Origin of the sequence: Mycobacterium alsense (assembly GCF_002086635.1) — a bacterium.
In the GTDB taxonomy this organism is placed as follows: domain Bacteria; phylum Actinomycetota; class Actinomycetes; order Mycobacteriales; family Mycobacteriaceae; genus Mycobacterium; species Mycobacterium alsense.
In genome coordinates this window covers 1-57,671 of record NZ_MVHD01000026.1, presented here as the reverse complement: position 1 = coordinate 57,671, position 57,671 = coordinate 1, and the positions used below count along the sequence as shown (strand labels likewise).

49 protein-coding genes, 1 tRNA gene and 1 pseudogene (1 of these 51 running past the window's edge) are annotated in these 57,671 nt (G+C 67.8%); 10 read left to right on the top strand and 41 right to left on the bottom strand.

Annotation, left to right across the window (positions count from 1 at the left end; genetic code table 11):
- The 6 genes from BST11_RS15605 to BST11_RS15580 form a co-directional block, all read right to left on the bottom strand.
- Positions 1-367, bottom strand: partial view of a WS/DGAT/MGAT family O-acyltransferase gene (locus BST11_RS15605; RefSeq protein WP_083138828.1) — the 5' portion only. The gene continues 1,055 nt to the left of window position 1, outside the view; the window shows 367 of its 1,422 coding nt (coding positions 1-367); it begins with the start codon at positions 365-367; its stop codon lies beyond the left edge, outside the window.
- Complete coding sequence (locus BST11_RS15600) at positions 355-1,275, bottom strand: 3-oxoacyl-ACP synthase (protein WP_083138827.1); 921 nt, start codon at positions 1,273-1,275, stop codon at positions 355-357. The genes BST11_RS15605 and BST11_RS15600 overlap by 13 nt, the downstream gene beginning before the upstream one ends.
- The gene (locus BST11_RS15595; protein WP_083138844.1) at positions 1,259-2,362 is read right to left on the bottom strand and encodes a 3-oxoacyl-ACP synthase III family protein; all 1,104 of its coding nucleotides are present in this window, start codon (positions 2,360-2,362) and stop codon (positions 1,259-1,261) included. Before BST11_RS15595 ends, BST11_RS15600 begins: the two co-directional genes overlap by 17 nt.
- Positions 2,363-2,530: 168 nt before the next feature.
- Positions 2,531-4,843 (bottom strand): phosphoenolpyruvate synthase, encoded by a 2,313-nt coding sequence (gene ppsA / locus BST11_RS15590; protein WP_083138826.1) that lies wholly within the window; start codon positions 4,841-4,843, stop codon positions 2,531-2,533.
- Positions 4,844-4,855: 12 nt separating this feature from the next.
- Positions 4,856-6,340: a bifunctional aminoglycoside phosphotransferase/ATP-binding protein gene (locus BST11_RS15585; protein WP_142276377.1), complete on the bottom strand. Its 1,485-nt coding sequence runs from the start codon at positions 6,338-6,340 to the stop codon at positions 4,856-4,858.
- Positions 6,341-6,385: 45 nt separating this feature from the next.
- Positions 6,386-7,273: a universal stress protein gene (locus BST11_RS15580; protein ID WP_083138824.1), complete on the bottom strand. Its 888-nt coding sequence runs from the start codon at positions 7,271-7,273 to the stop codon at positions 6,386-6,388.
- A 141-nt stretch (positions 7,274-7,414) separates the two neighbouring features.
- Between BST11_RS15580 and otsB the strand changes: the two genes are divergently transcribed.
- Both otsB and BST11_RS15570 read left to right on the top strand, forming a co-directional pair.
- Positions 7,415-11,077, top strand: a complete 3,663-nt coding sequence (gene otsB, locus BST11_RS15575; protein ID WP_083138823.1) for a trehalose-phosphatase — start codon at positions 7,415-7,417, stop codon at positions 11,075-11,077.
- Positions 11,078-11,216: 139 nt separating this feature from the next.
- On the top strand, positions 11,217-12,017 hold the full coding sequence (locus tag BST11_RS15570) for a universal stress protein (RefSeq protein WP_169834917.1): 801 nt from the start codon (positions 11,217-11,219) through the stop codon (positions 12,015-12,017).
- Positions 12,018-12,022: 5 nt separating this feature from the next.
- Here the strand turns inward: BST11_RS15570 and BST11_RS15565 are convergent, their stop codons facing one another.
- The 12 genes from BST11_RS15565 to BST11_RS15510 form a co-directional block, all read right to left on the bottom strand.
- Entirely contained in the window at positions 12,023-12,391 is a 369-nt protein-coding gene (locus BST11_RS15565; RefSeq protein ID WP_083138822.1) for a SpoIIAA family protein, read from the bottom strand.
- Entirely contained in the window at positions 12,388-13,305 is a 918-nt protein-coding gene (locus tag BST11_RS15560) for a universal stress protein (RefSeq protein ID WP_083138821.1), read from the bottom strand. The genes BST11_RS15565 and BST11_RS15560 overlap by 4 nt, the downstream gene beginning before the upstream one ends.
- Positions 13,293-13,841 (bottom strand): GNAT family N-acetyltransferase, encoded by a 549-nt coding sequence (locus BST11_RS15555; RefSeq protein WP_158086795.1) that lies wholly within the window; start codon positions 13,839-13,841, stop codon positions 13,293-13,295. The genes BST11_RS15560 and BST11_RS15555 overlap by 13 nt, the downstream gene beginning before the upstream one ends.
- 85 nt (positions 13,842-13,926) lie before the next feature.
- On the bottom strand, positions 13,927-15,579 hold the full coding sequence (locus BST11_RS15550) for a sensor histidine kinase (protein WP_083138842.1): 1,653 nt from the start codon (positions 15,577-15,579) through the stop codon (positions 13,927-13,929).
- A gap of 220 nt (positions 15,580-15,799) precedes the next feature.
- Positions 15,800-16,462 (bottom strand): response regulator, encoded by a 663-nt coding sequence (locus tag BST11_RS15545; protein ID WP_083138819.1) that lies wholly within the window; start codon positions 16,460-16,462, stop codon positions 15,800-15,802.
- A gap of 82 nt (positions 16,463-16,544) precedes the next feature.
- On the bottom strand, positions 16,545-17,384 hold the full coding sequence (locus tag BST11_RS15540) for a universal stress protein (RefSeq protein ID WP_083138818.1): 840 nt from the start codon (positions 17,382-17,384) through the stop codon (positions 16,545-16,547).
- A 24-nt stretch (positions 17,385-17,408) separates the two neighbouring features.
- Positions 17,409-18,188, bottom strand: a complete 780-nt coding sequence (locus tag BST11_RS15535; protein WP_083138817.1) for a universal stress protein — start codon at positions 18,186-18,188, stop codon at positions 17,409-17,411.
- 83 nt (positions 18,189-18,271) lie between these two features.
- Complete coding sequence (locus tag BST11_RS15530) at positions 18,272-19,264, bottom strand: 1-phosphofructokinase family hexose kinase (protein WP_083138816.1); 993 nt, start codon at positions 19,262-19,264, stop codon at positions 18,272-18,274.
- A 25-nt stretch (positions 19,265-19,289) separates the two neighbouring features.
- A complete protein-coding gene (locus BST11_RS15525; protein ID WP_083138815.1) occupies positions 19,290-21,365 on the bottom strand; it encodes an erythromycin esterase family protein in 2,076 nt (691 codons plus the stop codon).
- A 9-nt stretch (positions 21,366-21,374) separates the two neighbouring features.
- Entirely contained in the window at positions 21,375-21,809 is a 435-nt protein-coding gene (locus tag BST11_RS15520; protein ID WP_211284724.1) for an Hsp20/alpha crystallin family protein, read from the bottom strand.
- A 103-nt stretch (positions 21,810-21,912) separates the two neighbouring features.
- Entirely contained in the window at positions 21,913-22,155 is a 243-nt protein-coding gene (locus tag BST11_RS15515; protein ID WP_083138813.1) for a hypothetical protein, read from the bottom strand.
- A 53-nt stretch (positions 22,156-22,208) separates the two neighbouring features.
- Entirely contained in the window at positions 22,209-23,195 is a 987-nt protein-coding gene (locus BST11_RS15510) for an Acg family FMN-binding oxidoreductase (RefSeq protein ID WP_083138812.1), read from the bottom strand.
- 232 nt (positions 23,196-23,427) lie between these two features.
- On the opposite strand from BST11_RS15510, the gene BST11_RS15505 reads away from it, so the two are divergent.
- Positions 23,428-24,405 (top strand): Acg family FMN-binding oxidoreductase, encoded by a 978-nt coding sequence (locus tag BST11_RS15505; protein ID WP_083138841.1) that lies wholly within the window; start codon positions 23,428-23,430, stop codon positions 24,403-24,405.
- 17 nt (positions 24,406-24,422) lie between these two features.
- Entirely contained in the window at positions 24,423-24,839 is a 417-nt protein-coding gene (locus BST11_RS15500) for a pyridoxamine 5'-phosphate oxidase family protein (RefSeq protein WP_067318831.1), read from the top strand.
- On the opposite strand, the gene BST11_RS15495 is transcribed toward BST11_RS15500, so the two are convergent.
- The 3 genes from BST11_RS15495 to BST11_RS15485 are packed head-to-tail and all read right to left on the bottom strand — an operon-like array spanning position 24,799 to position 29,350.
- Positions 24,799-27,540: a cation-translocating P-type ATPase gene (locus BST11_RS15495; protein WP_083138840.1), complete on the bottom strand. Its 2,742-nt coding sequence runs from the start codon at positions 27,538-27,540 to the stop codon at positions 24,799-24,801. The genes BST11_RS15500 and BST11_RS15495 overlap by 41 nt on opposite strands.
- A gap of 11 nt (positions 27,541-27,551) precedes the next feature.
- Positions 27,552-28,706, bottom strand: coding sequence for a site-2 protease family protein (locus BST11_RS15490; protein ID WP_083138811.1), 1,155 nt, complete (start codon positions 28,704-28,706; stop codon positions 27,552-27,554).
- Positions 28,685-29,350 (bottom strand): SRPBCC family protein, encoded by a 666-nt coding sequence (locus BST11_RS15485; RefSeq protein ID WP_308211606.1) that lies wholly within the window; start codon positions 29,348-29,350, stop codon positions 28,685-28,687. The genes BST11_RS15490 and BST11_RS15485 overlap by 22 nt, the downstream gene beginning before the upstream one ends.
- Before the next feature lie 276 nt (positions 29,351-29,626).
- Here BST11_RS15485 and BST11_RS15480 point away from each other — a divergent pair, with 276 nt between their 5' ends.
- Entirely contained in the window at positions 29,627-31,465 is a 1,839-nt protein-coding gene (locus BST11_RS15480; protein WP_083138810.1) for an AMP-dependent synthetase/ligase, read from the top strand.
- 419 nt (positions 31,466-31,884) lie between these two features.
- Positions 31,885-33,315, top strand: a complete 1,431-nt coding sequence (locus tag BST11_RS15470; RefSeq protein ID WP_083138808.1) for a trypsin-like peptidase domain-containing protein — start codon at positions 31,885-31,887, stop codon at positions 33,313-33,315.
- Here the strand turns inward: BST11_RS15470 and BST11_RS15465 are convergent.
- The 10 genes and pseudogenes from BST11_RS15465 to BST11_RS15420 all read right to left on the bottom strand — a co-directional run bounded on the left by BST11_RS15465 (position 33,263) and on the right by BST11_RS15420 (position 40,972).
- On the bottom strand, positions 33,263-33,769 hold the full coding sequence (locus tag BST11_RS15465) for a hydrogenase maturation protease (protein WP_083138807.1): 507 nt from the start codon (positions 33,767-33,769) through the stop codon (positions 33,263-33,265). The two genes, BST11_RS15470 and BST11_RS15465, sit on opposite strands and share 53 nt — an antisense overlap.
- Positions 33,766-35,058 (bottom strand): Ni/Fe hydrogenase subunit alpha, encoded by a 1,293-nt coding sequence (locus BST11_RS15460; RefSeq protein WP_083138806.1) that lies wholly within the window; start codon positions 35,056-35,058, stop codon positions 33,766-33,768. The genes BST11_RS15465 and BST11_RS15460 overlap by 4 nt, the downstream gene beginning before the upstream one ends.
- Positions 35,055-35,813, bottom strand: coding sequence for an NADH-quinone oxidoreductase subunit B family protein (locus BST11_RS15455; protein ID WP_083138805.1), 759 nt, complete (start codon positions 35,811-35,813; stop codon positions 35,055-35,057). Before BST11_RS15455 ends, BST11_RS15460 begins: the two co-directional genes overlap by 4 nt.
- Complete coding sequence (locus tag BST11_RS15450) at positions 35,814-36,665, bottom strand: FAD/NAD(P)-binding protein (RefSeq protein WP_083138804.1); 852 nt, start codon at positions 36,663-36,665, stop codon at positions 35,814-35,816.
- Positions 36,658-37,782: a 4Fe-4S dicluster domain-containing protein gene (locus tag BST11_RS15445; RefSeq protein ID WP_083138803.1), complete on the bottom strand. Its 1,125-nt coding sequence runs from the start codon at positions 37,780-37,782 to the stop codon at positions 36,658-36,660. Before BST11_RS15445 ends, BST11_RS15450 begins: the two co-directional genes overlap by 8 nt.
- A 56-nt stretch (positions 37,783-37,838) precedes the next feature.
- On the bottom strand, positions 37,839-38,417 hold the full coding sequence (locus BST11_RS15440; RefSeq protein WP_083138802.1) for an Rv1733c family protein: 579 nt from the start codon (positions 38,415-38,417) through the stop codon (positions 37,839-37,841).
- A gap of 28 nt (positions 38,418-38,445) precedes the next feature.
- Positions 38,446-39,423, bottom strand: a complete 978-nt coding sequence (locus BST11_RS15435; protein ID WP_083138801.1) for an Acg family FMN-binding oxidoreductase — start codon at positions 39,421-39,423, stop codon at positions 38,446-38,448.
- Positions 39,424-39,654: 231 nt separating this feature from the next.
- Positions 39,655-39,728, bottom strand: a tRNA-Met gene (locus tag BST11_RS15430).
- 79 nt (positions 39,729-39,807) lie between these two features.
- Positions 39,808-40,289: pseudogene (locus BST11_RS15425) on the bottom strand (cupin domain-containing protein).
- Between the two features lie 32 nt (positions 40,290-40,321).
- Positions 40,322-40,972 (bottom strand): HD domain-containing protein, encoded by a 651-nt coding sequence (locus tag BST11_RS15420; RefSeq protein WP_083138800.1) that lies wholly within the window; start codon positions 40,970-40,972, stop codon positions 40,322-40,324.
- 105 nt (positions 40,973-41,077) lie between these two features.
- Between BST11_RS15420 and BST11_RS15415 the strand changes: the two genes are divergently transcribed.
- Together BST11_RS15415 and BST11_RS15410 are read left to right on the top strand one after the other, a co-directional pair.
- The gene (locus tag BST11_RS15415; protein ID WP_211284723.1) at positions 41,078-42,052 is read left to right on the top strand and encodes a GlxA family transcriptional regulator; all 975 of its coding nucleotides are present in this window, start codon (positions 41,078-41,080) and stop codon (positions 42,050-42,052) included.
- Between the two features lie 17 nt (positions 42,053-42,069).
- Positions 42,070-43,083, top strand: a complete 1,014-nt coding sequence (locus BST11_RS15410) for a TIGR03617 family F420-dependent LLM class oxidoreductase (RefSeq protein ID WP_083138799.1) — start codon at positions 42,070-42,072, stop codon at positions 43,081-43,083.
- Here BST11_RS15410 and BST11_RS15405 read toward each other — a convergent pair.
- From BST11_RS15405 to BST11_RS15380, 6 genes are all read right to left on the bottom strand, one after another.
- Complete coding sequence (locus BST11_RS15405) at positions 43,050-44,117, bottom strand: LLM class flavin-dependent oxidoreductase (protein WP_083138798.1); 1,068 nt, start codon at positions 44,115-44,117, stop codon at positions 43,050-43,052. The genes BST11_RS15410 and BST11_RS15405 overlap by 34 nt on opposite strands.
- A gap of 5 nt (positions 44,118-44,122) precedes the next feature.
- Positions 44,123-45,721: a UbiD family decarboxylase gene (locus BST11_RS15400; protein ID WP_083138797.1), complete on the bottom strand. Its 1,599-nt coding sequence runs from the start codon at positions 45,719-45,721 to the stop codon at positions 44,123-44,125.
- Positions 45,722-45,731: 10 nt separating this feature from the next.
- Positions 45,732-46,388 (bottom strand): UbiX family flavin prenyltransferase, encoded by a 657-nt coding sequence (locus BST11_RS15395; RefSeq protein WP_083138796.1) that lies wholly within the window; start codon positions 46,386-46,388, stop codon positions 45,732-45,734.
- Between the two features lie 349 nt (positions 46,389-46,737).
- Entirely contained in the window at positions 46,738-47,637 is a 900-nt protein-coding gene (locus BST11_RS15390; protein ID WP_083138795.1) for an SDR family NAD(P)-dependent oxidoreductase, read from the bottom strand.
- Positions 47,638-47,712: 75 nt separating this feature from the next.
- Positions 47,713-50,427, bottom strand: a complete 2,715-nt coding sequence (locus BST11_RS15385) for a helix-turn-helix transcriptional regulator (protein WP_264010330.1) — start codon at positions 50,425-50,427, stop codon at positions 47,713-47,715.
- A 423-nt stretch (positions 50,428-50,850) separates the two neighbouring features.
- Positions 50,851-51,576, bottom strand: a complete 726-nt coding sequence (locus BST11_RS15380; RefSeq protein WP_264010329.1) for a TetR/AcrR family transcriptional regulator — start codon at positions 51,574-51,576, stop codon at positions 50,851-50,853.
- Between the two features lie 351 nt (positions 51,577-51,927).
- On the opposite strand from BST11_RS15380, the gene BST11_RS15375 reads away from it, so the two are divergent.
- The gene (locus BST11_RS15375; protein WP_142276374.1) at positions 51,928-52,605 is read left to right on the top strand and encodes a hypothetical protein; all 678 of its coding nucleotides are present in this window, start codon (positions 51,928-51,930) and stop codon (positions 52,603-52,605) included.
- Between the two features lie 131 nt (positions 52,606-52,736).
- The gene (locus BST11_RS15370; protein WP_083138836.1) at positions 52,737-53,582 is read left to right on the top strand and encodes a TIGR03620 family F420-dependent LLM class oxidoreductase; all 846 of its coding nucleotides are present in this window, start codon (positions 52,737-52,739) and stop codon (positions 53,580-53,582) included.
- Positions 53,583-53,852: 270 nt separating this feature from the next.
- On the opposite strand, the gene BST11_RS15365 is transcribed toward BST11_RS15370, so the two are convergent.
- The 4 genes from BST11_RS15365 to BST11_RS15350 form a co-directional block, all read right to left on the bottom strand.
- Positions 53,853-54,281, bottom strand: coding sequence for a tautomerase family protein (locus tag BST11_RS15365; protein WP_083138793.1), 429 nt, complete (start codon positions 54,279-54,281; stop codon positions 53,853-53,855).
- A gap of 144 nt (positions 54,282-54,425) precedes the next feature.
- Positions 54,426-55,325 (bottom strand): SAM-dependent methyltransferase, encoded by a 900-nt coding sequence (locus BST11_RS15360; RefSeq protein ID WP_083138792.1) that lies wholly within the window; start codon positions 55,323-55,325, stop codon positions 54,426-54,428.
- Between the two features lie 49 nt (positions 55,326-55,374).
- Positions 55,375-56,805 carry an FAD-dependent oxidoreductase gene (locus tag BST11_RS15355; protein ID WP_083138791.1) on the bottom strand — a complete coding sequence of 477 codons (1,431 nt, stop codon included), beginning with the start codon at positions 56,803-56,805 and terminating at the stop codon, positions 55,375-55,377.
- 136 nt (positions 56,806-56,941) lie between these two features.
- A complete protein-coding gene (locus BST11_RS15350) occupies positions 56,942-57,466 on the bottom strand; it encodes a cupin domain-containing protein (protein WP_083138790.1) in 525 nt (174 codons plus the stop codon).
- Positions 57,467-57,671: the final 205 nt, after the last annotated feature.

The window sequence follows — 57,671 nt, the reverse complement described above, 5'->3', positions numbered from 1 at the left end:
CCTCGATGACGTAGCACTCCCACAACGGGCGTTCGCGGTCGAGCCGACGCTCCATGATGGTCGCGACCACCGCGAACAGTTCGGCGTCGCCGCCAGGTTGCGGCAGCGCGAGGCGATGCAGGTGGCGCGTGATGTCGAAGTTCGGGTCGTCCACCCATTCGGGTGCACCGAGATCCAGCGGGTGGGTCCGCAAGAGCTGCGTGCATCGCGGGATGGTCGACACGCGTTCGGCGAAGGCGGCAACCAGCTCGTCGTAGGCGGGAGCGGGCCCCTCCATCACGGACACACCACCGACCGCCAGGCTGACGTGCGGATCGGAGTCTTCGACCTCGAGGAAGGCGGCGTCGAGGGCGCTCAATCGTTCCATTGGAGTCCTTCCCCTTCCGAGGGGGCCGGTTGGCGGCTGTACAGGGCGGCACCGGCGGTGATCCCCGCTCCGGCGGCGACGAACAGGATCCGCGCTCGGTCCGGCAGGCTCTCGGCCTCCCGCTGGAACGCCGCGGCCAGCGCGGCGGTGTGGATGCGCTGATCGTCTGCGACGCAGATCTTTTCGGTCGGCACCCCCAGCAGGGCGCTCAGCGCGGCGCGGTACTCGGGGTGGGGCGGGGCCGCGACGATCAGGTCGATGTCGGCGAGCCGCATGCGCTGAGCATCCAGGCACGCGCGCGCCGCCTCGGCGGCCGCCGCGGCGAATCGGTCGTCCATCATCGCTGACTGACTGAATCGCAACACGGTGCGGGCGTCTTCGAATCCGACGGTGGCGGCGAAGGCCTCGGTGCCGCCGGCCGCGCCGTCGGCATTCACCCAGGACACGCGGCTCAATCCACAGTCGTCGTCGGTCCATCGGCACAGTAGGGCCGCCCCAACCGCCGAAAACGGGAAGTGCTCGCTCATCTTGTGCCCCGGATCGGCGTCGCTGGCCACGATGAGTGCCCGGCGGATGCTGTGCGCCCGCAAGAACCCGTCCACGATCTGCAGCGCGGTCAACACGCCGCAGGCGCCGTTGGCGATATCGAACGAAAACGTGCCATGTGCGCCGGCGTGCGGATCCTCGGGATTGGCGCCGATGTCGTGTTGAATCAACGCGGCCAGCGCCGGCTCGCCCAGGTTGCGGTCGCGGTAGATTCCGGCATTGACGACCAGATCCAGCTCGTCGGGGTCGCATCCGGCCCGATGCAGGCAGTCCTTTGCGGCGGTTACCGCGAGATGCAGCGCGCTGTGGCGGTCGCGCCAGCGCGGGTGCGCGAGTTCGATTCGATCAATGACCGTGCCCATAGCGGTTCACCAAATCCTCATCCAGGGTCAGCACGACCACGCCGATTTCCAATCCAGAGGCCAACGCGAGCAATGCAACCCGTTCTCCCGGCTGGATGTTTCGGGCCTCGAGTTCCTCGACGAGTGCCACCGTGTGGGTCGTCGACGCCGTGTTGCCATAGCGGTCGACGGTGATCACGGCGTCGTGCCGCGGGCTGTCGCCGAACGTCTCCGCCATGCGAGCCATGCCCTTTCGGATGGCACGCGCCGAGGTCTGGTGGGTGATCACGTGGTCGATGTCGTGAATCGAGATGCCGACGGCGTCGAGCACCTCGTTGAGCAGGAGCGGGGTGTCGGCGATCGCGGCCTTCTGGATGGCACGGGAGTTGGTGAACATGCGCGCGCCGGGGTCGTGGCCCTGGGGATAGGCCAGGCACAGCCGGCTGTAATCCGCGACCGTGGTGAACCCGGCGAGCGCGATGCCCGCGGAGCCGGCGGGCGCCCTCTCCAGCAGCAGGGCCGCGCCGGCGTCACCAAGTGTCAGGCAGGCGAGCTCTTTGCTCATGATGTTGCGGATGTGGCGTGCCGCGTTGTGACTGAGCTGCGAGATGTATTCCCCGCTGACGACCAGCCCCCGCTTGATGGCGCCCTGCCGGATCCAGTTGTTCAAAATGGTGACCCCGGTGAGCATTCCGGCGCAGGCGTTGGACACGTCGAAGGTCATCGCCTGCGGCGCCCCGATCGCGCGGGCCACCGCACCGCTCATCGTCGGCTCGAGCCATTGGGTCAGGCCGCCGCGGAATTTCGTTATGCTGCAGCTGATCACCACGTCAAGCTCTCCCGGGTCCTGTTGCGCGGTGGCCAGACAGTTCAGCGCCGCCGAGGTGGCAAGGCTATAGGAATCCTCGTCGCCCACCGAGACGCGGCGCTCGCGGATTCCCGTCAGCCGCTCCAAATCGATGTGGGTGCGGTGGCGGGTGGTCGCCATCAATTCGTCTGTCGTAAGGCGGGTTTCGGGCAGGTGCCGGCCCGCGCCGGCCAGCCGGGCGACAAACGGTGCCGAAGCACCGTCTCCAGCGGTCTCCATCACCAGCCAACGCCGCGGCATCGTCCCACCTCCGGAATCCGGCGCCTTCGCCACCGGGTCAACGCCTTGTCTCGAGTCGACCTTATGAATTCGGGTCGTCGCGCTGACAGGGTCGTTGGTCCTCGGGCGCCGGGCGTTCGACCCTAAACTCGCCGCGCCGCCGCCGCGATGGCGCGTCTCAGGCGCGTCTCAGCGGCGGTTGACCGCCAGCGCCGATTCCAGCAGCAACCGACGCTCGGCGGCCGCGACCGCCCGCCGGGTGGCTGCGGCCGCGTCGGGGTTGACCGACACCGAGGTGATCCCCATGCGGACGAGGTGCTCGGTGAAGCTCGGGTTCGTCGAGGGCGCCTGACCGCACAGCGACGAGGTGATGCGGTGTTTGCGCGCCGTCGCCACGATCTGGCCGATGGCATCCAGGACCGCACCGTCGGACTCGTCGAACAGCTCGGCACAGATATCGGAGTCGCGGTCAACCCCGAGGACCAGTTGCGTGAGGTCGTTGCTGCCGATGGACACCCCGTCCACGCCCAGCCCGATGTACTCCGGAAGCCAATACATCACCGAGGGCACTTCGGCCATGACCCAGCGATGCAGCCCGCGCTGGGCGCCCAGCGGGCTCCCGTCGACCAGGGACAGGCAGGCTTCCAATTCCCAGCGCGTCCGCACGAACGGAATCATCAGGTGCACGTTGGGATTTTGTTCCCGCACCCGGGCCAGCGCCTCGAGCTCCAGGGCGAACAAATGCGGCTCGCTGATGTACCGGTAGCAGCCGCGGTAGCCGATCATCGGATTGTGCTCGACCGGTTCGTAGGCTTCGCCGCCGCGCAGGCCGCGGAACTCGTTGCTGCGGAAGTCGGTGGCGCGGTAGATGACCGGGCGGGTGCCGAAGGCCGAGGCGATGCGGCCGATCGAGACCACCATGGCGTCGACCAGCTTGGCCTGCTCGCCGTTGGCGATCAGGTCACGCGGGTGCCTCCCCGAAAGTGCCTCGGTGAGCATGAATTCGGCCCGCAGCAGGCCCACGCCGTCGACATCCTGTGCGGCGACCGCTTCGGCCGTGTCGGGTATGGCCAGGTTGACGTAGATCTTGGTGCCGGTCGTCTCGGCGACTGCGACGGCCGCCGCGGGCGCGCCCGGCGCCGAGACCCCGGTGACGCGCGGCTGCCGGTCGATGCCCCCGGCGCTGACATTGCTGACGGTGCCGCGCCCGCCGTCGACGGTGACCGTTTGGCCGTCGTGCAGCACGCCGGTCGCGTCCCTGGCACCCACCACGCACGGAACCCCGAGCTCGCGCGCCACGATCGCCGCGTGGCAGGTCATGCCGCCGGTCTCGGTCACCAGCGCGGCCGAGCGGCGGATCGCCGGCAGCCAATCGGGGTTGGTCATGGGGGCGACGAGAATCTCGTCGTCGACCAGCCGGGCGCCCTCTTCCGGCGTGCGCAGCACGCGCACTTTTCCGGACGCCGCACCGGGAGCGGCGGGCAGTCCGCGTAGCAGGACCCCGTCGGCACCCGGATCCCGGGCTGCGGTGCCGAGCGTGGTGATGGGCCTGGCCTGCACCAACCAGGTCTTGCCGGAGGCGATCGCCCATTCGACGTCCTGCGGGCAGCCGTGGTGAGCTTCGACGGCGATCGCCAGTTCGGCGACACGACGCAACGACGAGTCGTCCAGGACGCGCGCCTGGCCCTGCGCGGCGTCCAGTTCGACGACGACGTCGCGTCCCTCGGGGCCGCGCTCGATCTTGAACGCCTGCTGGCCGACCTTGACCTCGATCACCTGTAGTGAATTCTTGTCGACGACGTAGGTGTCGGGCTGGACCTTTCCGGACACCACGACCTCGCCCAGGCCGAGGGCGGCTTCGATGACGACATGGTCGGGATCGCCGGTGCTGGGGTCGGAGGTGAAGGCGACCCCGGATCGCTCGGAGGCGATCATCTCCTGCACGACGACGGCCATCGCGGGATCGGCGGTGAAGCCCCGGGTGGCCCGGTAGGTGAGCACCCGCGGGCTGAACAGCGAGGCCCAGCATTGCTTGACGGCCTGGAGCAGCGCGTCCTCACCCGTCACGTTGGTCAGTGTCCGATTCATGCCCGCGAACGAGGCGTCGCGCCCGTCCTCGCCGGTCGCCGACGAACGCACGGCCACGACGCAATCGGTTCCGAGCCTGCGGTAGGAATTCAGCAGCTGATCGCGGACGTCGTCGCTCACCCCGGCCGCGAAGACGAGGCTCTGCATTCGCCGGCAGAGCTCCGACAAACGTGCGCCGTTGTCGACCTGCGCGAGCGCCTCGCGATGTAGGGCGGCGAGTTCCGTGTCCACACCGCCGGCCCGCATCGAGGCCAGATAGCTGCCGCGCAGCAGGACGAACCCGGGCGGAACCGGGAGGCCGGCGGCGACCAGTTCCCCCATGTTCGCGCCCTTGCCACCGGCCTCTTCGGCGTCGCCGAGGCGCAAAGCCGAGATGTCCGAGGCATATTCGCTGAGCACTGTTTCGGTTGACATGTCCTGCTCCTTTTACGACGTGCGGCGCCAGGCGGCGAGGGCCTGCCGGGTCGAGTCTTCGACGGCCCCCGAGGTGTCGATCCGGTGCGCGGTGTCCCAACCGGCCTGCTCGGCGGCCAGCGCGGCCGCGATCTCCGGCGTGACCTCCGAGTTACCTGCCGGCCTGGTGACGATCCGGCCGGCCGCCGTGTCCGTCGTCGCCGAGCACATCAGCTCGACCGTGGCCGAGTGTGTTTCGGCCGCGAGGCGATGGGCCTGCGCACGCATCTGGGGATCCCGCCAGGTGCCGTCGAGGATGACCGACTGCCCGTCGCGCAGCAGCGATTCCGCCCGGCGCAGGGCGACGTCGTAGACCGCCGCGACGTTGTCCGGGCTGTACAGCCCGCGATCGAGGACACCGGCGTCGCCGGTTATCGCGCCGGAGTCCCGCAGCTCCCGCCGCACATCGTCGGTTGAGATCACCTGCGCACCGGTCCCTTCGGCGAGTCCGCGAGCGACCGTGGACTTGCCGGTGCCCGGGTTGCCGCCCACGAGTGCCAGGCGCACGCGGCCGATCTCGAGGTGCTCGGCCGCGACCGCGAGATGCCGCGCGGCGTCGTGAGCGGCCTCCGACTTGCCCTGCGAAACGCGCACGCAGTCCACCTTCGCCCTGACGACGGCGCGGTAGGCGATGTAGAAGTGCGCCAGCGCCGACGGCACCGCAACCCCCGAGTGGGCGGCGTACCGTTCGAGGAAGTAGGCGCCAAGGTCCTTGCGTCCCATGAACTCCAGGTCCATCGCGAGGAAGGCGGCGTCGTCCACGCAGTCGACGTAGCGCAGCTCGTCGTCGAACTCCAGGCAGTCCAGCAGGGCGGGTTCGCCTCGCCCGCAGAAGATGTCATCGGCGAGCAGATCGCCGTGGCCGTCGACGATGAGGCCGTCTTCGATGCGGCGATTGAACAGGGGTTCACGGCCCGCGATGAATTCGGTGACCAGGCGGCCGATCCGCGCCACGGACCCGGCCGGCAGCGTGTCCGCGTTGCGGTCGAGTTCGACGAGGTTGTCGCGCCAGCGCCGCTCGATCGCGGCCGCCTCGCCCTGGGCGTCGATCTCCGGGCTCCGTTCGGCGCGCCGGTGGAACCGCGCCAACACCGCGGCGACGGCGTCCAGCGCGGTCCGAACGGCTTCGTCGGGACCGCGGCCCACCCGGGATGCCAGCCGGTCCTCGTCGCGATAGCGCCGCATCACGACGATCGGTTCGGCCGGCCCCCCGCCGGGATCGGTGAGATGCGCGACCCCGAAATAACTTTCGGGCGACAGGCGGCTGTTCAACTCGACTTCCCGAAGGCACACACGCTCGCGCTGTTCGAGGGTGCGAAAGTCGAGAAAGTCGGTCAGCACCGGCTTCTTCGCCTTGAACGCCCGGTCACCGACCAGCACGACCAGGCCGGTGTGGGTTTCGTGTGCGGCGACGTAGGGGACATAGGGGGGATGCGGGCCGAAGCGCCCCGGAGTCATACTCACCGGACCAGCGTCCGCCGCCGTGGACATCTCTGCCAACCCCTAGGACGGCCGCGCCACGATCACCGGCATCCGCACGGAGTGAACGACCGCGTTGCTGACCGAACCCAGCAGGGCCCTGGCGATGCCGCCCCGCCCGTGACTGCCCACGACAACCAGTTGCGCGGACTCCGATTTCTCGATCAGCTGGGGTGCCGGCCGGTCGCAAACGAGCACACGGTGCACCGTGACGTCCGGGTAGCGTTCCTGCCAGCCCGCCAGGCGTTCGGCGAGGCTGCGCTCGGCTTCATCCCTGACCATGGCCCAGTCGAAGCCGGGGATCTCGAGCACCTGCACGTCACTCCACGCGTGCACCGCCTGCAGCTCCACCCCGCGGCGGGATGCCTCGTCGAAGGCGATGGCCGTCGCGAGCTCGGAGGCCGGCGAGCCGTCTATTCCCACGAGCACGGGGGCTTCCTGCGGATGGGGCATCAGCGGGTCCTCGTCCCGAATGACCGCGACCGGGCACTTGGCGTGCCGCACCACGGCGGAACTGACCGAGCCCAGCAGCACCCGCCCCACCGCACCGCGGCCGTTGCTGCCGACGACGACCATCTCGGCCTCTTCGGACATGTCGACCAGCGTCGGCACCGGGGGTGAGCATTTCAGTTCGCTGGTGATCGCGATCTTCTGGTCCCGCCGGACGGCATCTTCGGCGATCTTGACGGAGCGCTCGAGGGCCTGCGCGCCGTCCTGCTCCTGCCACACCGTCACTCCGGCCGGAATCGGTATCTGCGGGAACGTCGGCACGTACGAGCTGTACATGTGGACCAGCGTCAGCGGAACGTTCCGCATCGCCGCGTCCCGGGCTGCCCAGCAGACCGCGGCGTTGGAGGCCGGCGATCCGTCGACTCCGACGACGATGCCGTGGCGTTTCGTGGGTTTGGTCATCTTTTCCTCCCTCGGTCACTGAAAACGCTATTGGCCGAGGCATCGTCGTTCATGAGGCTTTGGTCACCAAACGCATGGCCATGAGGCCTCGCCGCGCCGCGCGGGGTTGACCGCGGCCCGCGACGTGGCATCGTCACAGAGGTGAGCGAATGGGCCGCCACCGTCGACGGGCGATATCACGACGCGGTGGTTCTCGGCCTGGACAGCGTCGTCGAGAGCGCCCACGCCGGTGTCGGCGCGCGCGGTTCGGCCGGGCCGCTGCTGCGTCGGCTGCGAGACGCGGGCGTCGCGACGGCCGTGTACTCCCCCAGCCGCGACTGCGCGCAAGCGTTGCGCGACGCGGGGATCGACGACCTGGTGGGCGCCGTGAACGGCGACCCGGTCGAGGCGGCGGCGCGCCTGGGCGCGCGCCGCGTACGGTGCGTCGTCGTCGACAGCGACCCGGCCGGCGTCAAGGCCGCCACGGACTACGGTTTCGGCCTCACCATCGGACTCGACCACGACGGACTCGCCGAAGAACTCCTGTCGGACTGGGCCGACACCGTAGTCGCCGACCTGGCCGCGATCACGGTCCGACGCGGGGGCGCGGCCATGTCGCGCATCGCCGACGCCCTGCAGGCCTACGGCCAGGTCAAGGAACTGGTGACGAACCGGCGACCCGTGGTCTTCCTCGATTTCGACGGCACGCTGTCCGACATCGTCGGAAACCCGGACTCGGCGACACTCGTCGACGGCGCCGGCGAGGCGTTGCACGCGTTGGCGGCTCAGTGCCCCGTGGCGGTGGTCAGCGGCCGGGACCTGACCGACGTCCGCGAGCGGGTTGGCGTCGACGGGGTGTGGTATGCGGGCGGCTACGGGCTCGAGTTGATGGAACCGGACGGCACCCGCCACGAGAATGCCGGCGAGGGCACCATCGACACACTGACCTGCGCCGCCGGCCACCTGACGGAGGCGTTCCGCGGTGTCCCGGGAATAGCGGTGGAGCGCAAGCGCTTCGCGGTCGCGGTTCACTACCGCAACGCCCGCCCCGAAGACGCCGAGCGGGTGATCGCCGCGACCCGTGTGCTCGGCCGCTCCCGGGGCCTCCGGGTCACCGCCGGCCGCAAAGTCATCGAGCTTCGCCCCGACATCGACTGGGACAAGGGCACCACGCTCGCCTGGCTACTGGAACGCATCGTCGGTGGCGACGGAGGCGATCCCCAGGCCGTGTTGCCCATCTACATCGGCGACGACCTCACCGACGAGGACGCGTTCGACGCGGTCCAATTCAACGGGGTGGGGGTGGTCGTGCGCCACGACGAGGACGGCGGCCGCCCGTCCGCGGCGCTGTTCAGTCTCGAAAGTCCTGCCGCGGTGGCCGAGTTCGTGCGCCGGCTGGCCGGGGACCTCGAAGCCGCGGCGTCGAGAACCGACACCGCATGGGAACTCGAATACCAAGGCTACGACCCCGAGTATGAGCGCCTCCGCGAGTCGCTTTGCACCGTCGGCAACGGCTACATCGCCACCCGCGGCTGCGCCCCGGAGGCGGCCGCCTCCAAAGCCCATTACCCGGGCACCTACGCCACCGGCGTCTACAACGCGCTGACCGACAGGGTTGCGGCCAAGACCATCGAGAACGAGAGCCTGGTCAACCTGCCCAACTGGCTTCCGCTGACGTTCCGGATCAACGGCGGCACCTGGTTTTCCGTCGATGACACCGAATTGCTTTCCTATCGGCAGACATTCGATCTACGCCATGCGACGTTGACGCGTACGCTCCGGTTCCGGGACGGCTCGGGTCAGATCACGACGTTGACCCAGGAGCGTTTCGCGGCGATGCACCAACCCCACCTGCTCGCCATGCGGACCACGCTCGTCGCCGAGAACTGGTCGGGGACTGTCGAGTTCAGATCCCTGCTGGACGGGGGCGTGCAAAACACCATGGTCGAGCGCTATCGGTCGTTGGCCAGTGCCCATCTGGTCGTGCCGGTGATCGACGAAATCCCGCCCGACTCGGTGATATTGCGGTCGCAAACATCGCAGTCGCGCATCTCGATCGCGGTCGCGGCCCGCACCAACGTGTGGCACGGTGACGCCGCGGATATCCCGGCCGACGCCCGCTACGTCGTCGTGCGGGATGGGGACCGTGGGGGGCACGACATAACGGTCACCGTCTCCGCGCGCCAGGCGGTCACGTGCGAGAAGGTCGCGACCGTCTTCACCGGCCGGGACACCGCCATATCCGAACCGGCTAGTGCCGCCCGTCAACATCTCGACACGGCCGGTCGCTATGCCGACATCCACCGGCAACACGCCCGGGCGTGGGCCCGGCTGTGGGAGCAGTGCGACGTGGGCCTCGCCGACAGCGCACCGGCGCTGCGGGTGCTGCGGCTGCATCTGGTGCACCTGCTGCAGACCATCTCGCCGCACACCGCCGAACTCGACGCGGGGGTGCCGGCGCGGGGGCTGCACGGCGAGGCCTACCGCGGCCACGTCTTTTGGGACTCGCTGTTCGTCTCCCCGGTGCTGAGTCTGCGCATGTCCAACGTGTCCCGGTCGTTGCTGCTCTATCGGTACCGGCGTCTTCCCGAGGCCCGTCGCGCCGCGCGCAGGGCGGGCTACCTCGGCGCGATGTACCCCTGGCAATCGGGCAGCGACGGGCGCGAGGTGAGCCAGGAAGTGCACCTCAATCCGCAGTCCGGCCGGTGGATTCCGGACGCCAGCGCGCGTGCGCATCACGTCGGCCTCGCGGTCGCGTACAACACGTGGCAGCACTACCAAGTGACCGGTGACCGCCAGTTCCTCATCGACTACGGCACCGAGATGTTGGTCGAAATCGCCCGTTTCTGGGTCGGACTGGCCGCCTTTGACGAGGCTCGCGGCCGCTACACCATCCGGGGGGTCATCGGCCCCGACGAATTCCACTCGGGCTATCCGGGCAGGGAGTACGACGGGATCGACAACAACGCGTACACCAACGTCATGGCGGTGTGGGCCATCCTGCGGGCGATGGACGCACTCGACCTGATGCCGTTGCGCGACCGGCTCGACCTGATCGGGAAAATCGGCCTGCCGGCCGACGAGCTCGATCGCTGGGACCACGTGACGCGGCGCATGTTCGTGCCCTTCCACGAGGACGTCATCAGCCAATTCGAGGGCTATTCCGAACTGGCGGAATTCGATTGGGAACGTTACCGCCGCCAATACGGCAACATCCGCCGGCTCGATCGCATCCTGGAAGCCGAACACGACAGCGTGAACAACTACAAGGCGTCCAAGCAGGCCGACGCGCTCATGCTGTTCTACCTGCTGTCGTCGGATGAGCTGATGGGCTTGTTCGGCCGGCTCGGCTACCGCTTTACGCCCGAGCAGATTCCGAAGACGATCGAGTACTACCTGGCGCGCACCTCGAACGGATCGACGTTGAGCGCACTCGTCCATTCGTGGGTCCTGGCCCGCGCCGACCGCCGCCACGCAATGCGGAACTTCGTGCAGGTCCTCGCTTCCGACGTCGCCGATATCCAGGGCGGCACCACGTCCGAAGGAATCCACCTGGCGGCGATGGCCGGCAGCGTTGATGTGCTGCAACGCTGTTTCACCGGTTTGGAAACGCGCGACGACCGGCTGGTGCTCGCCCCGCACTGGCCCGAGGCGCTCGGCCCCATCGAGTTCCCCTTCGTCTACCGCGGTCACCGTGTTCATCTTCGGATCAGCGGGCGGACCGGCGTCCTGACATCCGAGGCCGGCAACGCCGGTCCGATCACGGTCGAATGCCGCGGCGGCGTGCAGCGTCTGTTGCCCGGACACACCCTCACGATCACCTGAGGGCGTCGCAGCCCGGCAGTGACCAACGCCCCCGAACCGGGGCCGAACGGCCCTGCTGAAATCCGGCCCCTCCCCATAGCGTCGGGATTGGTCGAGCCTGCCGTGTGGCGGCAGACAGGCCGGAGACCGGGAGGACACGATGAATCAGTCATCGGAGCGCATCGTGGTGGGGATCGACGGCTCGGATGCCGCGATCAACGCGGCCAAGTGGGCGGTCGTCGAGGCGGTCAGCCGCAACGTTCCGCTGCGGCTGATCCATGCCACTCCCGCCCGATCCGGCGATGCGGGAGGCGACGCAAGCCTGGAGGTCGAATACGCCCAAACGTCCCTGCGCGCCGCCGATGCCGCGCTGCAGGCCACGGGCGAGCCGGTCAAAGTCGAATGCGATGTGGTGCCGGGGCCTCCGGAGCGCGCCCTGATCGACGAATCACACGTCGCGGCAATGGTTTGCGTGGGTTCCGTGGGGATCGGGCGGATCGCCCGCAAGGTCCTCGGCTCGACCGCCGACGCCGTCGCCCGTGCGGCGCGCTGCCCGGTGGCGATCGTCCGCGGCAATGACCGAGCGCAACCGGATTCCGGATGGGTCGGTGTCGTCGTCAATGACTCGCCGGGCAACGACGCGGTGCTCGAGGAGGGCTTCCGCGAGGCGCGCTTGCGCGGGGCATCGATCCTGGCGCTGGGGGTGTGGCGGTGGGGGTTGGGCGAAATCCCGTACCGCCAGCTGGATCGGCGGCTCCGGCGGTGGGTGTCGCGATACCCCGAGGTGCATGTCATGCCGGCCGCGGCGAGGCACGGGGTCGCTCAATTCCTCGCCCGCACACAGGAATCCATCCAACTCGCGGTGGTGGGCTCCGAGGACGCCGACGAGGTGGCCCGGATCGTCGGGCCGGTCGGCCACCCCCCGCCCGCCGGGCGTTCGGTGCTGGTGGTGCGGGGCTGAGCGACTCAGCCGGCCGCCCATTGCTTGGCGCGGTCGAACTCGTCGAGCCGGAACACGGCGAGTTCGCCGGGCATCATCCATGCCAGGGCGTGCAGGACGTGGCCGACCCAGTCCTTGTCTGACACCACGGCGATTCGCTTGAAGGACGAATGGTGCGGCAACACCGCACCCAGTCCCAGCTTGATGTCCTCCGCGAGTCCACCGGGGCCGAAGCCCTCGTAGTCGGACGCGATGACCTCGACGATCCTGATGTCCCCGGCCTTCAACAGCGCCTCGAGCTGCGGGCGCAGGCGGCGCAACTCGTCACCTCCCAAGCGACCCGAGACGCGCACGCCGGTCACCCCTTCCGGCATGTCCGGCAGTAGTTCGATCATCGATGACTCCTGACGACGATCACGGGGACTTTGGCCGACTGCGCGACGGCCGAACTCACCGACCCGAGCAGCATGCCGGGGAATCCCCCGCGACCCCGGCTACCGACCACGACGAGTTGAGCGTGCTCGGACTGCTCGAGCAGCCACCGGGACGGCTTGTCGCAGAACAGCAACCGTTCCACGTGCACCTCCGGATAACGCTCCTGCCAGCCGGCCAGGCGCTCGGCGAGGATCTCCTCCCCCTCGCGTTCGCGGTCGCGCCAGTCCATCCCGAGGACGGGGAAGACGCCGACATCGCTCCACACGTGCAGCGCCCGCAGGCCGACTCCGCGGCGCGAGGCTTCGTCGAAGGCCAGGGCGATCGCGCCCTCGGACGCGGGTGATCCGTCGATCCCCAGCAGGACCGGTGCGTCGGTGTCAACGCTCGCCGACTCGTGGATGACCGCGACCGGACAGTGCGCGTAGTGGAGCAATCCGGTCGTGACCGAGCCCAACAAGAGTCGGCCCATCGCGCCCAGGCCCTCGCTACCGGCGACGATCATCCAGGCTTCTTTCGAGGCCTCGATCAGCGCCGCCACGACGCCGGAATAGACCACCTCGGTGCGTATTTCAGGCGGTCTTGCCCCGGTCGAAGCGGCGTCAACGGCCTTGCGGGCCCGCTCGATGACGTCCCGCGCGCCGTCGTGCTGCCACTCGGGCATCTGGGCGTACAGCTGACCCACCGGCCAGCCCACGACCACCGGCGCCACCGCGTGCATCAATGTGATGGGCAATTTGCGCATGATGGCCTCGCGCGTCGCCCAGGCGACGGCGGCGTCGGAGGCCGCGGATCCGTCGACGCAAACGACCACTGCGGATTCCGGTGCGGATTCCGGTGCGGATTTCTTTGCGGATTTCTTTGTCACGTTGGGCATTTCGTATCCTCATCGCTGAAATCGGGAAGCTCGATCACGAAGTGGCGAACCGATGCGTCACCGGCCGGCTGACAGCGCCAGCCCAGGTCGAACACCACCATGAGCATGAGATGATTTTCGCCCAAGACATCGGCGACGAAGCGCTCGATTCCGTGAGCCCGGGCCATGCGGGCCAGGTGCTTGAGCAAGGCCGTTCCGACGCCCAGCGAATGGTCGTCATGGGCGACCACGATCGCGAACTCGGCGGCCGCCGGTTCCTCGTGCACGACGACATAGTGGGCCACGCCGATCAACCGGTCGCCGTCGAACGCGCCGACGGCGCACAGCCCGTCGTGCTGCTCGGTCAGCTCGCCGACGAGTTCCGCCATCCCGACCGGCCGCAGCGTGAAAAACCGGAAGTAGCGATCGTGGTCGGAGAGGTGTTGATGCAGGGCCAGCACGGCCTCGGCGTCGCCGGCATCGAGGCGTCGCAGCGACACGATCCGCCCGTCGAGCAGCCGAGCCGTGGCCGCGCATTCGACCGCGTCCTCGCCCATGACACCCGACGTTATTCCGGGCGGGCACGGTTCGCAGGGGCCGTTAGGCCCCGCCTCGACGCCATTGGTCCCAGGCCACGAACCGTTACCCATCCGTGAGCGGGGCGACCCAGTGCACCCTGGTGCCCCCCTCCGGCGGGTTGGTGATCTGGCAGCTGCCGCCGAGCTGTTCGGCGCGGTGCTTCATGTTGGCCAGGCCGCTGTTGCGCGTGTTGTCGGCGGGGATGCCGCAGCCGTTGTCGCTGACGTCGAGGATGAACATGTCGGCGACGTCGACCTCGACGGTCAGCCGGCACGCACCGGAGTGGCGAACGGCGTTGCTGACCGCCTCGGTGACGACCGCCTCGGCATGCTCGGCAAGTTCGCCATCGACGGCGGCCATCGGCCCGTGCAGGCGCAGCGTGGTGACGAGCTCGCGATTCCCGGTCAGGTCGGCGACCACCTGCTGGATCCTCCGCCGGAAGTCGGCACGCGTTCCCAACGGGGACTTGAGCTGGAAGATCGTCGTGCGGATCTCCTCGATGATCGCCTGGAGATCGTCCAGGGTGCGGTTGAGCCGCTGGGCCACCTCCGGCGAGCGGGCGCGGGCAAGCGTGCCCTGCAGGTCCATGCCGACGGCGAACAGCCGCTGGATGACGTGATCGTGCAGATCGTGCGCGATGCGCTCGCGCTCGGCCAGGATGGTCAGCCGGCGCGAGTCGTCCCGCGCCGACGCCACGACAAGCGCAACCGCGGCGTGACTGGCGAAATCGCTCAGCAGGTCGAGGTAGCTCTCGTCGAAGGGCGGCTGGTCCGCGGCGCGCGCGATCGCGATCACTCCCACGACCCGATCGTCCGAGCGTAGGGGCAACAGGATGGCGGGGCGCTGCCCGACGTCGGTGAAAGCCCGAATCCGATGCTGCAGCAATTCGGTGATCAACGGTTGCCCGGAACGGAAAACCTCGCCGGTGGTGGAGCCCTCCACCGGAACCTGCCGGCCCATGACGTCGTCGGCGTGCACCCCGACCGCGGCCGACACGATCAGCGCTTCGGTTTCGTCGTCCGGCAGGTCCGGGTCGGCCGGGACGAGCACGATCGCCTGCTCGGCGCCGGTCAGCGTCATGGCGCGCTCGGCGATCAGCTCCAGCGGCCGCCGCTGCGGCTCGGCAGCCGACAGCAGGGCGGTCGTGATCTCGCGGCTGGCCTCCTTCCACTTCGCCGACAAGCGCTCGCGCTCGAACAGTTGCGCGTTGTCGATGGTCGCCGCGGCGGCGAACGCCAACGCGCGAGCGGCGACCTCATCGGATTCGGAGAACACCCGCGCCGGGTCGACATGGGTCAGGTAGATGTTGCCGTACACGATCCCGCGGATCGTGATAGGGACCGCGAGGAAGGCCCGCATCGGAGGGTGGTGCTCCGGGAATCCCACCGCGGCCGGGTGCTCGGTCAGGTCATCCAGTCGCAGCGCCGGCGTGTCGAGGAGCGACAGGCTCAACAGGCCCTTGCCCGCGGGCAGGGGGCCGATGCGCGCGACGGTCTCGGCGTCCATTCCCTCGTGGACGAACCGCAGCAGGTTGCCGTCGGGATCCCGAATTGCCAGCGCGCCGTAGGGGGCCGACGTCAACTCCTTGGCGGCGGCGATGACCCGGTGCAGCGTTGCGTCGAGGTCGCGGACGTCCGCGCCGATCGCGACGAAGACGCGCAGCAACTCTTCCATCTGATCGCGGGCCGCCAGCAACTCGTCGAGTTGCTCATGCATCCTCTCGACCAGCTCGCGCTGGCCGAGCCCGGCTAGAGCCGAACCGCGTTCGTCGCTGGCCACCCGACCCTGTACCTCCGACGCCATCGGCTATCCGGCGACCCGTGTGTTCGCCGACGACCAGGACGAAAGTCGGTGGCACACGAGCGCCACCGGCCAGCGTAGTAAAAATTTGCCACGCGCCCAACTGGCGCCGGCCGCGCATCGTCCGCGTTGCCAGCTACCCCGGCGGCGCCTCCTCTGGCCGGCCCGACCGCTGCTCGAGCCTCGACGCGAACACCGCCGCCTGCGTCCGCCGCTCCATGCCAAGTTTGGCCAGCAACCGCGAGACGTAATTCTTCACCGTCTTCTCGGCGAGGAACATCCGGGCAGCGATCTGCCGGTTGGTCAAACCCTCACTGAGCAGCCCCAGCAGGGTTCGCTCCTGCTCTGTCAGCCCGGACAGCGGGTCCTCCCGCTCCGCCGCGCCGCGAAGCTTCGCCATCAACGCTGCGGCCGCCCGATTGTCCAGCAGCGACTTGCCGGCGCCGACCTCTTTGATCGCGTGGGCCAGTTCCATGCCCTTGATGTCCTTGACCACGTAGCCGCTGGCGCCGGCCAGGATCGCCTCGAGCATCGCCTCATCGGAGGTGAACGACGTCAGCATCAGACAGCGCAGGTCCGGATGATCGGACACCAGGTCGCGGCACAACTCGATGCCGTTCCCATCGGGAAGCCGCACGTCCAGCACGGCGACGTCGGGCCGCAACGCCGGAATTCTCGCCTTCGCCTCCGACACGGACCCCGCCTCGCCGACGATTTCCAGCTCGGGGTCCGACGCCAACAGATCGACCAGACCGCGCCGAACGACTTCATGGTCGTCGACCAGGAACACCTTGAACATTACGGGCCCTTTCCGATCGCAATCCGAGGCAACACTTCACCAGCCGCCCACTCAATATCCCACCTATTTATGTTCGTTCGCCTCACAAATGTTGCTGATTGACGATCAACAACGAGCAACACGCGGCGTGCAGGACCGGGCCGCCCGCCGGTCCGACGAGTTCGCTGACGTGCTGGCGGTTGCGGGCGCTGACAACTGCCAGGCCAACCCGCTCGCGATGGCAAGCCAGATACTCGAGCAGGCCGCCGTGCACGGCCACCGACTCGACCCGCACCTCCGGATAGCGTCGCTTCCACCGGGCCAGGCGGCGGTCCACCGCGGCGAGTGAACGGCGGTCGCACTCGACAGCGGCAGGCCCCCGTTGGTCGTTCGCGGCCGCGCGGCACACAATCGCCCGGACGGCGGCGTCGCGCAGCCGGGCCTCCATGATGGCGGCGCCCAGCAAGACACCGTTGTCGGGCGACGCGTCGAGCTCGACGACGATCTCGTTGGCTCCCCGGTGCCCGCGGCCCTCGCGGGAGCGGATGATGCCCACGGGGCAGCGTGCCGATACCGCCAGCGCCGCGGTGACCGAACCCACCCGGTCGGGCCGGAAGTGCCGCAATCCGACCGCGCCGACGCACACCATCGACGCCGACGCCGACGCGCCGATCAACGATGCGATCACCGGTCCCGCGGTGATTTCGCTTTCTACCTTGACCGGCTTGCCGGTCGCTTCGATTGCCTTGACCGCGTGGCAAATCGCCGCGGCCGCCGGCGCCGGCTCATTTTCGTGGGTGCCCGCCCGCTCGCTGGCGTACAACAGGCGCAAGGGCGCGTCACGGCTGACCGCCTCGTCGACCGCCCAGAGCGCCGCCCGTACCGCCGCGTTCGAGCCGTCGATTCCGACCACGATCGCCTGCGGTGTAGCCAGTTCGTTCATGACGCTACCCGGGCTACCGCGGCTCTAGGGGCGGACCACAAGCACTGAACAATCGGGGTAGCCCACGATCGGATGGCAGTTCGGGGTGCTCAGCGCGGCCATCTCGGCGGCGTCTGCACTGCCCACAACGGCCAATTCGATGGCTGCCCCGTCCTTCTCGTGCTTCTCGCCGGTTTTCACCCCGGTGCCCGCGGCAACGATCTGGACCGGTACGTCCGGGTAACGCCTGACCCAGCTCTTCAGCCGCCGATCGATCTGGCGCACGACCGCGTGGCGGCGCCGCCCCTGCTCCATGGCCTGATGCACGACTTCGTCGTTGTCCGGCTCGTCGTTGAGCACGACGGCGATCACCCCGGGCTCGGTCGGCGACCCGTCGGGGTTGGTGCGGATGATCGCTACCGGGCACTGCGCACCCGCAACCAACGCGGCGGCGGTCGGGCCCAGAAGCCCGTCGGACGCCCACCCGCGCCTGGACGTACCCACGCAAACCAGCGCCGCGTCCTGCGATTCATTGATCAACGCTTGTCCGGGATCGCCTGAGATGATGGCCGTTTCGACCTCGACCGGCTTTTTGGCCCCTTGGACGGCACACTCCGCCCGTGACAGAGCCGTCTCGCCGCGCTCGATCTCCCACTCGGAGACGGTCGCCGAGACGGGTTGTGCCTCCCGGCGCGGGATGACATAGACGAGGCGCAGGGGCAACTGCCGGCTCCGCGCCTCCTCGATCGCCCACTTGGCGGCGCTCACCGCGGCTGACGAGCCGTTGATGCCCACGACCACCGACTTCGCATCCTGCTCGTTCATGTCGGCTCCTGACTACCTCTTCACCCTCGTCGCCCAATGCCAGGCTATTGCGCCGTCACCCGTTGCACAGGGGTCGTTAGGCCTTATCTCGGAAGCCGTTCGTCATCGGTGATATCGCGGGGTTCGGGCGTTCGGGCGAACAGCTTCTCCACATCCGCCCGGCCGCAGGCGGCGGTTCCCGGCGTCGTCAGCATCGCCGCGCCCGCGGCGATGCCCAGCCGAACCGATTTGACGAGCGGCCAGCCCCGAGTCAGGCCGGCCGTGACCGCGGCCACCATCGCGTCACCCGCCCCGACACCGCTGCCGGCGGGCATCGGAACCGCCGAAAAACGCTGGCTGGCATGCTTTGTGGCGAGCAGCGCGCCGTCTGATCCCAGCGAAACGAGCACCGACTCCGCGCGACCACCGTCGATGAGCTCGTGCGCGGCGGCGAGTTGATCGGCTTCGGTGACCAGGGGGCGACCGACACATTCCCGCAGCTCTCGCACGCTCGCCTTCAGGAGGAACACCCCGGAGCGGATTTGGCGCAAGCCACCGCCGGATGTGTCCAGGATCAGGTTGACGCCCAGGTGCCGGCACGTGTCGGCCACGCGCTGGTAGAAATCGTCGCCTACGCCCGGCGGCAAACTGCCGCTCGCCACCACGAATTCGGCCGATCGCGCGGCGATCCGCAGTTCCTGCAGGCATCGCAGCTGGTCCGACTCGTTCAGCGGCGGCCCCGGCAGCACGAAGCGGTACTGCTGCCCGCTGCTGGTCTCGTTGACGGTGAAGCTCTGTCGCGTGGTTGCCGCGATCGGGATCTCCGCGAACGCCAATCCCTCTTCGGCGAGCAGCTTCATCAGCAGCTCGCCGTGCGAGCCCCCCGCGGGGAAAACCGCAAACACCGCCGCGCCGAGAACGTGTGCGATCCGGGCGACGTTGATGCCGCCGCCGCCGGGGTCGTAGCGCGGGGTTGCGCAGCGCAGTTTGCTCGTCGGCCGCACGAGCTCGACGCTGGTCGTGACGTCGAGCGCGGGGTTCATGGTCAACGTGACGATCTGCGGTCCGCTGCCGGGCGATGACGCTGGCGTCCGCATGATCGTCGACTCCGGTCCTCGGCGGCTACAGGCCGGTGGGGTATGTCTCGGGCGTTTCGCCGGCCACCCACAGGCTGGTCACCTCGAGGGGCTCGAGGGCCCGGGTCTTGTCGATGTGGATGATCGCGTCGAATTGGTCGGCCGGTCTCGCATGCAGGTAGTGGCTTTGCCTTTCCGTTTCGGGCCGGTAGATCACGCCGATGGCGCGATTCAGCCGGACGGCACCGAGCGGTGCGGCGGCTTCCGGGGTGAGCAGCGCGGATACCAGGAAGTTGCTCCTGCCGGTCTCGTGCAGCAGCTCTTCGATGCTCCCGGCCAGGGCGGGGCGAACCACCTTCCGTTCGGCGGCGCCACCCCACTCGCTGGCCGCGGTCACCGTGCCCGCGTAGGTGCTGAATCCGATGAGACGCGCCTGCTCACCATATCGTTGACGGACGAGTTGACCCAGGGTGAGCTGGCCGTCGGCCCACACTTCGGTCGCCCGTGCGTCTCCGACGTGAGAGTTGTGGGCCCACACCACTATTCGGGCCGGCTCGCCGTGTGTGTCTTGGTGTGTGTCTTGGTTTATGTCCCGGTGCCGGTCCAGGTGTGTCAGCAACGCCTCGAGCGTCTGCGCCATGTGCTCGTCACGCAGGTTCCACGAGCTGACCCGCCCGCCGAACATCGCCCGGTAGTACACCTCCGCATTGCGCACCGTTTGGGCATTCTGCTGGGCGTAGAACAGTTCGTCCTCGGCGATCAGCCCGTCCCTGCGCGCGTAGGCCAACGCGTTGCGCTGAATGTCCACCAGTTGTTCGATCGCTTGACGCTCGCACGATGGGCCGGCGCCGAACGCGGCCGCAAACCCGTACGCCTGACCGTCGTCGGCCGAAGCGTGGTCGAAGCACGCATAGCGTTCCCGCGCCCGCGCCGCCGCCTGGGGGTCGATCTTGTCCAGATAGGCGATCACCTCGCGCATCGACCGGTGCAGGCTGTAGAGGTCGAGGCCATAGAAGCCGGTCTGCCGCCCGCCGTTCGATGCGCGCAGCCGGTTGTGAGCGCGCAGCCAGTCGACGAAGTCACGGACGACGGTGTTGCGCCACATCCAGGCGGGGAAGCGTTCGAATCCGCTCAACGCTTCGTCGGCGTTCCCGTCGTCCCCGAGGCCGCGCACGTAGCGATTGACGCGATAGGCATCGGGCCAGTCCGCCTCCGCGGCGACCGCGCAGAAACCCTTCTCCTCGATCAGCCATTTGGTGACGGCCGCCCGGGCCTCGTAGAACTCATGAGTCCCGTGCGAGCTTTCCCCGATGAGAACGATCCGCGCGTCGCCGATCAGCTGCTCCAACGCCTCGCGCGGTGGAATGCCCTGCGGCGCATCGATGGCCACGCCGCCGAGCACCTCGGCCGGTGCCGGCGCCGCGGGCCTGTTCGCCGGAGCGCCGGTCGTCGGTGTGGCGAGCAGCTGACGAACCTCGGCGTCGGTCACCTGGCGGAAATCCCAGAACGACTCCCCCACCGCGAGGAAGGGGGTTGGCATCGACGCGCAGACGACGTCATCGACGAGGCCGGCGAATTCCCGGCAGGTGGATTCCGGCGCCGCGGGCACGGCGATCACGATATGCGCGGGCTCGGCTTCGCGCAGCGCCTGCACGGCGGCGAACATGCTTGCGCCGGTGGCCAATCCGTCGTCGACGAGGATGACGGTCTTGCCGGTCACGTCGACCGGTGGGCGCCCGTCACGGTAGACGGCCTCGCGCCGCGCGAGCTCGCGGCCCTCCCGCTCGGCGATGGCGCGCAGCTCCTGGGGTGTGACGCGCAGGCCGCGCACGACGTCGTCGTTGACCACGACGCGGCCCCCACTCGCCAGCGCTCCGACCGCAAATTCTTCGTGGCCGGGGGCGCCGAGTTTGCGCACGACGAACGCATCCAGTGGGGCGTGCAGCGCGGCCGCGACCTCCCACGCGACGGGAATCCCGCCCCGCGCCAGGCCGAGGACGATCACGTCTTGTTTGTCTCGGTATGCGCCGAGAAGATTCGCCAGCATCCGTCCCGCCTCACCGCGATCGCGGAACACGCGCCGCGGTGCGGCCGGACGGGTGGCATCAGCTGCCCTGGTCATGCCACGCCCCTAGCCGGCTGACCGTACCGGGACGCGCCGCTCGGCAGGCTTGGGCTCCGAAATGCCCACCGACACCGTGAGGATGCCCTTGTCGTAGCTGGCCTCGATGCTGTCTTCGTCGGCTCCGGCCGGCAACGACACGGTGCGAGCGAACGAGCCGTACGAGAATTCCGAGCGCCCGTCGAAGTCCTGCTTCTCGCTGCGCTCCGCTTTGATGGTCAGCTGGCCGTCGCGGACCGTGATCTCCACGTCCTTGGCCGGGTCGACGCCCGGTATCTCGGCGCGCACGACGTAGCGACCGTCGGCCATCTCGTCCTCGAGCCGCATCACCCGGGTCTCGTAGGCCGGGCGCAGTCCGGCGAGCGGGGGAAAGCCGGCGAACAGCTCGGAGAACTCGGGGAAGAGCGACCGTGGCTGGCGCCGAACCGAAAGGGTGCCCATGATCTCTCCTAGAACTCGGCATTTGTGCTGACGCATTCATCTGACCAGTCGCCCGTTGCCGGCGGTAGGGACCGAAGTCCCGGCGTCGCGGGCCGTTCGTAGATCGTCAGCCGGAATCGCGATCCCGAGCGGCGATGTAGGCCATGACCCGGTCGAGGACGAGCCCATAGGTGTCGCCGTCCTCGGCGAGGCGGTCCAATCCCCGGCGGCGCAGGAAGCCGTCCAGCCGCCGATCGAGCGGCCACACCGCGTAGGTGTCGTCGGCATACGGCGAATGCAAGAACTGCCACGCCAGCCCGTCGACGTCGCCGTCGGTCAAAAGCGGTGGATCGCTTGGCGGAGAGGTCATTTGCGGCCCTTTGCGCACGGGTGCCCTCGCTTTCATTCCCGACCCCGCTCCCTTCAGCGGTGAAACTCCAGCACATCGCTCAGGGGCCGCCGCGGCGTCGGCTTGGGCTCCCACTCGCCCTCGGGCTCGACGCCGACCCGGATCACTACTTGAGGTACCGCGGCGGGCCGCGCCAAAAGCTCCCGGATGACGTCCCGGCTGGACTCGAATTCGGTGATGTGCGTTACCGGACAGGTCGCCAGTCCGGCCAGGGTGCACTCCAGCAGTACCGCCGAGAGCGCCTCACCGCAGTTGAGCGCGTCGACGCGGCTGTCCTGCGGCGTGGACAACACCAGGATCTTCGCTTGGTCATCGGTCCCCGCGCAGCTCGGTCCATCGAGCTGTTCGACGGGGAACCGGCGGTTGAGGTCGACCCGGCGGGCGTCCGACTCCGATGTCAGTGCGCTGCCGGGAATCCCGTCCGCCCGCCGCAACGGCGATGTCCACCATGCCAATTCATGCTGGTAACGATCGTCATACCGGCGCAGCGCGTCGGTGAGCCGAGACGCCTCCGCCAGCCGGGGGCGCGCGTCGTCGGTCAGAACGTCGAGGGCCACCAACTCGTTGTCGAACGAGCTCCGCAATACGGGCTCGAACGCCTCAAATCGTTTGGGAGCGCGGAACGGCTGCCGGTTGGTCCGGCGCCGCAGTATCGCCTTGGCGCGATCCCGCCTTGCCTGCGTGACGTCCGCGGCCGGCGCGAAGTAGGCCGACGCGAGGTGGTCCAGATTGTTCGGATTGGGGAATTGGTCGACGTGGGTGACCCAACCCGCAGCGGCCATCGCGACCCGAAAGTGATCGAGCGCGGCGCCACAGCTGATGATCGCCTCACGGCCCGACCGGTCGGTCGCCGTGACCTTTCGGTGTGGGTCGACGAAGAGATCGACGCTCACGTCGCCGGCGACCCAGCGCCACGGTTGGATGTTGTGCAGCGACGGGGCGCGGCACGCCAGCTCTACGGCACCGGCAACCACGTCGGCGTCCACCATCGTTTGGGTCATTGCGCTTACTCACCTCCTGTCCCGACCTCGACCCTCCGACGCGGGAGGCCCGGGCGCCAGGGTCCTTGGTCCCCGGCGCAACGTCATTGGGCCCGGATCGTGGGGGCGGGCCGAAGCACGGGGCCCGTTGCCGTCCGAATGGCCCCTCCCACCGGGACGAATGGCCCTCGCGACCGGCTGCAGGGTCGCCTAACGTCGATGGTGAACCCGTATTCGGCAAGGGATGGATGCCATGAACGCGGCGCTGGAGACCCAGACCCTCAGGGACGCGGTGCAGCTCGCGTGCCGGGCCCCGTCGGTGCACAACAGCCAGCCCTGGCGATGGGTCGCCGAGGGCGGGGCCCTTCGGTTGTTCGTCGACCGCGACCGGACGGTGCCGGGCACCGACCGCTCCGGACGGGAAGCGATCCTGAGCTGTGGCGCCGCACTCGATCACCTGCGGGTCGCCACGCTCGCCGCCGGCTGGAGAGCGGAGGTCGAACGGTTCCCCAATCCCAACGAGCCCGACCATCTCGCGTCGATCGAATTCAGTCCGGTCGAACACGTCACCCGCGCTCAGCGCGACCGCGCCAACGCGATCCTGCACCGCAGAACCGACCGGCTGCCCATGGGCGAACCCACCTATTGGAGCCTGTTCGAACCGGTCCTGCGCAGCGCGATCGATCCGAGCCGGGTGACGCTCGACGTGCTCGCCGACGACGCGAGACCCGAGCTGGCCCGGGCGTCCTGGCTGACCGAGGCGCTGCGGCGAGACGACGCGACATATCACGCCGAACTCGAATGGTGGACTTCGCCGTTCGCGTCCACCGAGGGCGTGCCGCCGAGCGCGTTGTTGTCCGATGCGGAAAGCGCCCGGGTGGACGTCGCGCGCGAATTCCCGGTCAGGGGCCACGAGGAGCGCCGTCCCGAGATCGCGGTGGACTGGTCGAAAATTCTGGTGCTGTCCACCCCGGAGGACACCGGGCTGGACGTCCTGCGGTGCGGCGAGGTGATGTCGACCGTGCTGCTGGAGTGCACGATGGCATTCCTGGCGACCTGCCCGCTGACCCACCTGATCGAGCTCGACGAAAGCCGCGAGATCGTCCGCGGCCTACTCGGCGGCGGCGGACAGCCGCAGGTGCTGATCCGCGCCGGGATCGCTCCGCCGATGGAGGCCGCTCCGCCGCCCACTCCGCGCCGCCCGCCAGACGATGTCCTCGAAATCCGTTAGAAGCAAAGGGCTGGGAGATGTCCACAACTGATGATGGGGTGACCATACTGTCGGAGCGCGAATGCTGGGACCTGATGGCCGGTGTCGCACTGGGACGACTCGTCACCAGCGTGGACGGCCAGCCCGAGATCTTTCCCGTCAACTACGTCGTTCAGCACCGCACCGTGCTGTTCCGCACGGCGGAGGGCACCAAGCTGGTCAGCACGGCGATCAACAACCGCGTCCTGTTCGAGGTCGACGACCACAACGTCGCGGAGGGCTGGAGCGTGATCGTCAAGGGTAGGGCGCGCTCGCTGCGCTCCGACGAGCAGATCGAGGAGGCCGAACGCGCCCACTTGCTGTCGTGGACGGCGTCGGAGAAAACGCATTATGTGCGGGTGCTGCCGGAGCTCGTCACGGGTCGCCGCTTCCGCTTCGGCCCCCCCGCCGCCTGAGCAGGTAGCGCAGGGATTCGTCTGCGCCCCAGACGATCAGGGGATACGCGAGCAGCACGACGAGATCGGCGGGCGGCAGAGGCGCGGTGCCCAGCAATGACTGCGCCGGCGGCGCGTAGACGAACACGGCGGCCAGCAGGATCTCGGCGGCGACGGCGGCCAACAGGTAGCGGTTGCTGAACAGTCCCACCGACCGTAGCGACGCCCGTTGGGTGCGCACGGCGAAGACGGTGCCGATCTGGCCGGCCATCATGCCGAGGAACGTCATGGTCGTCGCCTCTTGGTAGGCGCGGTGCAGCGGGGCGCCGACACCGACGGGCGCGCCCGGATGCCAGCCCGCCCTGAGCAATACGTAGAAGAACCCGGCCATCGAGAGCGCCGCGACGATCGCGCCGAGGAACAACCAGGCCCGGGCCAGCATCGGGGCCTGGATCACACTCGCCCCACGTCGTCGCGGCGGCCGGGTCATGATGCCCGGTTCGGCGGGCTCGCGGCTCAGCGACAGTGCGGGCAGGGTCTCGCTGCCCACGTCGAAGGCCAGGATCTGCATGATGGTCAACGGCAGGGGAATCGCTCCCCCGCCGATCGCGAACACCAAGAAGGGCACCGTTTCCGGGGTGGCGTGGGCGAAGATGTAGATGATGAACTTGCGGACGTTGTCGTAGATGCGCCGGCCCGCGTGCACCGCCGTGACGATCGTGGAGAAGTCGTCGTCGGTGAGGACCATCGTCGAGGCTTCGCGCGCGACGTCGGTGCCCGACCTGCCCATCGCCACACCGATGTCCGCGCAGCGCAGCGCCGGCGCGTCGTTGACGCCGTCGCCGGTCATCGCGACCACATGGCCCGCGTCCCGCAGCGCCTCGGCGATGTGCAGCTTGGCCTCCGGGGAGGCCCTGGCGAAGATGACCTCGGGATTTTCCTGGATCAGCGCGGCGAGTTGTCGCTCGCCGAGCCGGTCGAACTGGTCACCGGTCACGACGGTGGGGCGGTCCCCGGTGATGCCGACCCGTTGGGCGATCGCCGCCGCGGTGAGGGGGTGATCGCCGGTGATGACGATGATCCGTATCCCGGCCGTGCGGCACTGCGCAACGGCGCCGGCGACCCCGGGGCGGGGCGGGTCGAGTAGCGCGATCAAACCGGTCAGGCACAGGCCTCGTTCCGCGTCGCGGCGCTCGCGCGGAACCGGCTCGCCGGGGGCCAACTCGCGGCACGCGAAGGCCAGTACCCGCAAGCCTTCGGCGGCGAACGCGTCGACGGCCGCCTCCACGCGGCGACGGGCGGCGTCGTCGAGCGCGACCGGATGTCCGTCGGGGTCCAGGATGCGGCTGCACGACGACAGCACCGCTTCCGGCGCGCCCTTGGTGTGGATGGTGATCGGTCCGCCGGGTGGCTGATCGACCGTCGACATCAACTTCAGTTGCGGATCGAAGTGAAACTGCCAGCGGCGCTGTGCTTCTCGTGTTCTGCGGTCGGTGTCCGCCCCGAAGGCGCGGGCGGCTGACAGGATCGCGGTCTCGGTGGGATCTCCGGCCGGCTCGCCGTCTTCGTCGAACGACGCGTTGTTGCAGCTCGCCGCGATACGCGCCAGTCGCCGCACCGCCCGCGGCGCGTCGCGGGCCGAGGGGTCAAAACGCCCGTCTTCTAGGTCGATTCGCGTCCCGGCCAGCCACGCGGCAACCGGGACCATCCGATTTTCGGTCAGCGTTCCGGTTTTGTCGGTGCAGATCACGTCGGTGCACCCCAGCGTTTCCACCGCAGACAGCCGCTTCACCAGCGCGCCGCGACCCGCCAGTTGCCGCACCGCCACCGCCAGGGCCAAGGTGATCACCGGCAGCAGGCCCTCGGGCACCATCCCGGCCAGCAGGCCCGCCGCGAAGACGAGCGAGTTGATCAGCGTCAGGTGCGCGGCGAGCATGGCCGCCGGAATGAACGACAGCGCCAGCATCACCGAGACCGCCGCGATCAGCCAGGCCACCCGGCGAACTTGGCGCTCGAGCGGGCTCGGGTCGGGTTTGACCCGCTGAGACAGCGCCGCGATGCGGCCGATTTCGGTGGCCATGCCCGTCGCGAACGCCACCGCCCGCGCCTCTCCCCCGACGCAGTTGGTTCCGCTGAACGCCAGCTCGTGCGCGGACAGCGTCGGCACGTTGACGTCCACCAGCGCCGCCGACCGCAGCACCGGCCGCGATTCTCCCGTCAGCGCCGACATGTCTACTTCGATCGCGCCGCTCAGCAACCGCACGTCGGCGGCGATGCGATCGCCTTCGCGGATCAACACGATGTCGCCGGGAACCAATTCCGTGCTGTCGATGTCGATCACCGCGCCGTCGCGCTGGACGCGGGCGCGCTGCGGCAGGTACTTGGCCAGCTCCTCCACGGCGCGCTCGGCATGCACCTCCTGCGCAAACGAGAAGGCCGCGTTCAGCCCGATGATCAATATCACAGCGGCGGCAATGACATGCGAGCCGACGATCAGCAGCAATCCGGCCGCGAGCCATAGCAAAAGCGCCAAAGGGTGGGTGAACTGGTGCGCCAACTCGGTCGGCCAACGGCGCCTTTGCCTGCGCCGCAGCGTGTTTGGCCCGTGCTGCAACAGACGCCGCCGCGCCTCGCGCGTCGAGAGGCCTTCGGGACCGCTCCGCAGATCCCGCAGCAACAGATCGGCCGCCTCCTCGGGATTGAGAGCACTCGCCGCGCTCATGCGGGCGGCCGTCACGACGACGGGGCCGCGACGGCCCGTCCCGCCCGGGCGAGCCGGTAGACCTCGATCAGTCGTGCCAGATCGGTGGGGGTGACGATTCCGACCACCCGGCCCCCGTCGACGACGAGGGCGCGGCCGCCGTCGCCGGATGCCGCCAACCGCTCGATGAGCGCATTGAGCGGTTCCGCCGGCGCCGCGGTGGGCACGCGGCTCATCGGCAATGCGATCTCATGCACGCTGGTCGTCGCGCGCCGCCCCGGCGGCACGTCGCGCAGCTGCCGCAGCGTCACCAGCCCCACGATCGATCCGTCACGGTCGGCCACCGGGTATGCCGAGTGACGGTCACCCAGCAGGTAGCGCTCGATGAAATCCGCCACGGTCGTCCAGCCGGGGGCGACGTGCGGCTCGGCCGTCATCGCGTCCGTAACACGCAGGCCGGCGAGGTCCTGCTGGGTCGTCGCGCGCATCTCCTCCTCGTGCGCGGCGGCGAAGACGAACCAACCGATAAAGGCCAACCACACTCCACCGACGAGGCCGCCCGCCACGAACTCGGCCAACCCCAACGCGATCAGTACGATGGCGACCACTCGTCCCGCGCGCGCCGCCCCCACCGCGGCGCGCACGCTGTCGCCGTGGCGGCGCCACAGGTAGGCACGCACCAACCGACCGCCATCCAGAGGGGCGCCCGGCAGCAAATTGAACAAGCCGAGCAGCAAGTTGACGGCGGCCAGCCACCATGCGACGCCGACCGCGATGGGCGCGGCGCCCGCGGCCGCGAGAGCCGTTGCACCCCCGGCGAACACCCCGGACAGCACCAGACTGGTGGCCGGACCCGCGAATGCGATACGGAAGGCCGCGCCGGGTGTCTTGGCTTCGCCCTGGAGGGTGGTCACGCCGCCAACCAGCCACAGCGTCACGTCGCCCACCGTCACTCCCCGGCGACGGGCGACGATCGCGTGCGCCAGCTCGTGTGCCATCAGCGACGCCAGCAGCACCAACGCTCCACACGCACCGGCCAGCCAATAGCCGGGGCGCGAATAACCGCCGACACTGCGGGGCAATGTGGTCGCCAAGCTCCAGGTGAACAACCACAGGATGACGATCACGCTCCAGTGTACCTTCACCTCGAACCCGGCAATGCGGGCTAACGGGACGGCATCACGCATTGCATGACCTCCGATGTTGTTGCTGGAACGAGATTTTCGCCACCAATGCGATCCGGATCCGTCGAGGCCGGCCGCTCCGCCCGGCGCTTGACCGAAAGCAACCACGCCCGGGTGCCGAGTGCAATCAACGGCCTGGCCAGTTCCATGACCAACACTTCGCCCGGATAGCGCAAGCCGAATCTGCCGCGGGCAAGGAGTCGAACCCTGTCCTCCCAGTGCGGCTGGAGATGCAGTGACAACACCGCATTCCGGCGCGAGCCAGCCTGCACACCGTGGAGCACGATGTACTTCTCGGGCACGATGTCGGCGACGCTGAACACCATCCCATTCGGTGGCCCCGAGCGGCCTCCGGTCGCCAGGTGGATGACGTCACCCACCTCGGGTCGTCGACCGCTTTCGTCCCGCGCCTCGGCGAATTGCATGAGACAGGCCCAGACCGCCGACGCGGAAGCATCGACATGAACCGCCTCCGTCGTCTGCATCACCGGGTCATGAACCAAGGTGTCGCCGGGAAGCACCATCTGGCTCTCCGCCTTGGTGGCACCCCAATTGCGGTAGTACCGCCGCGCGCAATAGAGCGCGGCGAGCAAGGCGGTTGTCAGTGTGATCCGCTTTGTCATGCTGACCATGGCGTCAGTCTGCATGCAGTCTGCCCTTGTCCGACAGGGCCATTGGTCCCGGGTGCGCCCACCGATCTCCCTCCAATTCCGGCTGTGGCGCGGCGGGTCCTATGCTGCGCAGGCACCGGCGATCCGCTAAGGGCACAAGGGCACGCCGGCTCAGGACATTCGTCACTATCGTGGGCCGGCCGCCAGGGATGACTTTCGTCTCTATCCAGCGGCCCGCGCCACACGACACAATCGACTGCGTTACCGGCCACACCCGCCGGCCATGGGTTCAACACAGCAGCGGACACCAACATGAGCGCATCACTCGCCCCACAAGAAACGCCCGATTTCACCAAGATCGAGAACCGCGCGGCGTCGGTGCCGCAGTTGCTCTTCGAGCGCGTGGCGGCCAGCCCCGCCGCGGAAGCTTTTCGGTTCCCCCAGGATCAGGGCTGGGAGAGCGTGTCCTGGCAGCAGGTGGGTGAGCGCGTCGCGAACCTGGCCGCGGGCCTGATCGCGCTGGGAATCGGAGCGGAGGATCGAATAGCCCTCGCCTCGTCGACGCGCTACGAATGGGTCCTGATCGATTTCGCGATCATGTGCGCCGGTGCCGCGACCACCACCGTGTACCCGACGACGCGGGCAAGCGACGTCGCCTTCATTGTGTCCAACTCCGGGAGCCGAGTGGTGTTGGCCGAGAACCGGATACAGGTCGACAAGCTGCTCCAGCACAGGTCCGAGCTGCCCGAGGTGCGCACGGTGGTGGTCATCGACGGCAACGGTGACGGCGACTGGGTCATCACGCTCGCCGACCTCGAGCAGTTGGGTAAGCAGACGCTGACCGACTCGCCCAACGTCGTCAAAGAGCGCGTCACGGCCATCGGTCCGGACCGGTTGGCCAGCATCATCTACACCTCCGGGACCACCGGGCGGCCGAAGGGCGTACGGCTGACCCATGATGCGTGGACATACACCGCGGCCGCCATCGATGCGCTGGGCATCCTCGGCCCTGACGACCTCAACTTCGTCTGGTTGCCGCTGGCCCACGCGTTCGGCAAGGTGATGCTGGCGCTGCCGTTGCAGGTCGGCTTCCCGACCGCGATCGACGGCCGCGTCGAACGCATCATCGACAACCTCGCGACCCTGCGACCCACCATTATGGGCGCGGCGCCGCGCATCTTCGAGAAGGCGCACGCCCACATCGAGGAGGTGGTGAACGATCGCGGTCGGCTCCCGAAAAAGTTATTCGACTGGGCGGTTGGCGCCGGTGTGAAGGTATCGGCCGCAAGGCAGGAAGGAAAGCGACCGCCGTGGCTGGCGTCGCTGACCTACCGGGTCGCCGACCGCTTGGTGTTCGCCGGCATCAGGGAGCGATTCGGTGGCCGGTTGCGGTTCTTCGTCTCGGCCGCCGCGGCGCTCGACCGCGACGTCGCCCAGTGGTTCGATGCGATCGGCATCGTGGTGCTCGAGGGTTACGGGCTGACGGAAAGTGCGGCGGCGTCGTTCATCAACCGCCCCAACGCATATCGGTTCGGCACCGTCGGGTGGCCATTCCCGGCCACCGAGGTGCGGATTGCCGGCGACGGCGAAATCCTGATCCGCGGGCCGGGCGTGATGACCGCCTACCACGAGCTGCCGGAGGCCACCGCCGAGGCGCTCGACCAGGACGGCTGGCTTCACACCGGCGACATCGGAGAGCTCGATGCCGACGGATTTCTGCGAATCACAGACCGCAAGAAAGACATGTTCAAGACGTCCCAGGGCAAGTACGTGGCGCCGTCGGCGATCGACGCCCGGTTCAAGGGCCTCTGCCCCTATGCGAGCGAGTTTTTGGTGTACGGAGAGGCCAAGCCATACTGCGTGGCATTGGTCGGGCTGGACAAGGACGCAATCACCGGGTGGGCCGCCAAGCACGGTCTGGCGGACATGTCCTTCACCGAGATCGCCGGCGATGAGAAGACCCGGGAGCTGATCGCCGGGCACATCGACCTGCTGAACCGGGATCTGAATCGCTGGGAGCAGATCAAAAAATTCACCATCGCCGACCGCGAACTCACCGTCGAGGGCGGCGACTTGACACCCAGCATGAAGTTGCGCCGCAACGTGGTCATTGACAAGTACGCGGACCGGCTGTCTCGCCTTTACGACTGAGGACCGCACGGTCGCAATGTCGCCCGCAATGTCGCCGCGGTGGCGCCACGGTGTCGCCGCCGCGCGTGACTGCGCCCAAGGTCCCCTCCGGTCGGGACCTCGGTCCCTATCGATCACTCCCCGCGATCGGCTCGAATGGACCTTGTGAGCTACCCGAATGGTTCCCATCAGGCGAGTGACGGCGCGAAGGGGTGAGTTGGCGTGGCATCCGACCTTGAAACGCGTGTGATCTTCCTGGAGTCGCACCCGGCTTGGGTTGCGGTGCAACGAGACGCGCGGGAGCGGATCGAGGCGATGCGCCGTCATCCGTCCTCATCGACGGGATCGCTCAGCCCGCCGCGTCCCGGACTGCCGTTGCGGCGCAATCACGGACCCGATTTCCAGCCGGCCTGAACCGACGAGAGAGCCGAGGGAGCACCATGCCCATATTCGCCCAGAAGGTCCGGGCGTGGATGGTCGTCTCGGCGGCCGCGTTCATGCTGCTGGCGTGGCCGATGACCGGCATCGCGGCCGCCGATAACGGACGCCCCCAGGCCAAACCGGAGGAACGGGCGGCGGCCCTGATCCGGCCATCCGTGATGTACCTCGCCGCTGAAAGCGCCGCCCTTGTCCGCCTGCCCGATGGCGAGATCCTTTCTCAATTCGGGCGCGGCTCCAGCATTCCCTTCCTGGCCACCTGGCGCTGCACGGCTTTCGTCGTCAATCCCGACGGTTGGGTCGCGACAGCAGGACACTGCGTCGACCCGGAGAGCGCCAAGGTACTCCTCCTCAAGCGCGCCGCCAACGAATACCGGATCCAGTTTCCGGACGCGCCCGAGTCCCGTGAGCCGGCGGTGGCTTTCGAGTGGCTCCAAAAGAACGCGCGGGTGGAAGGCGATACGCCCGACCATGGTCCCCATGTCGGTGTCACGGTGATGTCGGGCACCGGAACGAAGCTCACCGAGAAGCTATCCGCGACCGTCGTCGACTTCCGTCCGCTCGCGAAGGGCGACGCCGCCCTCCTCAAGGTCGCCAAGCGGAACCTTCCGTCGTCCGAACTCGACACCGACGCCGACGTCACCGTCGGTACGCCGATTCTCGCGGTGGGTTTCCCCGCGAGCACCCAAAATGTCACCGGGCCCTCGCTGGACCCCACTAACAAGAGCGGCAAGGTCAGCAAGAAGTCGGTGATGGGATCGAGTCCGGAGTACGAGATCGACGCGGCCATGACGGACGGCATGAGCGGAGGCCCCGCGATCGGGCTCAACGGCAAGGTGATCGGAGTGAACAGCTTCGCCCCCGCCGGCGAAACGCAAGCATTCAATTTCATTTCACCCGCCGAAGGCCTGGCCGCGATACTCGCCGGCAAGGGCGTCAAGGCCACCCTCGGGCCGGCCGACTTGTCGTACCGCAAGGGGCTGAGCCACTACTATGCGGGCCGCTACACCGATGCCATCGCTGACTTCGACCAAACTCTGGGCATGTCCCCCGGCTATCCCGGCCTGGACGATGTGAGGACGAGCGCGTTCAATCTGCGCCAGCAGTACGGAGATACATCGCCGTCCGGCGGCAAGGCTAGGTTGTGGTACATCCTCGTCAGCGCTGTGTCGGTGGTCAGCCTGGCCAGTGTGCTGGCCTACGTGGCAGTCAAGAGACGCCGGCGGTCCCCCGCGTACGCCGCGGCGTCGGGCGGGACCTCGGCGGGCACCGGCGCCGCTCAACCACTTCGTCTGGTGCCGAGCCGACGGCCGGCTGCCAACGAGCCCCATTTTTGCGCCAACTGCGGCTCCGAGCACCACCCGGCGGAACGCTTTTGCCCTAACTGTGGCCAGCGGATAAATCGTTCGGATCGACGCGGGAAACCGGCCTGACGATCTCGGCAGCCACTTGGCGAACCACTTCCGGCACGGCCCGAGCGACCCGGGGTGACAGACCGGTACCGTGGCCGGCGTCTTCGATGTCGACGGTGAACACCGCGAGCCGGGCGGGCACCCGTCCGAGCGCTCGACCCAGCGCGTGAGCGCGCGCGACATCCATGCCGTGCGAGCTCAATCCATCGAGCGCGGACGGGACGTCGCGCCACTCGCAGCGGCGGACGCGGCCGGGGGTTGACGGGTTGGCGATGGCGGCATCGATGATCACGGCCAGCCCGGCATCCGTCCACGCCTCGAGCAGGCTCATCGGGTCCGCGATATCCGTTCTCACAACAACGTTCGGTATCCCGAGGCGATCGAGCGCGGTTGCGGCGTCGACACCCACGCCGTCGTCGCGCCGGTAGACGTTGCCGAGGCCGACGATGACGATCCCACCGGACGCGTCCGTCATTCTCGCTGCAGGGTCACGGTCAAGAAGTGTGCCGAACATGAGATGCAGGGATCGTAGCTGCGAATCAGCCGCTCGCACAGCGCCGTCAGGGCCGCGTCGTCCAGCGAGAGGTTGCCGGAAACGAGCCGGGCCAGGTCGGCTTCGATCGCCGCCTGATTCTGGGCGGTCGGCGGGATGATCGTCGCCGCCGAAACCAGCCCGTCCTCGCCGATCCGATAGCGGTGATAAAGCAGGCCGCGGGGCGCCTCGCTGACGCCGTGACCAACGCCGGCGCGCGCCGCAACCTCGACGAACGGGCGCGATGGCCGCTCGTATTCGTCGATGATGCGCAGCGCCTCTTCGATCGCGCAGACCACCTCGACGGCGCGGACGACGATGCTGCGGAATGGATTACGGCATTCGGCGGAGAGGCCGGCGCGGGCGGCGGCTTGCGCCGCGATTGGCGACAGCGCCGACGAGTTCAGCGCGAACCGGGCGAGCGGCCCGGTCAGATAGCGCCCGCCGTCGAGTGTCGCGTGCAGAGCTGTGGAGTGGGGCACCTGTGACTCGGCGATGTGCGCGCTGAATTCAGCCACCGGAAACGACGGGCCGGCGCTGCGCGCGATCGAGCCGTTCTCGATCGGGTAGCGGCCGGAGGCCGTGAGCGCCAGCAACTCGTGGTCGAACTCGAGGTCGGGGAACTCGAAACCCGACACCCACTCCACGGTCACCAGCGCGTCGTCGAGCGCCCGTCGCAATTGCTCGGCGATGGGCGTGAAGTCCGAACGCGTTGGCGTCGAATAGAACCCGCCCAGTCGCACGTTGATCGGGTGAATCGCGCGCCCACCCACGAATTCCATCAGCCGGTTGCCCGCTTTTTTCAACGACAATCCGCGCTCGACGACCTGCGGATGGTCGCGCGCCATGGTGATGATGTCGGGATAGCCGAGGAAATCCGGTGCGTGCAGCAGATAGATGTGAAGGACGTGGCTGTTGATCCATTCGCCGCAGTACAGCAGGCGCCGCAACGCCGCGAGTTCGTCGCCCACCCGGACACCGCAGGCGTCCTCGATCGCGTTGCAGGCGCTGACCTGATAGGCGACCGGGCAGATGCCGCAGACCCGCGCGGTCAGGTCGGGGGGCTCGGTGTGGGCTCTCCCGCGCAGGAACGCCTCGAAAAACCGGGGCGGCTCATAGATGTTGAGCTGCACGCTTTCCAGGGCGCCGTTTCTCAGCGTGACGTGCAGAGCGCCTTCACCCTCGACGCGCGTCAGCGTGCCGACGCTCAGCGTGCGGCGTTCGGAGCTCACTGCTTACCCCGTTCGGCGGCGAAGTTCGCGACGTTGAACGTGGAGAAGACGCGGTCGACGTCGTCGTCGGACATGCCGTCGCGGCGCAGCAGCGGGATCAGCGTCGCGGTTCGGGGGACCGCGGACGGGCCGAAGCAGCCGTAGCAGCCCCGATGATGCCGGGGGCACAGCGCTCCGCAACCCGCATGGGTGACCGGGCCGAGACACGGGATACCTTCTGCGACAACGACACACGTGACGCCGCGGAGCTTGCACTCGGTGCATACCGTCTTGGCCGGCAGTCGCGGTTTGCGTCCGATCAGCAGGGCCGCGAGGGTGTCGAGCAGCTGACCGCGGTCGATCGGGCAGCCCTGCAGCTGGTAGTCGACCTTGACATGCGCCGAAGCCGGCGTGGACGTCGCCAGCGTGTCGATGTACTCCGGTTTGGCATAGACGACGGAGGCGAATTCGGCGACGTCGGCAAAATTGCGCAGCGCCTGCACTCCTCCCGCCGTGGCGCAGGCGCCGATCGTGACCAGAACCTTCGACTGCTCGCGGATTTCACGGATGCGTCGCTCGTCGTGACGCGTGGTGATCGAGCCCTCGACCAGCGAAACGTCGTACGGGCCGCCCACCATCTCGCTGGACGCCTCGGCGAACGTGGCGATCTGCACTTGGTCGGCGAGCGTGAGCAACTCGTCCTCGCAGTCCAGCAAGGTCAGCTGGCAGCCGTCGCAGGAGGCGAACTTCCACACGGCCAGCGTGGTGGAGCCCATCTAAAGCTCCTTCACTTTCAGCAGTGGACCGGCGATGTCGTAGCCGACGACCGGGCCGTCACGGCACAGCAGCAGCGGACCCAGCTGGCAGTGGCCGCACCAGCCGACTCCGCACTGCATGTTGCGTTCCAGCGAAACTCGAATATCCTGGGCGGCTACGCCTTTCGCCAGCAATGTCTCGGCGCTGAAGCGCAGCATCCGCTCCGGGCCGCACAGGAAGGCGGTGGTGCGACCGGGGTCGAGCGCGAGCCGGCGCAGCGGCTCGGTGACCAGGCCGACCTCACCGCCCCAGCCCTGCACCGGGACGTCGACGGTGATGTGCAACTCGATTTGCGGCTCGTGGGACCACTTTTCGAGCTGCTCGGCGAAGACGAAGTCGGCCTGTGAGCGCGCGCCCACGATCAGCGTCACCTTGCCGTAGCGGGATCGCCGGGCCAGCGCGCCCAGCACCGCCGGGCGCAACGGGCACAAACCCACCCCGCCGGCGACCATGACCAAATCCCGCCCCGCGGCTTCGTCCAGTCCCCACGTGGTGCCGAACGGGCCCCGAACACCGACGACGCTGCCCGGTTCCGCATCGTGCAGGGCGCGGCTCACCGCCCCGACCGCCCGGATGGTGTGCGTGATCGATCCGTCGGTTACGGAGGGATCGCCGCTTATCGAGATGGCCGCCTCGCCCACACCGAACGCGTAGAGCATCATGAATTCCCCGGGCTGCGGGGTCCGCAGCGTCACCCCGGCGGGCTCGAGGCACAGCGTCACCGAATCGGGGCTCTCCACAACGCGACTGCGCACCCGGTACGGGACGGGGGCCATGGCGTTGGGGGTGGTACCGGCGACCGCCTCAGTCATCGGCGGCCATCTTGTTCATCTCCGCGGTGATGTCGATGCCAGTGGGGCACCATGCGATGCAACGGCCGCAGCCGACGCAGCCCGACATGCCGAACTGGTCGTGCCAGGTGCCCAGCTTGTGGGTCAGCCAATGGCGGTATCGCGAGGCGCCGGACTGACGCACGGCACCGCCGCCGTGAATGTAGGTGAAGTCGAACTCGAAGCACGACGCCCAATTTCGCCAGCGCTCGGCGTGCTCGCCGGTGAGGTCGCTGACGTCTTCGGTGCTGGTGCAAAAGCAGGTCGGGCACACCATCGTGCAGTTGCCGCAGGTGAGGCATCGGCTGGCGACCTCGTCCCACTGCGGCGATTCGCGAGACCGGATCAACAGCCCCCGCAGGTCCGTGTCCGGCATCTGCCGGCCCATCCGATCGGCGGCCGATTCGACATCATCGCGCGCAGAAGCGATTTCGTCGCTGGTGGCGACCCGGTGCGAAACCGCCGCGAGCACGTCGCCGCCCTCGGCGCTGCCGACGTCGACGAGGTAGGTCGCCTCCCCGCCGTCGAGGCGCTCGGTCAGGGCCAGGTCGTAGCCGGGGCCGGCCGCGGGACCGGTGCCCATCGACGCGCAAAAGCACAGCCCACCCGGTTCCGTGCAATTCACGGCGACCACGAAAGCCCGCCGCCGGCGGCCGACGTAGGAATCGTCGGGATAGTCGGGGCGGCCGAGCACCCCGTCAAGGGTCGCGATCGCGGCCAGGTCACACCCCCGCACCCCCAGGAACGCGTACCGCGGTGCCGCGTCGTCGGGTTCGGCGCCGCCGCTGCCGTCCCGGCCGCCGGCCCACAGGCGCTGCCGCGGGGGGTGGAGGAACTGCTTCCACGACTGCGGACCGGCCGAGTGCCCGAACACGGCGTCGTCGTCGCGCCGGCGCAACCGGTAATTCCCGGGGCTGACGTCGACGCCCCAGCCGCGTGGCAGATCGTCGGCCGACTCGAGTTCCGCGAGCACGATCGCGCTGTTTCGCAACGTCGGACCGACCACCCGGTAGCCCCGCTCGATCAGCACCTCGACGAGGCGTTGCAGGCCGGCCGCCCCGAACGACGCCACTTCGTGGCGTTCGCCGTCTCCGCTCATCGCCTCATCATCCGCCTAACCGGCTGTGCTGCATAGGGGTTGAGGATCTGGCCGCATCATGGACGGTTGGTGCGGCCGCCGTCGTCGGCGAGGCATCGGATCTCGCGCTCCCATAGGGCGTCGCGTGCGCGGTCAAGCCGCGAGCGGGCGCCGGCTACGGCTGATGCCAACCCGGCACCGACGATCAGCGAGACGGCCCCCGCCGCAGCGGCCCCGTCAGCCACAGCGTGCCAAGCCGGGGTCGGCGCGGGCGAGGGATTGCCGTCGTTGTCCACCCACAGTTCGATGTTCTCGCCCGGCGAGACCGGCTGGTCGAGCCGAAGTGTGCCGGTGCGATCGCCGACCGGTGCCGGCCACCTGACCTGCGCGACGGACGTGGCCGGGTCCGCGCGCCGCGCGCCGGTGACCGTGCCGGTCACATGGTGTCGCTCGTGTGCCTCCTGGGCGTATAGGTGCGCACGCCCGGCGTAGACCGTCGCCCCCACCACGCCCGCTACGGGCACCGCGATCAGTGACGCCGCGAACGCCAGCAGCACGACCGCGGCCTCGATGCGGTCGGTGCGCCGAAGCAGGGGATTACGGCCGAAGACGCGGGCGATGCGCCAGCGGCGAGGGTCCAACGTGAACGTCTCCATCGCGGCTTCCCTGCACACGTCAACGGCTTTACCGGTCCACCCACTCGACGAAATCGGCGAGGTCGCGGCGCGGCGTCGCGGGCAGCGGGTCCGCGTTGATCGGGGCCCAGCCCACCCGCAGCAACATCTGCGGGTGGTCGCCGCCGCCGAAGATCTCGACGCGGACCGACTCGCGGGTACCGGCGACCTCCAGCGGTTCGGTCACGGGGCAACTGGCCAGCCCGACCGACGTCGCGGTGAGCAGCACCACGCTGGTGGCCTCGCCGGCTCGCAGCTGCGCGAGCCGGTCGTCGGCGCGGGTACCCAGCGCGAGGACGACGGCGTTGTCGTCGACGGGCGAAGAGGCCGGTGCCATCGGCAGCGCGGGACCGGCGAAGAATCGCCCGGGGACCTTCGACCCGGGGTCCGGCGCCGGCGTGCTGTGAGCCGGGACCCCCGCCACCGAGGCGTAGCGCCCGCTCCAGGCTGTCAGCTCCGCGAGGTACTCGTAACTGCGGTGCTGCGCAATGGATTCGGCGACGATGTCGTGCAGCTTGTCGATGTCGTCGACCTGGCACAGGGTCACGCCCATTCGGGCCGCCCGCGCCGCCATGAGCGCGATGTCTCCCACCGGCACCGCCCAGGAACTGTAGTGCCGCCGGTCGGTTCGGCGCCGCGGGATGGCCGCGGCAAGGGCGATGTCGACGCCGTCGGCGGGATGAGGTGCAAGCTCGATCGCGGCGAGATGATCGGGGTCGCCCGGATTGGGCAGCCGGGTCACCTTGGAGCGCCACCCGACGGCCGCGAAGGCGACGACGCAGTGGTGCAGGGCCGTGCCGCAGCTCAGCATCAGGTCCCGGCCGTCGGGATCGGTGTTGGGTAGGTGCCGGTGCGGGTCCGCGTAGAGATGCAGGCTCGCCGCGTCGACGCGCCACCGCCAGGGCTGGGTGTTGTGCACCGAAGGCGCCCGGGACGCCAATGCCAGCGCGGTACGTACCGTGCCGGCATCCGGAAAGTGCGCGTTCATAGCCGTGTTCCCCTTCGGTAAAGCGTCTCGGGTTCCACGATTGCCCAGGTAGGCCGGGTCCGGCGAGAGTACGAGGGCTCCGGAGGAAAGGACTTTGGGCCACTTCCGGGCCTCTGGCCCTTTCGCCGAGCGTGCAGTGGTTGCGAAATTTCGCGTGGTTTTTCGCAGTGTGTGCACGTTCGGCGAAAGAAATGGCCCCCGGAGTCTCCTCCGGGGGCCATTCCCACTTAGTAGCGGGGACAGGATTCGAACCTGCGACCTCTGGGTTATGAGCCCAGCGAGCTACCGAGCTGCTCCACCCCGCGTCGGTAAATGACAGGTTACCGAACGCGCGTCGCGGCGGCCAAATCGCGCGCCGACCAGCGGTCCGGGCGGCCCGCCGCGTCAGTGCGACGGCGGGTTCAGCCCGTATCGCCGCCTGATGTCGTCCATCCAGTCCGGGTTTTCGTAGGTGAGCCCGTACTTGTCCGCGAGCTCGCCGAACTCGGGCAGCTCGTGCAGCACCTTGCCCACCGGGTCGTCGGCGCGCTCGACGAGCAGCTCGCCGAGGTCCCGGAATAGTTCTCGAAACCGCCAGGGGTGATGGTCTCGACGATGCGGCCCGGTACGCTGCCGGCGTTCCACATCGCGTGCATCTGCCCGCGGGGGGAGCGAAAGCCGATCTCGCCCGCCAACACGATCGAATGCTCGTCCTCGTGGGTGTGCCGATGCGCGGCGGTGAGCACGCCGACGGCGAAGGGGTGCTCGACGATGGACACCTCGCCGCCGTTGGTCGAGCTGGACAGCTTGAACACCGCCCCGAAGCCGGGTAGCCCCACGACGTCGCCCTCGCCGGGCCGGACCACGCTCACCGGGATCCCGTCCATGCCCGCCTCCTCCGAATCGGCTCGCACCCACACTATTCGGGCCAGGTGTTTTCGAGGATGACGTCGACGAAGTTCTCGCGGGCGAATTCCGGGTCGAAGTGCTGCAGCACGTCGGCGTTGACCGTGCCGAAGGTGCTGTGCGGGCGATGCTTCATGCCGTCGTTGAAGGCGGCCAGGATGCGCCGCTTGAAGTCCGGCCTCGGATGGGCCGCGGTGACCGCGGCGAGGGCTTCGGGAGAAAGGTCGTCGCGGCCGATGCCCAGCACATCGGTTTCGACACCCGCTGTCACCAAGGCGATTTCGGGATCGAGGAACTCCGGTATGCCGGGCGTGGTGTGCAGGGCGATGCTGAGCCACACCTTGTCTGCGTCGGCCCGGTCGACACCATGTTGCACGAGGAAGGCGCGCGCGGCGTTGGCGCCGTCGACCTCGAAGCGCAGGGTGGAACTGCGGTAGCGCTCGGTGAGACCCAGGTCGTGAAACATCGCCCCGGCATACAGCAACTCCAGGTCCGGCTGCAGCCCGCGCCGGCGGCCCTGCAGCGCGCCGAACAGGAACACCCGCCGCGAGTGGTCGAAGAGCAGGTCGTCTTCGGCCTCGCGGATCACCTCGGTGATCGCGCGGACGAGTGGCGTGTCGGGCACGACGATGCCCGCTATGGCTTCCATCGATCGGGTCTGCATGATCGTCTCCTCGTGTGGCCGGGTAGGAAAAGTTTGCGGGCATCGCGCCCCACCGGCCGTAGTCGTTTGCGCCGTCCTTCCCACGAATTGCGACACAATGAGTCGGTGGCCGAAGCCGGTTCGCCGTCGCGCGTGATAGTCCTCGTCGTCTTCGACGACGTCACGATGTTGGACGTCGCCGGAGCGGGCGAGGTCTTCGCCGAGGCCAACCGCTTCGGCGCCGACTACCGGCTCAAGATCGCATCGGTGGACGGCGGCGACGTCACCACCTCGATCGGGACCCGATTGGGTGTCACGGACGCCATCTCGTCGATCGAGTCGGCCGATACCGTCATGGTCGCCGGCAGCGACAACCTGCCGCGGCGGTCGATCGACCCCGAACTCGTCGAGGCGATCAGGTCGATCGCGGGCCGCACCCGGCGCCTGGCCTCGATCTGCACGGGCTCGTTCGTCCTCGCCCGGGCCGGGCTGCTCGACGGCCGGCGCGCCACGACGCACTGGCACGATGCCCGGCTGTTCGCCCGGGCCTTCCCCGCCGTCACCGTCGAGCCGGACGCAATATTCGTCCGCGACGGCGACGTTTACACGTCGGCCGGAATCTCGTCGGGCATCGACCTGGCGTTGGCATTGGTCGAGGCGGACCACGGCACCGACCTGGTCCGCGACGTGGCCCGGTGGCTGGTCGTCTACCTCAAGCGCGCGGGCGGGCAATCGCAATTCTCCGTGCTCGTCGAGGCCGATCCCCCGCCGCAGTCCCCGCTACGCAAGGTCACCGACGCCATCTCGGCCGACCCGGCCGCCAACCACGACGTGAAAAGCCTTGCCGCGCGGGCCTCGTTGAGCACACGGCAGCTGACGCGGCTGTTCCAGTCCGAACTCGGGACGACGCCCGCGCGCTACGTCGAAATGGTGCGGATCGACGCCGCCCGCGCCGCGCTCGACGCCGGGCGCACCGTCGCCGACACCGCACGCGTCGCCGGGTTCGGCAGCCCCGAAAGCCTCCGGCGGGTGTTCGTCGACCACCTCGGCGTCTCGCCGAAGGCCTACCGGGAGAGGTTCCGCACGGCGTCACGCGGCTGAGCCGCTACTGTTCGGCCATGCACATCGACGTGATGACGGTCCCGCAGCCGCTGGACAAAGTCGGTGACCTGGCCCGCCGGTCGAAGAGCGCCGGGTTCTCCGGCCTGCTGTTCACCGAGACCGGTCGCACCCCATATCTGAACGCCGCCGTCGCCGCGCAGGCGGCGCCGGGTCTGGAACTGTCGACGGGTGTCGCGGTGGCGTTCCCGCGCAGCCCGTTCGTCAGCGCGGCCACCGCGTGGGAGCTGCAGGAGGCGACCGGCGGCAGGTTCCGGCTCGGGCTGGGCACTCAGGTGCGCACCCACGTCGTGCGGCGCTACGGCATGGCCTTCGAACGGCCCGGCCCGCGGCTGCGCGACTACGTGCTCGCGGTGAAGGCCTGCTTCACCGCCTTCCGCACGGGCAAGCTCGATCACCACGGCGAGTTCTACGACCTCGACTTCATCACCCCGCAGTGGAGCGCGGGCCCCATCGACGCGCCCGACCCCAAAGTCGATGTGGCGGCGGTCAATCCGTGGATGCTGCGGATGGCCGGTGAGGTGGCCGACGGGGTGCATGTGCACCCGATCGGCGAGCCGGGCTACCTCCGGCGGCACGTCGTGCCCAACGTCGCCGCGGGGGCGGCCAAGGCGGGGCGCGACCCGTCGGACATCGCCATGATCGTGCCCGTGATGACGATCGTCGGCGACAGCGACGAGGAGCGCGACGGCCAACGCGAGGCGGCGCGCGCCAGCATGGCCTTCTACGGCAGCACGCCCAACTACGCGTTCATCTGGGACGAGGCCGGCTTCGAGGGAACCACCGCGCGCATCCGCGAGAAGCAGAAGGCCGGCGACTTCGCCGGCATGGCGGCCCAGGTCACCGACGAGCACGTCGCCGCCTTCGCCACCGAGTCGACCTGGGACGGCCTGGCGGACGCGCTGAGTGAGAAATACGCCGGCGTCGCGACGCGGCTGGTGCTGTATAGCGCTCTGGGCGACGACGAGCGCTTCGAACGCTACGGCCAGGTGGCGCGGGCGTTGCAACGGTGATCGCTTGCTCGGCCGGCGACGTTCGTCGCCGACCCTCCGCGAACCGCGCCGATGAACCTGTCGAGTTCGCGCGCGATGTCTGGACCCGAGGGCTCGAACATCACTTCGGTGGCTCCCGCCCGGGCCATCGCGGCCACACGTTGCGCGATGGTGTCGGCGGGCCCGGTCAGCGTGGTCGACGCCACGGAGGTGCAGCCGCCGGCACGCCAGGCCGCGAGGTCGGCGTCGTTCATTTCCACCATGTGGCCCTGGTGGATGTGAAGGTGGCGCTCGTATTGGGGAACGTTGTCGATCACATCGAGCCATGCGGAGCCGCCCGGCAGCTCGCGGACGGCGTCGGCCCCCTTGGCGGTGTAGACGTAGTGATACGTGGCCGCCCAGGGGGCCCCGACCGCCGAGCGGACCCGTTCGCCGACCGGGTCTTCGCCGTCATCGACGACGGTGCCCACGGTGGCTACAACAGCACGCGCGAAGTCGCGCTGCCCCGGCACGACGTCGAACATCGAGATCAGTCCATCGGCGCCGAGGCGCTTCGCGACTCTTGCACCCCTGGGCCCGGTCGCGGCGACCAACATGGGGATCCGCAGCGGTAGCGCGTGCGCTTGCACCGAGGTGAGCATCAACTTGATGGCCGCACCCTCCCAGTCGACCACCTCTCCGGCCAACAGCGCCTGATAGGCCCGGATATAGGCCTCCATGTAGGACCATCGGATCGGCGGCTGGCCGGTGGCCGCGCGGCTGGAGAACCCGGTGCCGAAGGAGGTCACAACGCGTCCGGGCGCCAGTCGATGCAGCGACACGGTTTGCGCGGCGTTGACCAACGGGTGGCGCTGCGTCGGGATCAGCACCGCGGGACCCAGCTCGATCGTCGTGGTCCGCTCGGCGGCGCGGTGCAGATCGAGCCAGACGTCATCGCCCGCGAACGGGGTGTCGTAGAGATAGGCCCCGCGATAGCCCAGTTTCTCGGCCGTGGCGATGTGCCCGGCCGCCTCGGATGACGGTGGGAGCGCGACACTTACGGCAACGTCGGTCATCGCTGCTACACCTCCGGCATGCGCTGGCTGAGCTTCTGCAGCGTCAACATTTCGCGCCCCTCATCGTCGAGGTACGGGATGCCGATCCCGTATTCTTCCCAGCGGCTTGCGATTTTGGACTCCAGCTCGGGTTCGAGCCGGTCGGTAGGGGGGAAGCGACGCCCGCCCCACTCCGCCCGAGGCTCGACCTCCCAGCTTCGGGTGGCGTCGATCAGCACCCGCGTCCATTGGCCGGTGCCGTATTTGTTGGTGTCGTTCAGCGCCGGCGGGGTCGACGGATCCAGTGATGAGCCGATGCCCGGACCGAAGAACGCGATATCGCCCAGGCCGGCGTTGACCCGGTACGACATCGCCCAGTCCAGCGCGACCGGGTCGTGGATGTCGACGTCCTGCTCGACGACCATCACGTTCTTGTGGAACCACACCGACCCACCGGTTCCCCACAGCGCCGACGCGATCTGTTGCGCGTGGCCCCGGTACCTCTTCTGGATCTGCACCAACGTGTTCTGGCCGTTGGTCACCTCCGTCATCCAGAGGTCGGTGATGCCGCCGATCCCGAGATCGTCGAGCACGTTCCAGGTGATCGCCGACCGAGCAAAGTTGACGATGCTGTCCTCGTTGAAGCAGCCCGGCCGGATCCCCTCCAGGGTGCCGCGCAGCACCGGGTCGTTGCGGTGGGTGATCCTGGTGACCCGCAGGACCGGCGCCGGCGCCGCGCCGCCGATGAAGCCCGGATACTCCCCGAACGGGCCCTCCATGACGAAGGTCGACGGGTCGGGGTCGATGAAGCCCTCGACGACGATTTCCGCGGTCGCCGGCACGTGCAGCGGCACCGATTCGCAGGCCACCAGCTCGACCGGGCGGCCGAGCAGGGCGCCCATCATGTCCCATTCGCAGATGTTCTTCGGGAACGGGCTGCCGGCGCAGAACCCCAGCACGTCGTGCCACCCGTAGACGACGGCGACGGGCATCGGCTCCGGCTTGTACTCCTCCATGTGGCCGCCCCACCCCTGGCTGGGCACCAAGAGCTTGGCGATCTTGTCCCGGTCCACGATCTGGCCGCGATACAGCCCGACGTTGTCGCGTCCGGTCACCTTGTCTTCGGTGACCACACCGCAGAACGTGTCGATGTAGCGACCGCCGTCCTCGCCGTGCCACTTCGGGACCGGAAGCTCAAACAGATTGATGTCGTCGCCCTCGACGATGTTCTCCTTGACCGGGCCGGAATCGACGACGCGCGGCGGGATGGGTTTCTTGAATGCCTCCCGCAGGTGGCGGACGATGGCCGAATCGCTGGTCCCCTCGGGCAGGCCCAGCATCAGCTGGACTTGGCGCCGGCTTCCCAGTGCCGACGTCAAAAGCTTTGTGCACCAGGTGTTCTCATGGCCGATGATGTTCTCGAACAGCAGGCCGGGGCCGCCGAGGGAAAGGTTTGCGCGGGTGATCGCGCCGATTTCCTGGTCCCAGTCGACCGGGGCCGTGATCCGGCGGAGCTGGTCGGCAGCTTCCAGCGTTGCCAGCCAGGACCGCATATCGGGTCCCGTTTCGGCGCCGTTCGGCCGCGTGATCTCGCTGACATCGGGCAGGCTTGTGCCAGTGCTCATTTCGTTCTCCTCAGTCGATGGGCGCACACAGGGGCTGACGCAACGTCTGTTCCATGCGGGTGGCCCACTCGTCGGCCTCCCGGGGGGCCGGGTCGGCGTTTGCCCGTTGCTGGTCGTCCTTCCAGCGTTTGATCAGGCTGTGTTCGATGCCCAGCTGGTCGATCACCCTGCCGACCACATAGTCGGTCACCTCGTCGACCGACCGGGGCCGCGCGTAATAGGCCACCGTCGGCGGGAAGATCACGGCTCCGGCGCGCGCGAGGTAGTGCATGTTCTCGAGGTGGATCTCGCTCAAGGGCGCCTCGCGGGCCACCAGGACGAGCCTGCGCCGTTCCTTCAGCGTCACGTCGGCCGCGCGCGTGATGAGGTTGTCGCTGAAGCCGATCCGGATGGCGCTCAACGTCTTCATGCTGCACGGGCAGACGACCATGCCGTCCGTGCGAAACGACCCGCTGGAGATGCTCGCGGCGAGGTCGCGGGCGCTGTAGACGTGTGAGGCCAGCGCCCGGACCGCCTCGACGCTGGTATCGGTCTCGAGCTTGATCGTCGCCCGTGCCCAGTCGCTGAGCACCAGGTGTGTCTCGACCCCCAGGTGCGCCAGGGTTTCGAGCAGGCGGATACCCACGGCCGCACCGCTCGCCCCGGTCATGGCGATCACCAAGCGCATCGCCTTCCTCCTTTCAGCTTTCGGCGGTCGTTGTAGAAGGGCACGTCGGCGAGGCCGTCATGGATGTCGCCGTCGATCCTCCCGGGCGCGGCTTGACCGCTGCCTCCTCGAGCGCGTCAAGGCCAGAATCCGGGTGGTCATCGCAAGTCCTTCGTTGTCGTAAATCAAGAGAATGCAGCGGACCGTCATGCGGTCGCATCCGCCGGTGGCTAGTCATGGCGTTCAATGTCGGCTAGCGGTGAGCTGGCGCATCGCTGGGTCAGTCCCCATGGCGTCTGAGTCTGGGTTTTTGCGACCGACGTGCCACTGCCGGAGTGGGCCATATTTCCCACAATTAGCGACATCAGCACTAGACCAATCGGGCCGGTTTTAGCAGGTCCTGCAGGCCAACGCGATGCAACATCTCGGCCCTGAGCCGGTCGAGCACCGCGAAGCCGATGTCGGCGCCATCCCCTGCGGGGTCGATGTGAACCCGGAACGGGCGCCTGCCGAATGGGGAGTCGACTACATCGACGACGGCATCGGCAACCGCGGACGCGTCGGCGTCCGGCGGCACGATGTCACCGAAGGCTCGCTCAACCTGAGGTCCAAAACCTGCGTAGGGTCCGGCCTCGTACTCGTCGACCACCGCCTGGTCGGCGGGTGATCCCGCACGCGCGAAGTGGTTGGTCCCTGTGGTGAACGCGCCGGGAACGATGATGGAAGTCTCGATGCCCCAACGCGCCAGCTCGCGAGCGTATGCCACCGCCAGCGCGTCCATCGCGGCTTTGGCGGCGAGACAGGGCGCCAGGTAAGGCGTGCCTCCCGCTGAGCTGCTGCTCGATATCCAGACCACCAGGCCCTGCCGCTGTCTTCGCATGTGAGGCAGCACGGATCGGTTGACTCGCTGCGTGCCCACCACGTTGATGTCATACAACTCGGTCAGCTGCTGCGGCGTAAACGCCTCAGCCGGCCCGAACGCCATCCGCCCGGCGGTGTGCATCACCACGTCGAGCCGGCCGTTGGCGTTGAAAACCCTCTCGATCGCGGCGTCCACCGAAGACTGCGACTGGATGTCCATCTCCACCATCCGTAGATCGACGCCGTTGTCGTTGGCAAAGTAGTTCACCGATTCGGCCTGAGATGCGTTGCGCCCGTGTATGTCACGCATCGATGCGTAGACCGTGTGGCCAGCCAGGGCGAGCCCTTCGGCGCTAAGGCGGCCTACACCGCCCAAGGCGTCCGTGACCACGACGACCTGCTCACCCATCCGCAATCTCCCAACTCGCGGCATCAATTCCAGGTTGCAGCGAGCCGGTCGATGGTCGCATCCGCCGGTGGCTAGTCAAAGCACTCGGTCGAGCTGGCTGCGTGAGCTTATGCCGGCTTTGGCGAATACCTTGCGAAGGTGATACTGGACCGTTCGTGCGCTGATGAACAGGCGGGCGCCGATCTCGGGGTTCGACAGCCCGTCGCGGGCCATACGCGCGATTAGGGTTTCCTGCGCTGTCAGTTGCTCGCCGCTCACGGCGGCGGTGCGCTTGCGGGCTGTTTCGCCGGTGGCCTGAAGCTCACGCCCGGCCCTCTCGGCGAACGCCTCCATCCCTATCGCGTCGAGCATGCCGTGTGCGGCTCGCAACTGTGCCCGTGCGTCGATACGCCGGCGCTCGCGGCGCAACCATTCCCCGTAGAGCAGGTGGGCCCGAGCGAGTTCGGCACGCATACGGGTGCGGCCAAGCCAGTCGATCGCCTGCTGATAGAGGCGCTCTGCCTCCGCGCCATCACTGAGCAGGGCACGCGAACGCGCTTCTACTCCATGCGCCCAATCGGTGCCGCTTGCACTGGTCATCTCGCTAAGCCGATGCAGGGCGTCGACCGCGATGTCTGACCTACCGCTGCGCACGGCCGCTTCTACCAGTTCGACCGCGGCCCAAGCCGATACACCGATATCTGCGAGTTGTTCGGCGGCGCACCGAGCTGCGGCCAGCGCAGTTTCGTAGTCGCCAATGCCGTTGCTGAGCACGGCCCGCGCCCACTCGGCAATGGTCAGCCCGACGCCTTCACCGCGGCGTACGACGTCCCTCTCGGTTGCCTCGATCAACGCCGACGCCTCCGCACGACGGCCGCGAAATGCGGCCAGACCCAGTGCGCCATGGGGAGCGACCCGATCGCCGGTCGCCTCCGTCACCGTCTCGGCCTCATGGATCAGCGAATCGGCAGCCGTCAGCTCTCCCGCGGCAAGCAGCATCACCGCGCGCGAACTGAGGGCAAGCGGCAACTCGGTTAGCGCGCCGGCGGCACGGGCGAGCTCGACATGCCGTGCCGAAAGCACGTCCCAACTGTCGTCATCCCAGACGTGCAATGCGGCGATTCCGGCCAGCCATAGACAACGCAGATCGACGTCCGATGACGTTCGAGATCCGGCAGCGTCGATCGCGCGACGCAATATCCCGAGTCCTGACGCATATCCGTCGGTGAATTGTGTTGTGAGGCCGTCGAGCAGAAGATCGGAAAGGCCCGGCTTTGTGGGGCGCGGCAACGCTGCGGCGGCCCGCGCTACGTCCAGGATCCCGCAGCCGGACGCCAGTCGGGCGGCGAACATCGCCGCCGATAGCGCCTCCAGGTAGGTCGTGCGGGACAGAGCGGCGTCGATTGGCTCCAGCCGTTTCGCGGCCTTCAGCAGCAGCAGCGGGGCATCGCTGCCGCGGTTGGTGACGAAGGCGAGCTGGGCGCGCACAAGGTCGACACGAGCGTGCTGCAAATCGCTTAAGGGTCCGGCTTCGGCTAGCTCTATCAGATCCAAAGCGGCGTCGAATGCGCCAGCTTGTGCCTTAGCCGCCGCCGCGTCGAGTGCACGCTGGGCTCGTTGGACCGGGTCGAGGGTCAACACCGCTGCTCGCTCAAGAAACGCCGCTGCGGCAGCCACCCCACCGCGCGCTTGAGCCCGCCCCGCTGAGCGCAACAGCTCGGTGGCGACGCTCTCGTCAGGTCCGGTGGCGGCGCCGGCTAGGTGCCAGGCGCGCCGGTCCGGGTCCGACAGCGGATCAGTGACCTCCGCGAGGGCCCGGTGGACCTGCTGGCGTTGCTGCAGTGACCTGGAGTGGTAAGCCGCCGAGCGCCCCAACGGATGACGGAATCGCACCCGGGAGTCGAACTCCACCAAGCCTTCATCGACTGCGGGCGCTGCGGCGTCCGCGCCGATTTCAAGCCGCGCCGCCGCCGACCAAATCAGCGCCGGGTCACCGGTCGGCTCGGCCGCCGCCACTAGCAGCAGGTTGCGGGTCGGCTCCGGCATGGCGCTGATGCGCCGGCGAAAGTTCTCTTCGATGCTTCCCGACAGTCGTACCGCGGCGAGCAGGCCGAACCCCCCTGCCAGCTGTTGGGCGCTCCTTCCTCGCGGCAACTCCACCAATGCCAAAGGGTTGCCCCGCGTCTCAGCGACGAGTTGGTCGCGTACCCGCGCGTCGAGTGGCCCGGTCAGCACGGTGTCCAGCAGCGCACGCGCGTCGGTGTCCGCCAAGCCGCACACCACGAGCTGCGGCAAGTCGGCGAGATCGCGGCCTGGCACACGCGCGGCGAAAATCAACCCGACGGATTCCGCTACCAAGCGCCGCGCGACGAAGGCGAGCACCTGCGCAGAGGCCTGGTCCAGCCACTGTTCGTCGTCGATCAGGCAGAACAGCGGCTGCTCGTCGGCTATCTCAGAGAGCAAGCCCAACACGGCCAGCCCGATAAGGAACCGGTCCGGTGGCGGGCCGGCAATAATGCCGAACGCTGTCCGCAGCGCATCGCGTTGCGGCTCAGGAAGCCGCTCGAGTCGACCCAGCATTGGTCCGCACAACTGGTGCAGCGCGGCGAAGGCGAGCTCCATCTCGGACTGGACACCGGCGGCGCGCGCCACCCGGCAGCCCGATGCGCGCTCAGCCAGGTAGTCCAGCAGCGCGGATTTTCCAACTCCTGCTTCTCCGTGTATTACCAGCGCTCGGCTCTCGCCGGCGCAGACAACGTTCACGAGGTGATCGATAACCTCGCACTCGGCCCGTCGGCCGATTAGCTCCACCCTGCGCCGCCTATGGGGCAACCTCCGCCGGTACCCGCATGGCCTGACCGTATACCAGCGCGAGGCCGCCCAGCGTTGCTCGATGAAGACTCGGCAACCGTCACCGGCCACGGCCCATGACGTGGTAGCCGAGGCGGGAAGACAGGTCGGGGCGTATCGCCGAATCGGGACTTCCTAGCCGGCGCGGTCGCTACTCCTGCCTTCATCCCTGCCTCCTTTGGGGCCGGCGAGAGGACCGACCGAAATTCAAGGCACGACCTCCACCATAATTTCGTTACACTATATGACTGTAATTTAATGTGCCACAAGCGTCCGTCCGCGAGCAGGACCCAGCGGAGCCCGGGGGTCACACCGTAGTCGACCATCACGGCACCGCCTTCGCCATCGAGACGCTCGAAACACCGTTCAGCACACCGGATTTGCCTAGCGAGGGCCCCCAGCGGCGGATCTGCGATTAGTCACCCGTCCAGTCCGGGCGGATGAACCACGTCGAGCGGGCTTCGCAGCCAGGGCGGGCCAGAGCACCGCGACCACGCGATCAGGGATTTCGGTGGGTGCATCCCCCCGGTAGAAGGCCGCCAGATAGCTGCCGAAGCACATGGTTGCGATCGTGTCGACGTCGGCGTCGGACCGCACCCTGCGCGTGCGCTGCAGCTCTCGGAGCAGCGCCTTCAGCATGTCAACGCGGGGTTCGACGCCGTGCCGGCGCAAAATCTCCAGCAACTCCGGGGTGCGAACGGACTCGCCGGCGAAGTTGCCCATGAGCAAAATGGCATTCGGATTGTAGTAAGCAGGATCGAGTCGGCGGACCGCCTCTAGAAAAGCGTCCCGCGGCTCCAGCCGGCTCAGGTCGACCGTGTACATGTTGTCTTGCTTGCGAAACCCGTAGTCGAGCGCATCGACCACCAGGTCGAATTTGTTCTTCCAGCGGCGGTAGAGCGTCGGACGGGTGACTTGGGCATCCGCAGCGATGTCGCCGATGGTCATCTTCGAGTAGCCATCTCGCACCAGCCGTTCCCTGGTGGCGAGAATTATGGCCTCATCCAACGCTTCGTCCCGAGGCCGACCGCTGGCGCGTGCGCTCCGGGAGCGTGCGGTGGACGCGGTCCCGGCGGAACGATCGCCTTCGGGTTGAATTGACTGGCCCACAATCCACCTTCCCTGCGGCGATTGTCCGCGCCGCAGCGTCCGGTTACATTACATAACTTAACTGTAATTCAGATCGTCGGTGTTGCGTACGTCTCGGCAGCCCACACCGCCCCTTTTGGCCGCTGACAGCGGGCCGGTCCCATTGGCGACGGTGGCATCGCACCGGCCGCCGGCCGTGGAGTTCTTCGCGGCGGATTGACAGGACGTCATGCCGAGCTCCAGCGGATGCGCCCTGCGTGTACAGAGCGCCTGTCTGGGACACGTGTGTGCCGCCTGAGCGCGGTACACATCGACCGGTGCCTTCGTGGCTCCTCCCCGGCCCTGAAACGTCGCCGTCAGCAAGGAGATGCTGTGCAGTTAGCCGCTCGTCCCACGACCGTCGGTATCCCGGAATGCGGTGGACCGAACTTCGTTACCCGCCTCCGCGCATACCTGACTACTGGCATCGCGCTGATAGAGATAAGCGCCATCGCCGCCATGCTGGCGGCGTCAGACACACCTGAGGTGCAGGCGCACCCGGTACAGCTGCCGGCCGCTTCCGACACCGTCACCGAGAAGTTAGCCGGACTCGAGGCCCGCGAGGTCACAGCTGAGGTTGTGTCGACCCGTGGGCCGCTTGGCGGGGTTGGTCGGGATGGTCTACCGGCCGGGAGTCCGGTGGGCCGCGGTGACTTCGCCGATTACCCGAGCCCCCATGCGGCGCTCTCCCCCAACACATTCGACGATCAGAACCTTAGCCAAGGCGCGCTTCCCGACCCGGTGCCGACCGTGACGCAGATGCTCGCCAACCATGTCGGTGACCAGCGGATGATCCACACGTCCCGAAGCTCGCCGTCGGATGTCGCTGACGGGACGGTTGCTGTTTCGCCCGCCCTCCCCGTGTCTGGAGACCTCTTTTCGGCGGCCTTCAAAGCTGAAATCGGCGAGTTGCAGACCACGCTGCTGTACCTGCTGGTCGTCCTCGACCTGAAACTGGTTCTGCTGCAGGCGGCGCTGGTGAACGCGCTAGTCACGCTAAGCAGAACATGATTCTTGAGCGCGCAGAAGGTGGCGTTCGCCACGCGCTCGTTGCCCAACGTATACAGCATTTCTCAACAGCGTTGAGCCTTCGGCGCCCAAGGCTTCCAAGCAACATGTGTAGCGGGAAAGGAATGATTCGGTTGGAACTCGCCGGTATTGGAGTGTCGTGTGTCCAGTTGCGCAACGCCGACGCGTCGGAATCCGCCGAGGCGGCAGCAGAATTGGAGGAGCTTGGCTTTACCGCGCTATGGATCCCGGGTGTCGGCGGACCGGTGTTTGATGTCGCGCATCGCCTGCTCAGCGCAACCACGGGGACGGTGATCGCGACCGGCATCATGAATCTGTGGATGCACTCACCGGGCGAGGTCGCCGCATCCTATGCCGCGCTCGCCACCGCTTATGGCGACCGCTTCCTGCTGGGAATCGGCGGCAGCCAGCCGGGGCCGTACCGCAACCCGGCGCTGGCGACCGCGGCGTTCTTGGATGCATTGGATGCTGCGGAGCAGCCGGTGCCCGCCGAGCGGCGCGTGATCATCGCGCAGAGCCCGAAAATGCTGGCGCTCGCCGCGAGTCGTGCGCGCGGCGCCCATCCCTACCTGGTGACGCCGGAGCATACGGCCGTAGCCCGTGCCGCCCTAGGTGAGGCCTCGTTGTTGTTGCCGATGCAGACCGTGATCCTGTGTGACAGCGCCGACGAAGCCCGTACCATCGGAAGCTGCTGGCTGCGGGCGTATTTGGCGGCTTCTCCGAGCTACGCCGATAACTTGCTGCGCCGTAGCGGGCTCTCGGCAGATGACTTGGCGCAGATGAGCGACCGGCTTCTCGACGGGATCATTGTGTGGGGAGACGAGGAGGCCGTTATGCGGAGGGTCGCCGAGCATAAGTCGGCAGGCGCCGATCACGTCTGCGTTCAGGTGCTGACGGCTGACCCATCGACCTTCCCTCGCGAAGAATGGCGCCGGATTGCGGCCGCCTACAAAGGCTGACCGCGACCACGCCGATGGCGGATTTTCACCACTCCTGAGCGTGGGGGACCTCGACGAGGTGATCGAGAACGGAGCCCACCGCCTGGGGAGGGGCACGCGGACTCACCGGCAACTGTTCATAGCCGTCGACTGCAAGGTCAGGTACCGCGGGCGAGCGCCGACGCCCAGAGGCGACGGATCTATGAGCGACGCACTCCCGGGCCGAGGCCCGCAGGGAGTTGACGCCCGAGCCCGGCCCTCAACGGGGACCGACAGCAACGTCGCGGCATGTCACGGCGTCACGCCCAATTCGGCCAGCCTGCCGGCGTTCTCGCCGAACCACTCTCGCTCTTGGCCGGGCTCGGGCAGGATCAAACCGGCCTCCATGGCGTTGGCAGGATCAGCTTCACTCAACGCCACAAGTAATTCGGCCTCGGACTGGCCGGTGACGCGTGTCCACATTCGCGAGAAGTCCCGTAGCATCGTCTGGCGTGTTTCGAGGTCCCGTCCGTGGCGGATGAGGCCGAAAAGGTAAGAGTGGGTTGACGGTTTGCGAGCAACGAAATGGTCGCCATCCGGGATCTCATGGAACAGGACATTGACGTACAACTCCGGAGCTCCGGTGGCGTTGGTGTGAATGGTGGTGATTTCGTCGGCGAGTTTGGCTTTGACAGAATGATCCAGCAAACCTTTTGGGACGTAGCACTGGTAGACGGGCATCGTGCTTCCTTTCGATACTCTGCTATTCCGTCGTAGGTGTTCGTTCATCGATCAGTACGAGCTTGCAGCGAGTCGGCGCCTGATCGCATCCGCCGGTGGCTAGTCATCCCGGCAGCGCCGTCGCTGGCGGTTGCACGCACAGCGTTAGTTTCTGGTCGCGGTGAGATAGTGGATCGCATCGTGCACGTTCAAGACGGTGTCCCGGGCGCCCCCGGGCACCCCGTCAGCGGCGAGCAAATCAACCAAGCCGCGGTCTCTGGTGTACCAGCCGCGCGCTTGTAGGTATTTGTCAACGTCGTTGCGTTCGTGAGGGTAGGTAAGGTCACCGAAGTCGACGTCGAAGCCGTGCCGCTTCCAGGTCGCCGCAACGTGCCGCATGTTTGAGCCGATGGAACCCGACCTTTTCGTCACATGGTCCGCGGCCAACCGGCTTCCCGGTGCGCTGAGCGCGGTGAGCTGATCCAGCATGCGATTCTGAGCATCGGACGGGAGATATCCGATCATCAGGCCCTCCGCCAGCCAGGCGGTGGGTTGCACGGGATCAAAGCCCGCTTGTCGCAGTGCAGCTGGCCAGTCTCGGCGCAGGTCGATGCCCACGGTGCACAATTGTGTGGCTGGTGTGGCGCCCAGCCGGGTCAGTATCGAGTCCTTGAACTCGATCACCTCGGGTTGGTCGATCTCGTAAGCGATGCTGCCCGGCGGCCATTCCAGCCGGTAGGCGCGCGAGTCCAGTCCGGATCCTATGATTACCGCCTGGCGGATGCCGGCGGATAACGCGGTGGAGAAGAAACCATCGAAGAATCGTGTGCGTACTGCGAAATAATCCATCATCCAAGGGGTTTCAATGTCGGCAAACTCCAGGTCGCCGCTGGCCAACCGGGCGAACAGCTCGACACCTGCAGCGCGGACGAGGGGTTCGGCGAACGGATCATTGATGATCGCATCCGCTTGCCTGGTGGCCACCGCCCTGGCTGCGGCGACCATGGTTGCCGTCGCGCCCACACTGGTGGCCAGATCCCAGGTGTCGTTATCACTCCGATTCATCCTTTTCATCATTCCTCCGGTCGACGCGGTCAGCGACGTTCGCGCCAAATCACTTGTCTGGCGGTCTCTTTAGAGGCTTCTCAGCCAGAGCCGGCCGCCGCGACTCGCCTGTCTGCGCGCGTCGCATGTTCGCTACAGCCCGCTTTCGTTTTGCCTCGATGACGCGGAGCATCGTCGATGGGCGCAGCAACTGCGAGGGAGGATCAATCATGCCCATAAACCGCAGGAATTGCTGAACCACTGCTGGATCGGTTTCGGCGGCCGCCAGCAAGCTGTCCAAATAGGCGTTGGTGATCCGTACGAAAAGGGGTCGCTTCCCCGGTATATGGGGCAGCGACAGGTCGGAACTCACCGCCACCTGCCAAGGCACCCGAATCTCCTTGGCGGAGGCGCGGAAAAACCGCCGCGGCAGATTCCGGTCGCCTTGCAGCAGGCAGTCACGCAGGACAACCGCTTCGATGGCGGCCACCGACATCCCCTGCCCGTAGACAGGATTGAAGCTGCATATTGCATCACCGACGACGATCAAGCCATCGGGCGTTCGTGGCAGCTTGTCGTAGCGGCGCCACCGATTTGAGGCAAACCGATACTGGGAGATGTCTGCGAGTGGTTCAGCGGAGCGCGCGGCTGAAAGCACGTGCGGGGGTGCGATGTCGGCCAGGCAGGCGAGCAGCGAGGCACGATCTCGCGGTGGTTGTTGTCCCGCCATGGGCTGGACCGCGAGCATGTAGGTGTCGTTCTCGCCGGCAACCATCCCGAATCCCACGAGGCGGCTGGGCTCGGCCGCGGCAAAGGCAAAATTTTCGCGCAACTTGCCGGGCGGTATGTGAACCAGGAGGCCGGCGTAGGCGACGTGCACCATCAGTTGGTCTTCGCGCGGGCGACAATAGCCCAGCTCGTCGAGAAACACCGGCGCCCGTGAGCCGCGTCCGGTCGCGTCTACCACAAGATCGGCCGCCACGGTCTTCTCGGCACCGGACTCGCGCTGCGCCATCACGACACCGGTCACGCGGTCACGGTTGGGGGTCGACGTCAGCCTCACTGCCTCGTGGCCGCCGACAATCGCCACGTTGGGCATGGATTGGACTCTCCGGTGCAGACTCCACTCGAGAAATGGCCGCGTGACGTAGTAGGCGACTATCGAGTCAGGGTCTGGAATCGTGCCAGATCGCAACAGCGAGTGGCCGCCGTATGACATCCAGAGCCGGGACAGGTCACCGTCGTTCCACACCCGCCCGCCGCCCGCGAGCAGCTCGTCGAGCAAACCTGGAAACAGCTCACCCATGATCTGAGTGGCGCGCGGCTGTGCAATGTGGGGTAGGCCGCCTTGCGGCACTCCTCGTCGGGTCATCGGCCGGTCGGGCAACGCGTCGCGTTCCACCACTGTCACTGTGCCGTAAAAATCAGCGAGCACCCGGGCGGCAAGCAATCCACTGATGCTTGCCCCGAGAACTACTGCGGTCTCGGCACGTTCAGGCACGTGGCCTCCTCATAGTAATGAGCCACACAGCTCTTTGACGATCAATCCGCCGTGACCAGATTTGTGAGTGGCCGCGGATCAGGGTTGCACTTTGCACCACTTCACATTCAGCGTTATCCATGTGCGGCCTGGCTTGTCACGCTGTGAACGCCGGCAACGTTATGCCGACTGCCGCATTTTCTTCTGGCGTTGCCAGCCGGTAGCCGAAACGCCTTGCAGCCTCGACGAAGTGTGCCACCTCCCGAGCAGTCGGCGGTGGGGATCCGGTTGGGCGACCGACCTCCCGAAAGAAGCGCCCCATGGCTGCGGTTGTGATGATCAGATCGACGGCCGGTTCGTCGGAGAGATTGCGATGGGCGTGCGGAACGTTGCCGGCCACGCGGATGTAATCTCCGGCGTGGGCGTCGCGCCATTTGAGCCCACCCTCATCCTCGACTAGAACTTGGTGACCACCCGTGAGGATCAAAAAATCTTCAAAGTCGTCGTGGCTGTGCAGCGGAACCGCGACTCCGGGCGGCACGACACCGCGCATGACGCAAATCTGTTCGTTATCCTCCGGCGTGAGGAACTCAATGAGTGGTCCGAAAACGTCCACCGTCAGCCCACCGGTTCCTTCCGCAACCCGGCTGAGGATAGCGCCATTGTCGTTGGTCGGTCTCATCCGTTTCTATTGCCTCTCAAGGTATTCGGTCATATCCATCCGGGTATGTCGCGGGGCTGGCTCGCCACCCGTCGTTCATAGCTTGCGTAGTCCGCGAAGGATTCTGGTCAGGGAAAGGGTCGCGGCCGGGCCGTGGCGCAGGCTGGGCTGCACGCCGCTGACGTTGAAGATCACCGCATACTGCAGGCCGTGATCACGCCAGTCG

What these genes read in the sequence shown, in the direction of transcription:
- BST11_RS15440 (WP_083138802.1), bottom strand. Translation starts at nt 38,417, where the DNA reads ATGGAGACGTTCACGTTGGACCCTCGCCGCTGGCGCATCGCCCGCGTC.
- BST11_RS15390 (WP_083138795.1), bottom strand. Translation starts at nt 47,637, where the DNA reads ATGGGTGAGCAGGTCGTCGTGGTCACGGACGCCTTGGGCGGTGTAGGC.
- BST11_RS15420 (WP_083138800.1), bottom strand. Translation starts at nt 40,972, where the DNA reads ATGCAGACCCGATCGATGGAAGCCATAGCGGGCATCGTCGTGCCCGAC.
- BST11_RS15550 (WP_083138842.1), bottom strand. Translation starts at nt 15,579, where the DNA reads ATGCATGAGCAACTCGACGAGTTGCTGGCGGCCCGCGATCAGATGGAA.
- BST11_RS15455 (WP_083138805.1), bottom strand. Translation starts at nt 35,813, where the DNA reads ATGGGCTCCACCACGCTGGCCGTGTGGAAGTTCGCCTCCTGCGACGGC.
- BST11_RS15555 (WP_158086795.1), bottom strand. Translation starts at nt 13,841, where the DNA reads ATGGGCGAGGACGCGGTCGAATGCGCGGCCACGGCTCGGCTGCTCGAC.
- BST11_RS15570 (WP_169834917.1), top strand. Translation starts at nt 11,217, where the DNA reads ATGAATCAGTCATCGGAGCGCATCGTGGTGGGGATCGACGGCTCGGAT.
- BST11_RS15410 (WP_083138799.1), top strand. Translation starts at nt 42,070, where the DNA reads ATGCACATCGACGTGATGACGGTCCCGCAGCCGCTGGACAAAGTCGGT.
- BST11_RS15465 (WP_083138807.1), bottom strand. Translation starts at nt 33,769, where the DNA reads ATGACGGACGCGTCCGGTGGGATCGTCATCGTCGGCCTCGGCAACGTC.
- BST11_RS15595 (WP_083138844.1), bottom strand. Translation starts at nt 2,362, where the DNA reads ATGCCGCGGCGTTGGCTGGTGATGGAGACCGCTGGAGACGGTGCTTCG.
- BST11_RS15360 (WP_083138792.1), bottom strand. Translation starts at nt 55,325, where the DNA reads ATGAATCGGAGTGATAACGACACCTGGGATCTGGCCACCAGTGTGGGC.
- BST11_RS15505 (WP_083138841.1), top strand. Translation starts at nt 23,428, where the DNA reads ATGAACGCGGCGCTGGAGACCCAGACCCTCAGGGACGCGGTGCAGCTC.
- BST11_RS15510 (WP_083138812.1), bottom strand. Translation starts at nt 23,195, where the DNA reads ATGACCCAAACGATGGTGGACGCCGACGTGGTTGCCGGTGCCGTAGAG.
- BST11_RS15515 (WP_083138813.1), bottom strand. Translation starts at nt 22,155, where the DNA reads ATGACCTCTCCGCCAAGCGATCCACCGCTTTTGACCGACGGCGACGTC.
- BST11_RS15545 (WP_083138819.1), bottom strand. Translation starts at nt 16,462, where the DNA reads ATGTTCAAGGTGTTCCTGGTCGACGACCATGAAGTCGTTCGGCGCGGT.
- BST11_RS15450 (WP_083138804.1), bottom strand. Translation starts at nt 36,665, where the DNA reads ATGACTGAGGCGGTCGCCGGTACCACCCCCAACGCCATGGCCCCCGTC.
- BST11_RS15600 (WP_083138827.1), bottom strand. Translation starts at nt 1,275, where the DNA reads ATGGGCACGGTCATTGATCGAATCGAACTCGCGCACCCGCGCTGGCGC.
- BST11_RS15365 (WP_083138793.1), bottom strand. Translation starts at nt 54,281, where the DNA reads ATGCCCGTCTACCAGTGCTACGTCCCAAAAGGTTTGCTGGATCATTCT.
- BST11_RS15500 (WP_067318831.1), top strand. Translation starts at nt 24,423, where the DNA reads ATGTCCACAACTGATGATGGGGTGACCATACTGTCGGAGCGCGAATGC.
- BST11_RS15530 (WP_083138816.1), bottom strand. Translation starts at nt 19,264, where the DNA reads ATGCGGACGCCAGCGTCATCGCCCGGCAGCGGACCGCAGATCGTCACG.
- BST11_RS15445 (WP_083138803.1), bottom strand. Translation starts at nt 37,782, where the DNA reads ATGAGCGGAGACGGCGAACGCCACGAAGTGGCGTCGTTCGGGGCGGCC.
- BST11_RS15470 (WP_083138808.1), top strand. Translation starts at nt 31,885, where the DNA reads ATGCCCATATTCGCCCAGAAGGTCCGGGCGTGGATGGTCGTCTCGGCG.
- BST11_RS15490 (WP_083138811.1), bottom strand. Translation starts at nt 28,706, where the DNA reads ATGCGTGATGCCGTCCCGTTAGCCCGCATTGCCGGGTTCGAGGTGAAG.
- BST11_RS15565 (WP_083138822.1), bottom strand. Translation starts at nt 12,391, where the DNA reads ATGATCGAACTACTGCCGGACATGCCGGAAGGGGTGACCGGCGTGCGC.
- BST11_RS15400 (WP_083138797.1), bottom strand. Translation starts at nt 45,721, where the DNA reads ATGAGCACTGGCACAAGCCTGCCCGATGTCAGCGAGATCACGCGGCCG.
- BST11_RS15560 (WP_083138821.1), bottom strand. Translation starts at nt 13,305, where the DNA reads ATGCCCAACGTGACAAAGAAATCCGCAAAGAAATCCGCACCGGAATCC.
- BST11_RS15495 (WP_083138840.1), bottom strand. Translation starts at nt 27,540, where the DNA reads ATGAGCGCGGCGAGTGCTCTCAATCCCGAGGAGGCGGCCGATCTGTTG.
- ppsA (WP_083138826.1), bottom strand. Translation starts at nt 4,843, where the DNA reads ATGTCAACCGAAACAGTGCTCAGCGAATATGCCTCGGACATCTCGGCT.
- BST11_RS15580 (WP_083138824.1), bottom strand. Translation starts at nt 7,273, where the DNA reads ATGACCAAACCCACGAAACGCCACGGCATCGTCGTCGGAGTCGACGGA.
- BST11_RS15480 (WP_083138810.1), top strand. Translation starts at nt 29,627, where the DNA reads ATGAGCGCATCACTCGCCCCACAAGAAACGCCCGATTTCACCAAGATC.
- BST11_RS15485 (WP_308211606.1), bottom strand. Translation starts at nt 29,350, where the DNA reads ATGCAGACTGACGCCATGGTCAGCATGACAAAGCGGATCACACTGACA.
- BST11_RS15585 (WP_142276377.1), bottom strand. Translation starts at nt 6,340, where the DNA reads ATGACTCCGGGGCGCTTCGGCCCGCATCCCCCCTATGTCCCCTACGTC.
- BST11_RS15350 (WP_083138790.1), bottom strand. Translation starts at nt 57,466, where the DNA reads ATGAGACCGACCAACGACAATGGCGCTATCCTCAGCCGGGTTGCGGAA.
- BST11_RS15435 (WP_083138801.1), bottom strand. Translation starts at nt 39,423, where the DNA reads ATGAACGCGCACTTTCCGGATGCCGGCACGGTACGTACCGCGCTGGCA.
- BST11_RS15540 (WP_083138818.1), bottom strand. Translation starts at nt 17,384, where the DNA reads ATGAACGAACTGGCTACACCGCAGGCGATCGTGGTCGGAATCGACGGC.
- BST11_RS15535 (WP_083138817.1), bottom strand. Translation starts at nt 18,188, where the DNA reads ATGAACGAGCAGGATGCGAAGTCGGTGGTCGTGGGCATCAACGGCTCG.
- BST11_RS15395 (WP_083138796.1), bottom strand. Translation starts at nt 46,388, where the DNA reads ATGCGCTTGGTGATCGCCATGACCGGGGCGAGCGGTGCGGCCGTGGGT.
- BST11_RS15525 (WP_083138815.1), bottom strand. Translation starts at nt 21,365, where the DNA reads ATGACCAGGGCAGCTGATGCCACCCGTCCGGCCGCACCGCGGCGCGTG.
- BST11_RS15405 (WP_083138798.1), bottom strand. Translation starts at nt 44,117, where the DNA reads ATGACCGACGTTGCCGTAAGTGTCGCGCTCCCACCGTCATCCGAGGCG.